Source organism: Geobacillus thermocatenulatus, assembly GCF_002217655.1.
In the GTDB taxonomy this organism is placed as follows: domain Bacteria; phylum Bacillota; class Bacilli; order Bacillales; family Anoxybacillaceae; genus Geobacillus; species Geobacillus thermocatenulatus.
The window spans coordinates 1,102,622-1,160,292 of sequence record NZ_NEWK01000001.1; the positions used below are offsets into that span (position 1 = coordinate 1,102,622).

A 57,671-nucleotide genomic window follows, 5' to 3' on the forward strand; every position below is an offset into this window, starting at 1 on the left:
GGCGGAACGCTGGGTTGCCAAATTTGGCCCCGGCGTCATTTTCAGCGCCCGATTTATTCCCGTCGTCCGCCATGCGATTTCGATCCCGGCCGGCATTGCTCGGATGAAGTGGCTGCCGTTTACGATTTACACGGTGTTGGCCATCATCCCATGGTCCGTTTTGTTTATTTGGTTGGGAGAACAGCTTGGCCAACGATGGAGGCAAATTGACGAGATGGCGGCGCCATATGTCCGACCGGCTATCGCAGCGGCGGTGGTGGCGGCGGCGATTTACATTGTTTGGCAACGACGACGCCGCGCTGCAGATGAAAACGAGCGCATGAAATAGTTGCCCTGTCCGCATGCGGTCGGCTATATTTATACATGAACCATCTTTTGGCTAAATTTTGAGGAAAAATGAGGGACGAACGTGAAACGTTGGATGATCATTGCGTTGCTATTCGCTGTGGGGCTATGGCTTGTGCCATACAGTGTGCCGCTTCTCTTCGCACTTGCGACCGCGCTTTTGCTCGAGCCGTCCATCCGCCGATTGCAAGAAAACTATAAGCTGAAGCGCGTGCACGCCGTCACGGCGATTTTTTCATTGTTCATCATCATTCTGGGGCTTTCCCTTTACTTTCTGGTCGTGATTTTTGTGCAACAAGTGATGGCGCTCTCGCAAAAACTGCCTTACGTGTTAAACGAAGCGACGAAAGTGCTCGACCGTCTCATTCAAACGTGGCAGTCGTATTCCAGCTCCATTCCTCAGGAAATCATCGATTCGCTTGAACGCGGCGTCAATACCGTCGAGCAAATGCTGTTATCGTTTGCGACCAACTTGACGCAGTCGCTTGTCCATTATATTGCCGCCATTCCGGCGTTTTTGATTCATTTTTTAGTGTATTTGATCGCGCTGTTTCTCCTTTGCCTCGACTTGCCGCAGCTGAAGCAAGGCATGCGTCGCTATTTGTCCGAACGGACCGAACAGCGGCTTGGGATGGTCGTCGCCCAGCTGAGCAAAGCGGGGATCGGCTTTTTAAAAGCGCAGTTTTTGCTTAGTTTAATTACGTTTTTCCTTGCGTGGGCGGGCCTCCTCTTATTAAGGGTCGACTATGCGGCGTTGATGGCGCTGGTCATCGTCGTCGTTGATATTTTGCCGATTTTAGGAACGGGTTCCGTGCTTGTTCCGTGGGGGCTCATCAGCATGGCGAACGGCAACAATACGCTTGGCATCGGGCTCATCGTGCTGTTTGTCGTCATCACCGTCGTGCGCCGGATCATCGAGCCGAAAGTGTTTTCCACCAATTTGGGCATTTCCCCCCTCGCCGCGCTCGTCAGTGTCTATCTGGGGTTTCAGCTGCTTGGCTTTATCGGGTTGTTCGTCGGGCCGGTCGTTGTCATTTTGGTTGAGGCGCTTGCCAAAGCCGGGGTCATTAAATGGACGATCAAACTTTAATTTTTTTCAAATAACGGCCTTTGTGGACGAAGGGGAAAAACCGGCGAACCGCCGGTTTTTCTGTCTGGACATGGGGAAGAGAAAGAGAGTTTTGACAAAGCGACGGCGAAAGAAAACCGCCCGCTGAAGGCGCGGCGGTCACGGCGTGGACGTGGACGAATCATTGACGTCGGTGCGCGGCAAAATTAAAATTTCGACACGCCGGTTTTTCATCCGCCCGGCAGCGGTGGCGTTGGAGGCGATCGGCTTGTATTCGCCATACCCTTTCGCGCTGAAATAGCGCGGGTCGAGTTGCTTGTTTTCAAGCAGCACTTTCATGAAATTGACGGCGCGCATGACGCTCAGCTCCCAGTTGGAAGCAAATTTCTCGTTATGGATCGGCACGTTGTCCGTATGGCCGCTGATGATGATATTGCGCGGCGGGTTCATGACGAGCAAAGCGGAGATTTCCGCCGCAAGACGCCGGTCTTTCATGCGCACTTCGGCGCTGCCGGAGTCGAATAAAATGTCATCCAAAATGGTAATCGCGAGCCCTTCGTCCGTCAACGATGTCTGCAATTTCCCTGTCAAGTGTTTTTGATGAATATAGCTGTCAATTTTCGCTTGGATTTGTTTCAGCTCTTCTTTTTCTCCTTCGTTTATAGGCGAAGAAGGATTCTGAGACTGCTGCTGTTGATGTTGCTGCCGTCCTTTTTCGTCTTCTGCAGGCGGCGTGATGGGTTCAATGGGGCTTTGAAAATCAAAAACACCCGTTCCGCCGGCAAAGGCGGTGCTGAAGGCGCGCGCAATTTCTTGAAACTTCTTTTGATCGATTTGGCTGCTCGCAAACAAGACGATGAACAGCGCGAGCAGCAACGTCAACAAATCCGCGTATGGAATCAGCCATGATTCGCTCATATGCTCCTCATGGCCGTTCTTTTTTTTCTTAGCCATTGACCGTTTCCCCTTGTGTCAGCGCCTGTTGCCGTTCGCTTTCCGGCAAGTATGAGGCGAGTTTTTGTTCGATCATGCGCGGGGCTTGTCCTTCCAAAATGGACAGCACCCCTTCAACCATGATGTAGCGCACGCGCGCCTCTTCCTTCGATTTCCGCCGCAGTTTGTTGGCAAACGGATGCCAAAGCACATAGCCGGTGAAAATGCCGAGCATCGTGGCGACAAAAGCTGCACTGATGGCATGTCCCAATTCACTGATGTTGTCCATGTTGCCGAGCGCTGCAATCAACCCGACGACGGCCCCAAGCACCCCGAGCGTCGGCGCGTACGTGCCTGCTTGGGTGAAAATGGCGGCATTTGCTTCGTGGCGTTCTTCCATGGCCACAATTTCCTCGGTCATAACATCGCGGATAAACTCTTGCGTTTGTCCATCGATGGCCATGCTGAGCCCGTTGCGCAAAAACGGATCATCAATGTCGTTCAATTTTCCCTCGAGCGCCAGCAGCCCTTCGCGGCGGGCGATGTTGGCCCAGTCAACGAACAGCGGAATGAGTTCGTTGATCGATGGTGTGGGCGGTTCAGTGAAAATGATTTTGAACAGCTTTGGCACTTTTTTTATTTCCTTCATTGGAAACGCGATGATGACCGCTGCCGCCGTCCCGACGAGAATGATGAGGATAGCGGCTGGATTGATCAATACAGCAGGCGAAACGCCTTTAAAGTACATGCCCAATCCGACGGCGATGATGCCAAGGATGATGCCAATGATCGATGTTTTGTCCAAATGAATCCCCCCGCTTTTTCCATGCGAACGATGTACGCCAAGAGGCGTTTTGATAAAGAAACCATATTTATCATATACTGAATAAAGGAGGTTGAAAAGGGAAAAAGGTGTGACATGCAACGCAAAAAGCCGCCCGCTCCATTAGGCTGACGGAAAGGGCAGCTCCGGTGATCATCATATTTTTTTCAGTTTAAACGTGCCGACCATTAAAAACGATAAAATGAGCGCCAAAAACATAAACGATTGTGGCGGGAAGTACGGGATGGCTAAATAACCGAGCGTCATCAGCACCCCAGCGGCAGTGATCGGCAGCCCCGCGAAGTAGCCGTTGTTTTCTGTGATGTTGAAGCGAGCGAGGCGGAAGGCGCCGCAGGCAATGTACAAGATGGTAAACACTGCCCCTGGCGCGCCGAATTCATAGAACAGACCTTGGTACATCAGCAAGGCGGGAGCGACGCCAAAGGAGACGATGTCGCTCATCGAATCGAGCTGCTTGCCAAGTTCGGATTCAATGTTCATCTTGCGCGCCACAGCGCCGTCAAAGCGATCAACAAACGCTGCTAAAAAAATGAGCAGCACGCTCATATGAAGCTGCCCTTTCAGCGTAGCCAGGACGGAAAAGCCGCCAAGCGACAAGTTGGTCATCGTCAAAATGTTTGCCGCATTTGCTTTCAGCTTTTTTAACGTATAGTCTAAATAGTCCGATAAGAACAAGTTTCTCCACTCCTTTTCCAGCAGAAAACGCCAAAAGAAAATTCTACTACCATTATACTCATTTTGGCGGTAATATGGAAGGTAGTAACGAATGACGATGTTGCGCTACTGGAGGGAACGTGCTTGCGAAAATGGCTTTATCGTTTGTTCATCGAACTGACCAATCACTCGCTTTCTTCGAAGCTGCTCGCTTCGTTTGCCAAATCGCGCCTCAGCGGGCTATTGATATCATCGTATGCCAAAATTTATCATATTAACCAAGATGAAATGGAAAAAAGCCTAAAAAATTATAAGACGCTGCAGCAACTGTTCGTCCGCCGGCTGAAGGCCGGGGTGAGGCCGGTCGATGCGGACGAGCATACGGTCGTCAGCCCGGTCGATGCTGTCATTGAAGACATGGGTGTGATACAAGAAAGCTGTGAAATGATCGTCAAGGGAAAGCCGTATTCCATTGCGGAAATGCTCGGCAGCGTGGAAGCGGCGAAGCCGTATGTGAACGGGTTCTTTTTTATTCTGTATTTAAGCCCGAGCCATTATCACCGCATCCACAGCCCAATATCTGGAGTGATCGAAAAGCAGTGGGCGCTCGGCCGCAAGTCATATCCGGTCAACCGTCTTGGCTTAAAATATGGGCGTCGGCCGCTCGAGAAAAATTACCGCCTCATCACCGAGGTCACAGCCGGCGGCAAGCGCTTGGCGATTGTGAAAATCGGCGCCATGTTCGTCAACAGCATTGAATTGACCCATGAGGGTGAGCTGCTTGTCAAAGGAGAGGAAATGGCATATTTTTCGTTCGGTTCAACGGTCGTCTTGCTGTTTGAACGCGGAAGTTTCGCCCCTGACCCACGCATTGCTGCGCCCATGCCGATCAAAGTCGGCGAGCGGCTCGGCTATTGGCGCGAGGCGCACGAGCCATAAGGCTTTCGGCAACAAAAAAAAGCCCGAAGGCCTTCGCTTATGAGGAGAGCTTAATTTTGTGGGTCAATGACCGGCGCTGGATTTCTTTTTCAATCAACTCGATGAATTCGGGGCTTAAGTTAAGCTCTTTCGCCTTGAAGTACGACTCGATCAACAGCTCGTCGGACAAATGTTTCATCAGGGGCGTCCTCCTTTTTTGGATGGAATAGGGCAAGTCTGTCATACATATAATGGTAGGTTACTTACAATGTACCATGACTTGTGAAAGAGAACAACCGTTCTGTTATCCACAGAGGGTGGTGGATAACATGTGGAAAACATGTTTATAAATCGTGGGAAATGTGATGTTTAGCTTGTGTATAATGTGGGCAACAGTTATCCACAAGGTGGAGGGGCGCAAAATTTGTCGAAAGTTTTTTCTATTTATCAGTCGGTAAACTTTGTTTTGAAACAAACGATAAAATTCGCTATGATGGGAAAAGCAAAGGGAAAGGCGGGTGTCCGGCATGCTTCACTACTTTTTGCCAAGCCAGTTTGCCAAGCGTGTGATCGACATTACTCCGGATGAGCTGAAACAAAAAGGGGTCAAAGGGATCATCACCGACCTCGACAACACGCTCGTTGAATGGGATCGGCCGAGCGCCACCCCGGAGCTGGCCGCCTGGTTTGATGCGATGAAGCAGGCGGGCATTAAGGTCGTCATCGTATCGAATAATAATAAACAACGCGTACAGTCGTTTGCTGAGCCGCTTGGCATCCCGTTCATCTTTGAAGCGCGCAAACCGCTGACACGCGCGTTTTTGCAGGCATTAAAGATGATGGAGCTTAAGAAAGAGGAAGTCGTCGTCATCGGCGATCAGCTGCTGACTGATGTGCTTGGGGGCAACCGGCTCGGACTGAACACGATTTTAGTCGTCCCGGTCGCCCAGACGGACGGATTATGGACGCGTTTCAATCGAAAAATGGAGCGGAGAATTTTAAAGGTGATGCGCAAAAAAGGGATGATTTACTGGGAGGAATGATCGTGGAGCCACAACTGCGTTGCATCGGCTGCGGAGCGGCCATTCAGTTTGACGATCCGAAAAAGGCGGGCTATGCGCCGAAAAGCGTGCTCGAAAAAGACGAGGAAGAAATCATTTGCCAGCGCTGCTTCCGCTTGAAACATTACAACGAAGTGCAAGACGTGCCGCTTGATGACAGCGATTTTTTAAACATGCTGCACCGCATCGGGGAATCGAAGGCGCTTGTCGTCAACATCGTCGACATTTTCGATTTCAACGGCAGCTGGATTCCTGGCTTGCCGCGGTTTGCGGCCGAAAATCCGATTTTGCTTGTTGGCAACAAGGCGGATTTATTGCCGCGGTCGGTCAAATACCCGAAGCTGCTGCGCTGGATGCGCCGCATGGCGGAAGAGCTCGGGCTCTGTCCGGTTGACGTCTGCCTTGTCAGCGCAGCGAAAGGAATTGGCATGGCGAAGGTGATGGAAGCGATCAACCGCTACCGTGAGGGCGGCGATGTCTATGTCGTCGGCTGCACGAATGTCGGCAAGTCGACGTTCATCAATCGGATCATTGAAGAGGCGACCGGCAAAGGGAATGTGATTACCACGTCATATTTCCCGGGGACGACACTCGATATGATCGAAATTCCGCTTGAGGGTGGAGCGACGTTGTATGATACGCCAGGGATTATCAACCATCACCAAATGGCGCACTTTGTCGATGCGCGCGATTTGAAAATCATTACGCCGAAGCGGGAAATCCATCCGCGCGTTTATCAGCTCAACGAAGGGCAGACGCTCTTTTTCGGCGGTTTGGCCCGCCTCGATTACATCAAAGGCGGGCGCCGCTCGTTCGTCTGCTACATGGCCAATGAGTTGACGGTTCATCGGACAAAGTTGGAAAAAGCCGACTCCCTTTATGCCCATCAGCTCGGCGAGTTGCTGTCGCCGCCAAGCAAGCGCTATGCCGCTGAATTTCCGCCGCTTGTGCCGCGCTCGCTGTCGGTGAAAGAGCGGAAGACGGACATCGTCTTTTCCGGACTCGGCTGGGTGACGTGCAACGACCCGGGTGCTCAGCTTGTCGTCCATGCTCCAAAAGGGGTCGACGTATTTATCCGTCAATCGTTGATTTAATGGAAAGCGGGAGGGGGAGAAACGTGGAAAAGGTATACGGGTTGATTGGGTTTCCCGTCGAGCACTCGCTGTCGCCGCTCATGCATAATGATGCATTCGCCTGTTTGGGCATTCCGGCGCGCTATCATTTGTTTTCCGTCGAGCCGGGGCAAGTCGGGGCGGCGCTTGCTGGTGTTCGTGCGCTCGGCATCGCTGGGGTGAACGTGACGATTCCACATAAAATGGCGGTTATTCCGTTTTTGGACGAAGTGGACGAACATGCGCGCCGCATCGGGGCGGTCAATACGATCATCAACAACGACGGCCAGCTCATTGGCTTCAATACAGACGGGCCTGGTTATGTCCAAGCGTTGGAAGAGGAAATGAACATCACCTTGGACGGCAAGCGGATTTTGGTGATCGGCGCTGGCGGCGGGGCGCGCGGCATTTACTTTTCGTTGCTGTCGACGGCAGCCGAGCGCATCGATATGGCCAACCGGACGGTGGAAAAAGCGGAGCGGCTCGTCCGCGAAGGGGAGGATGGCCGCTCGGCGTATTTTTCACTCGCCGAGGCCGAAACGCGGCTTGACGAATACGATATTATGATCAATACCACTTCTGTCGGCATGCATCCGCGTGTCGAGGCGCAGCCGCTTTCCCTTGAACGGCTGCAGCCGGGGACGATCGTATCGGATATCATTTACAACCCGCTTGAAACGAAGTGGCTGAAGGAAGCGAAAGCCCGTGGCGCCCGTGTGCAAAACGGCGTCGGCATGCTCGTATACCAAGGGGCGCTGGCGTTTGAAAAGTGGACCGGCCAATGGCCGGATGTCAACCGGATGAAACAGCTTGTCATCGAAGCGTTAAGGAGGTAACATATGCTAACGGGAAAACAAAAACGGTTTTTGCGCGCTCAAGCCCATCATTTGAAACCGATTTTTCAAGTCGGCAAAGGCGGTGTGACGGAAGCGATGATCGAACAAATTGCGGCGGCGCTCGAAGCGCGCGAGCTGTTGAAAGTGAGCGTGTTGCAAAACTGCGAAGAAGACTGCCACGCCGTTGCCGAGCAGCTCGCGGCTGGAACGGGGGCGGAAGTCGTGCAAGTGATCGGCAAGACGATCGTCTTATACAAAGAATCAAAGGAGCATAAACAAATCGTTCTGCCTGATTGACAATGGGAGCAGCCACGGCAGGCGGCGGGAGGAAAGAAGATGGCGAAAATTGGGATTTTCGGCGGCACGTTTGATCCGCCTCATTACGGTCATTTGCTCATGGCGAATGAAGTGCTTGATGCCCTTCAGTTGTCAGAAATTTGGTTTCTGCCCAACCGCCTTCCTCCCCATAAGCAGCACGAACAAGTGACCAAAAGCGAAGACCGGCTGCGCATGCTTGAGTTGGCAGTGGCTGGCCATCCACGCTTTCATATTGAGACGATCGAACTTGAGCGGGAAGGGCCTTCGTATACGTACGACACGATCCGGCAGCTTGTCGCGATGCATCCTGATGACGAATTTTATTTCATCATCGGCGCCGATATGGTCGAATATTTGCCGAATTGGCACCGCATCGATGAGCTCATCGAGCTGGTGACGTTTGTTGGCGTCAAGCGGCCGGGTTTTTCCATGGAAACGCCGTATCCGGTCATCGAAGTTGAGGCGCCGCAGTTTGCTGTTTCTTCCTCGCTCATCCGCGAGCGGGTGCAAAACGGACAGACGATTCGCTATCTTGTGCCAGAAGGCGTTAGACTTTATATTGAGGAGAAGGGGCTATATGGAGCGAGAACAGGCGTTACTCATCGTGAAACAACAGCTGACCGAGCAGCGCTACGATCACACGCTTGGCGTTGTCGAAACCGCTGTTAAGCTTGCCAAACAGTATGGCGCCGACGTCAAAAAAGCGGAGTTGGCCGCCATTTTCCATGACTATGCGAAATTCCGCCCGGTTGAAGAAATGAAACAAATCATTTTGGCGCACAATATGCCCAACGATTTGCTTGCTTACAACAGTGAGCTATGGCATGCGCCCGTCGGCGCCTATTTAGTGCAGACAGAAGTCGGCATTGATGATCCGGAAGTGCTGGATGCCATTCGCTACCATACGTCGGGAAGGGCGGGAATGACCCTATTGGAAAAAATTGTTTATTTAGCCGACTATATGGAACCAGGGCGCCGCTTCCCCGGCGTTGACGACGTACGGCGCTTGGCGGAAGAAGATCTCAACCGCGCGCTGTTGCAGGCGGTGAAAAATACGATTGCGTTTTTGCTTGAGAAGCGCCAGCTCATTTATCCAGATACGATTCATGCGTACAACTCACTCGTGTGTGAAGTGAAGGGGGAAACAAAACAGTGACGGAACAAGAGGCGTTGCAGCTTGTCGTTCGCGCGGCGGATGATAAAAAGGCGGAAAACATTGTCGTCTTGAACATGAAAGGCATTTCGCTTGTCGCCGATTATTTTGTCATTTGCCATGGCAATTCGGACAAACAAGTGCAGGCCATCGCCCGCGAAATTCAAGACCAAGCCGAAGAGCACGGCTTAGCGGTGAAGCGGGTTGAAGGATTCCAAGAGGCGAAATGGGTGCTTGTCGATTTGGGCGACATCGTTGTGCATGTTTTTGCCAAAGAGGAGCGCGAGTATTACAACCTCGAACGGCTCTGGGGGGACGCCCCGACGGAAGACGTCGCGGCTGTGCTGCAGCCATGACCTATGCTTGTTTCGCCGATTGGTACGATGCGCTCATGGCTGAGGCGCCGTATGATGCATGGCAATCGTTTGTCGAGCGGGCTTTCGCCCGATACGCCAAACGGCCGGGACGGCGGGTTGTCGACATCGGCTGCGGGACGGGAGAGCTTGCCATCCGCCTTGCCAAGGCTGGATGGCAAGTATCCGGCGTTGATCTCTCTGAACATATGCTCGCTGTCGCCCAGGCGAAAGCCGAAGCGGCGGGAGTGGATGTGCCGTTTTTCGAACAAAACATGGTGGAGCTCGACGGGTTTTCGGATCTCGATGGCGCCTTCCTGTTTTGCGATGCGCTCAACTATTTAACAGATGAAGAAGATGTGAAGCGGACGTTCGCCGCCGTCTCCCGCGCCCTTGGCGGCGGCGGGCTGCTTTTGTTTGATGTCCATTCGGTCTACAAAATGGACGTCCTGTTCCGCGACGCCGTGTTTGCGGATCAGGATGAAGACCTCAGCTACATTTGGACATGCCATCCGCTTGACAGGCCGCACAGCGTCGGACATGAACTGACGTTTTTCGTCCGCCGCGGCGAGTGGTACGAGCGCTATGACGAATGGCATGAACAGCGCACGTTTGAGCGCGCTGCTTATGAACAATGGCTTGATGACGCCGGTTTCGACGTTCTCGAAGTGACGGCCGACTTCACTGATGAACCCCCGGCCGAGACGTCCGAACGGTGGTTTTTTGTGGCGCGGAGGCGGTGAGGGCGAGATCGACAAAAACGAAGGCGCTGTTGCCAGTGAAGGATTGGAGACATGCTTGAACACTGCTCGAAATAGGGTGAAAAGAAGGAAAGAGCCGGATGGCTCTTTTTTTATGCGCATGTGGAAGATGGAAGTGCGAATGTATAGCCAGCGCTGTGATCGACGCAATTCGACTACTGTGCAATTGAAAAAGATGTGTAATTTAGAAGGATTATGAAGATATTGGTCGAATATAAAAATATAGAGCAAATGTCCTGATAGAAAATGTCTGATGGAGTCGAATGAAACATGAATGATGTGTATGCTCATACACCACGGGAAAATGGACAGGAATGGCATCGGTTGGACGAACATTTGGTAAGCGTAGCGGAAATGGCTCAATCATTCGCCGCTCCTTTTCAAGGGGGAAGAGTGGCTTATTTATGCGGCCTTTTGCATGACTTGGGGAAATTCCATCCTCTTTTTCAACAATATTTGAAAAAGCAAGCAGATGGAGAAATGGGCCAAAGCGTCCCTCATGCGATTTGGGGAGCGGCGTTGATGTACCAGTTGTATTGGAAAAAAATGAATGATCCGCATGCCTGGCAGTGGTTTGCGTTGCCGATCGCCGGCCATCATGCGGGTTTGCATTCGTCTCACTATTTATCAACTACCCTTGGACAGAGCTTAAAAGAACAACATTTGCACTTTCGAGAAGTCTTAAAGCAAGCCGAATCGTTCCTAAAGAAATTCGTATTTCCATGCATGCAAAGTATGGAAAACGTTCGTTCGCTTTCTGAAACGGAAAGAGAGATGTGGATCCGCCTGATCTTTTCTGCGCTTGTTGACGCTGATTATTTAGATACAGAGCGCCACTTCCAGCCGGAGCTTTCTCCGCTCCGAACGCCTGTAGCTTCGATAACGGATTTATGGAATCGATTTACCGCCGATCAGGAACAATTAACAAGCCGCACGGATGATACAGCGGTGAATCGAATGAGAAGGGAAGTGTACGAGGAATGCGTCTGTGCCGCCTCCAGACCGCAGGGAGTATATCGGTTGACTGTGCCGACCGGAGGGGGGAAGACGAGAAGCAGTTTAGCTTTTGCGTTGAAACATGCGGTGGAACATGGACTTGACCGCGTTATTGTCGCCATTCCGTATACAAGCATTATTGAGCAGACGGCGGATGTATACCGCGGCATTTTCGGGAACGATGCGGTGTTGGAGCACCACAGCCAAATTGAGGTGGATGATGAGAAGGAAGAAGCGGATGAACGGCTCATCCAACAACGCCTCGCTGCGGAAAATTGGGACGCTCCCCTCATTGTCACGACAACCGTGCAGCTGTTTGACAGCCTGTTCAGCAATCGTCCAAGCAAGGTGCGCAAACTGCATAACTTGTCGCGCAGCGTCGTAATTCTCGATGAGGTTCAAACGCTCCCGGCAGAACTGCTAAAGCCGACATTAGATGCATTGGCCATGTTGGTGCGCCATTGTCAAACAACGGTTGTCTTATCGAGCGCCACCCAGCCGTTTTTTGAGGAAAGCCGATTTTTGGATGTATTTTCCGAAATAGAGGTCAAAGAAATGTTGCCGCTGCCGACCGTGAATCGTCATTTTCAACAAATGAAGCGAGTGGACTATGAGATATGGAAATCACCCGTTTCGTTGCTGCAGCTTGTCCGTTTCATTCGCGAACATAAGCAATTATTGGTTGTCTTTAATACGAGAAAAGAGGCGAAAGAGTGCGTTGAACTTCTTCAAGAGGACGAGGGGGTATTCCATCTTTCCACCCTTCTTTGCGGTGCACATCGCCGCCGAATTTTAGAGGAAGTTCGTGAACGTCTAAAGAAAAATCAACCTGTCCGCCTCATCAGCACTCAAGTGGTGGAAGCAGGAGTTGATTTGGATTTTCCGATTGTCATGCGCCAAATGGGGCCGCTTGACCGGATTGTACAGGCAGCAGGACGCTGCAATCGGGAAGGAAAAATGGATAAAGGAAACGTGATTATTTTTGAAACAGAAGACATGCCAAGCCCAAGAGGATCGTATCGAACAGCGATGGAAACAGCACGGTTCTTATTGGCGCAACGCCCTCCTAATGATTTGCACGATCCCAATATATTTCGGGAATATTTTCGTCGTTTATTCGCCTCGGTGGATGTGGACTCGAAAAACATCCAAAAAGATCGGGAAACACTTGATTATCCATTAGTTGCTGAAAAATATCGCCTTATTGATCAGGATACGGTTTCCGTCATCGTTCCATATGCAGAGGCGTCGGAATACTTGCGAATGTGGGAATCCTCTCCGTCCCGCTATTCGTTTCGCCGTTTGCAACCGTATATGATCCAGTTGTATCGTTTTGAGGCGGAAAAGAAAGAAAAGGACGGATGGCTGCGGGAGGTGGCGGACAATGTCTATGAGTGGCTTGGTGACTATGATGAACGGATCGGAATTAAAGAGGAAGTTTACGATCCACTTAGTCTGATTGGATAGAAATGGCGATGGAAAGGAGATATGAAATGCAGCGTCGAGCGAAAGTGCAGGTGAAGGTGTGGGGGGAATATGCTTGTTTTACAAGACCAGAATTTAAAGTCGAGCGCATCAGTTATCCTGTGATGACGCCGAGCGCAGCGCGGGGGGTATTGGAAGCGATCTTTTGGAAGCCCGAATTTCGCTACGAGGTTCGACAAATCGGGATTTTAAGTTTAGGGGGGCAACAAGCGATTTTGCGCAACGAACTCACAAGCAAGCAAAATAAAAACCCGATCGTGATTGAAAGCGCCAGGGCTCAACGAACGAGCTTGATTTTAAAGAACGTGGCGTATTGGATAGTTGCCGATATCATTTTAACAAATCGAGCGGTTGATCCAGCGGCCAAATACCGGGATCAGTTTAACCGACGAGTTGAACGAGGTCAGTGTCATCATACGCCATATTTAGGAACAAGGGAGTTTGCCGCCTACTTTTCATCTATAGATGAAGATGATGTTGTGAAGCCGGTCGATATGGACATTGGCACAATGCTGTTGGATTTTGCTTTTATTGAAGACGGTTCGAGAAAAGAAATGGAGTTTCTCCGTTATGAAGAAACGGGGACGCGAACGGCGGTTGGATTCGCGAAGCCACTCTTTTTTGAGGCAAAGGTAGAAAACGGTTGGCTGCATGTTCCAAAAGAAACATATCAGCAGCTGTATGCATTGGAGGGACAAAATGCTTTACGAGTTGATTGAGTTGGCGGCTAAGTTGCAGAGGGAAAAAAAACTACCACCGATCTCCTATAAACCTAAATCAATCAATTGGATTATTGATTTAGGTGGGGATCAACCATATTTGAAAGGGCCGTTTAGAAGGGGAGAATACCGTTTGGTGGAAGCGCCGTTTCGGTTGAGGCAAGGGAAAGTTACGGAAGAAAACGTAAAGCCTTATTTGTTGGCTGATGATGGCCGCTATGTACTTGGCATCCCTGAAAGTCCAGAAAAGGCGGATGAAGCGGAGTTAATGCATAAAGGGTATGTTCGATTAATTGAGGAAGCTTATGAGAAAACAAAGTTGAAAGAATTAAAAAAAGTGCTGGATTTTTTGTACAGTCCGATGAAGAATGCGTTCCGTGAGCAAATTGGTGCCAAGGATATCGTGACGTTTCAAGATGATGAGGAGTCATTGATTTTTGAAAAGAGTGAAATTCAAACATTTTGGGCTGAATACTTGGCGAGTGATTTGCTGTCCGACGATGAATGTGACTGTTCTGTTTGCGGGAAGCGATCGGCTTATGTACGGTATTTGCCCAACCCTGTCCAGTTATTTGGACAATCGTGCCAACTGACGTCGTTTAATAACCCGTCGTTTGAATCAATGGGCAAAACTCAAACGAATAATGTACCTGTCTGCTTCGGGTGTGCTACTTTGGTTGTCGATACATTGAATTATCTCATTAGGGAAGATCAACATCATACTCCCCTGTATATAAGCGACCGAAATATTTTGCAATCCCAAATGGCCATATATTGGGTTGATGACCAAATTGAGGGGAGGGGATGTATCCAACTTGATGAAAAATTGTTTGCATCGCCAATCGAACAATGGCTTTTTGATGAAGATACAAATCAACGGACTCCTCCCCCTGAGTTGAAGCAGCTCGAGGAACTGCTGGCTCTTCCGAAAACAGGGCGCGAGCAGGCATTGCACTTAGACAAGACGTTTTTTCATATGGCTGTCCTTTCGGCCAATAAAGCGAGATTAGTCGTTCGTGAATGGATTCATACGTCGATTTCTCAATTGCTGATGCATTTGGAGAGGTATGCGGCCGCTGTGCGCATCGTTCAGCCGACTGGGGAAAAAGGCTATTTATTGCCGCTGGCAGCTTTGATTCGCGCTGTTGATATGTCGCCGGGGCTGGTGCGCCAATGTTTGCGCACGATTTATCAAGGGGCTTTGCCGCCTACTGAATTGCTGCCGTTAGCGCTTCAACGTTTCCGCTCTTTGAAAGTATTGAGTGATCCGAAGGAAACGTGGAGATATCATTCATCAGCCAGCTTGTTAAAACTCGTTCTCACATATGGAAAGGAGGAAGCAAATACAATGCAATCGTTAAACAACCATTGCTTGCAGCCGGCTTATATTTGTGGACGATTATTGGCCGTATTGGAAGAAATTCAACGGCGCGCTTTGGGATACCGAATTGGAAGCACAATCGTGGATCGATTTTATGGCGCGGCTTCTACAGCTCCAGCATCGACATTTGGTTCATTGCTGAGGCTTTCAACAACAGCTCATCTGCCAAAAGTGTCTGGTGAGCTTGGCCGTTTGCTTGAGGAAGTGATGAAACAGCTGGATGAAGCTGGAGGTTTCCCGACGATTTTCAATTTAAGAGAACAGGCAGAGTTCGCACTTGGTTTTTATCATCAACGCGCTGAGTTCCGCAGTCGCCATCAAAGCAATCAAACAAATGGAACGGGGGAAAGCCAATGATGGAGCGCTATATCGATCCGACAAAACGTCATGAATTTGTGTTGCTTTTTGATGTCAAAGATGGGAATCCAAATGGGGATCCAGATGCGGGCAACATGCCGCGTGTCGATCCGGAAACGATGCACGGCATTGTGACCGACGTTGCGATCAAGCGGAAAATTCGCGATTACGCCGCGATGGTATTAGGCAAACCGATTTTTATTCAAAGCCAAACGGCTTTAAACACCATCATTTTTCAAGCATATCAAGACGTCGGAGTGAAACTGGCGACGATTGAGCTGAATGAAGAAGAAAAAGAAAATGGGGAATTGATGAATTGGCTTTCACAGCTTGAGGAACAAGGATTGGTGCTCGAAGACAATCGGGTGATCTATACTGGTGAGGACATCAAGGAGAAGGATATTCGTGAAAAATTAACGGAAGGATTAGAAGAAGCTGGTCTTAAAAAACAACTGGAAAAGTCATTGCGAAATATGGCGAAACGTCTGGCACAGGCGGCAAATAATATGAAAATTGATGAACAAACACGCCAAAATGCGCAAAAGGCTTTATGCCAAAAGTACTATGATGTCCGCATGTTCGGGGCTGTGATGTCAACAGGATTGAATGCTGGTCAAGTGCGTGGGCCGATGCAGCTGACATTTTCTCGCTCAATTGACCCGGTATTTCCATGGGATTTGACCATCACACGCTCCGCGATCACCAAAGAATCGGATCGCCGCAGAAAACAAACGGAAATGGGAAGAAAACCGTTAATTCCATACGGATTGTATCGATTGCATGGATTCTACAATCCATTTTTAGGAGAAAAAACAGGGGTTACGGCAGAAGATTTAGCTGATTTTTGGGATGCGCTCGTTCATTTATTTGCATTTGACCATTCTGCGGCTCGAGGAGAAATGAATGTCAGAGCACTCTATATTTTTAGCCATGAAAATGCGAAAGGATCAGCGCCAGCTCACAAGCTGTTTGACTTGGTGAAAATCGAGCGCCGCCAACAGGAAGCTCCAAGGTCATTCCATGACTATGTTTTGCTTGGACCGGCAGATGAGGGGCAGAAAGACGTTTTTCTTGAAGGGTTTTCTGGGGTCACCGTGACGCGCCTCGTATAAAACGTTGGCGAAAGGGTTGGTTTTATGCAGTGGAGTGAAGATGAGTGGATTATGCTGTCAGCTTTGCAACATTATGTGTACTGTCCGCGTCAATGTGCATTGATTCATCTCGAACAGACTTTTGAGGAGAATGTTTTTACACTGAGAGGGAATCGGGTGCATGAACGGGTAGACACACCGGAAGGAGAACAGTTGGGAGACAGAAGAGTAGAGCGTGCCTTGCCAATCTGGTCGGAACGTTTGGGGATTATAGGAAAAGCAGATTGTGTAGAATTTCTTCCTGACGGAACGCCATATCCAGTGGAATACAAAGCCGGAAAACGAAAAACGAAAGAGGCGGATATGGTGCAGTTGGCGGCTCAAGCTCTCTGCCTAGAAGAAATGTTCGATCGACCGGTGGCAAAGGGGGCCTTATACTATTATCAGTCAAGAAGACGGTTGGAAGTGGACGTGACCAAACCTTTGCGGCGACTTGTGGAAGAAACAATACAAAATGTAAGAGAAATGTTGGGAAACGACCGATTGCCGCCGCCCGTCAATGATGCGCGATGCCGTGATTGCTCGTTGCAGGACGTTTGCATGCCACAGGTTCCTGCGAACGTAGCCGCTTGGATAAGCGAGGAGAACGATCATGATTAAAGTATTGTTGAATACGTTATACGTTCAAACGCCACAGTCATATATACGGCTTGATCATGAAACGATTGTCGTTGAGGTGGAAGGGGCAAAGACATTGCAAGTCCCTATCCACCATATTGGAGCTATTGTCATGTTTGGACATGTTTCGATCAGCCCGTATTTGCTTGGCAAATGTGTCAACCAAGGCATTTCTGTCATTTGGTATGATGCATATGGCCGTTTTTTGGCCCGAGCCACTGGAAGAACAAATGGAAATGTATTGCTTCGGAGAGCACAACATCAACTATTGGAAGATGAGAAAAGAATGTTCCATATTGCTTCACGTTTTGTATCCGGTAAAATTCGCAACAGCAAAAGCGTGCTGCAACGGGCGATGCGTGATTATCCAGAGCAGCGAGCGAGGTTGGAGCAATCTGTAAAGCAACTAGACCAAAGTTTACGCAATATTGGAAAGCAATCGACATTGGATGAACTGCGGGGAGTCGAGGGGTACGCCTCATCCGTCTACTTTGAAGCATTCGCATCGCTCATACGGTCAGATGAGGATGGATTTTTTTCCTTTACCGTACGGTCTCGGAGGCCTCCCCGCGATCCGGTCAATGCTTGTTTATCATTTGCTTACAGCATTTTAACACAAGACTGCATCTCGGCATTGGAGGGGGTGGGGCTTGATCCACAAATTGGTTATTTGCATGCATTGCGGCCTGGGAAGCCATCATTAGGTTTGGATCTTGTTGAAGAATTCCGGCCTTACTTGGCTGATCGGTTTGTTCTAACATTAATCAACCGGAGGCAACTGGATAAAAGCGATTTTGACATGCGCCCAGGCGGAGCTGTATTTTTGAATGAAAAGGGGAGAAAGACCTTTTTGGCTGCTTACCAAAAACGGAAACAAGAAGAAATTCAGCATCCCATTATCAATCAAAAAGTTCCGCTAGGGTTGTTGCCTCACGTACATGCCCGATTATTAGCTCGGCATTTACGGGGAGATATTGCCGAGTACACTCCATTTATCATGAGGTGATCATGATTGGATATTTTAGTGACATACGATGTAGAAACATTAGAACCAAGCGGTCAAAAACGGTTGCGAAAAGTGGCGACCATTTGCCAAAATTTTGGCCAGCGGGTGCAAAAATCAGTGTTCGAATGCAGCGTCAGTCAAGCGCAACTAGAAGAAATGGAGCATCAATTGTTGCGCGTCATTGACTTGGAAAAAGATAGTTTGCGGATATATACATTGTACGGCAGCCGGTCAAAGGCGGTTCGTGTCTATGGAAAAGATTATTACGTTGATTATAATGATCCCATCATTTTGTAATGACAAAGATGACAAAATGCCGATGATATGTGCGGCAAGAAGAGAATGATGCGCGAACATAAAGCGATGCTGAAAAATAGGGGGGATCGCGATGGGCGGAAAAGCTGGTTATAAAGCCGAAGATGGGAAATGGATCAGTGATCATTGCAACTTTGATCCAAACGGAATGTGTAAGTTCGCGTTTTTATATCTTGAAATGCGCTCAACACAAGATATCTAAACGCGGGCGGTTGCACCCGGCTATTAAGCCGGGTGAGGATTGAAACTATATCACACAGCTTCTTAGTATCATCGACAACACGTGTTGCACCCGGCTATTAAGCCGGGTGAGGATTGAAACCAAAAGACCAAAACGGGACACCGGATACAGGTGAGTTGCACCCGGCTATTAAGCCGGGTGAGGATTGAAACAAAAAGAGATCGAGCGCACAAAAAAGGGCCGCAAGTTGCACCCGGCTATTAAGCCGGGTGAGGATTGAAACTTTGAGCGTTTTGCCTTTATGCTTCCCGAACGTCAAGTTGCACCCGGCTATTAAGCCGGGTGAGGATTGAAACTAGTAACACCCCGGCACTACATACAGAGGACAAGTTGCACCCGGCTATTAAGCCGGGTGAGGATTGAAACATAGGAACCTCGCGAAAAATCAGCAACCGTTCGCGTTGCACCCGGCTATTAAGCCGGGTGAGGATTGAAACTTCTTTCAATGCGTGTTGCGAAATGGTGGGCGACGGTTGCACCCGGCTATTAAGCCGGGTGAGGATTGAAACTCATGGTGGGGGAGCTCCCCCACACCCCCCGTCGCGTTGCACCCGGCTATTAAGCCGGGTGAGGATTGAAACTCGACAACTCTCCATGCACGCTCTAACGTCTTAAGTTGCACCCGGCTATTAAGCCGGGTGAGGATTGAAACTAAACTTCCTGCTGACTTTATGTCTGCCGCTGTAACGTTGCACCCGGCTATTAAGCCGGGTGAGGATTGAAACAGTTTCCGCAGTGGAATTTGGATCAACCCAATCGCGTTGCACCCGGCTATTAAGCCGGGTGAGGATTGAAACACAATTGCGCCGATGGATTTGCCTAAAAACCTGTCAACGTTGCACCCGGCTATTAAGCCGGGTGAGGATTGAAACAGATGCTACTAGGCGTGACAAGTGAGTACGAGGTCAGTTGCACCCGGCTATTAAGCCGGGTGAGGATTGAAACAGAGCGAATGAAATCTTGCATGTCCTCGATGTCCTGTTGCACCCGGCTATTAAGCCGGGTGAGGATTGAAACATATCATCGTAAGCGACAGGTGAAACGCCTTGAATGTTGCACCCGGCTATTAAGCCGGGTGAGGATTGAAACCGTGAGCACGGCCGGCATCTTCGTCTCGCGCAGTACAGCAGTTGCACCCGGCTATTAAGCCGGGTGAGGATTGAAACTCTTAAGTTTAATGTTTGCCCTGATGGACATGAGGTTGCACCCGGCTATTAAGCCGGGTGAGGATTGAAACCTTTCAACACCTCAACTGCCTGTGTCAGCCGATCGTTGCACCCGGCTATTAAGCCGGGTGAGGATTGAAACACGACGAGCATTGAAGCAGTCAATCGTAAATTACGTTGCACCCGGCTATTAAGCCGGGTGAGGATTGAAACACGACGAGCATTGAAGCAGTCAATCGTAAATTACGGTTGCACCCGGCTATTAAGCCGGGTGAGGATTGAAACACGACGAGCATTGAAGCAGTCAATCGTAAATTACGGTTGCACCCGGCTATTAAGCCGGGTGAGGATTGAAACATGGATAGAACGGAAATACCGTCGGACTACGTAGGTTGCACCCGGCTATTAAGCCGGGTGAGGATTGAAACACGACGATTAAGGTCGGAGCAACAAACATCGACGCGTTGCACCCGGCTATTAAGCCGGGTGAGGATTGAAACATCTTTTACCTTTTCCAACTGAATGTGCGTTCCTGTTGCACCCGGCTATTAAGCCGGGTGAGGATTGAAACAAAAGAAAATCCATCACTCATCAACCACCCTTCGCGTTGCACCCGGCTATTAAGCCGGGTGAGGATTGAAACTTCCAGGCTTTGCTTCATCTTGACCGCCAGTAATGCGTTGCACCCGGCTATTAAGCCGGGTGAGGATTGAAACCGAATTACGTCGCTGGGGGCTTCCGTGGCGCCAGTTGCACCCGGCTATTAAGCCGGGTGAGGATTGAAACATGAAATCAACTCCTTCAACTGCAAGCGCGAATTTCGTTGCACCCGGCTATTAAGCCGGGTGAGGATTGAAACTCATAAAAAACAACATTTAAGCGAGATTCCGGCGAAGTTGCACCCGGCTATTAAGCCGGGTGAGGATTGAAACAGTCAAAAAATTTTTTAGCGCCTTTGGCGCGGCGGTTGCACCCGGCTATTAAGCCGGGTGAGGATTGAAACTAGCATCCACCGTGTTTATATGCTCCACAATCCGCGTTGCACCCGGCTATTAAGCCGGGTGAGGATTGAAACGTGAATCGGGAAGCGTGGAGCAAGACGCGGATCTCGTTGCACCCGGCTATTAAGCCGGGTGAGGATTGAAACTTGTTGTTGCTCCCGTAAATCAGCGATAGTAGGAGGAAGTTGCACCCGGCTATTAAGCCGGGTGAGGATTGAAACAGATTAACGGAATGCAAGAACTGTTACGTCAGCTTGGTTGCACCCGGCTATTAAGCCGGGTGAGGATTGAAACTGATTTAGGTGTAGCGTAAATTTCATGCCCCAGCTGTTGCACCCGGCTATTAAGCCGGGTGAGGATTGAAACTCCAGAATGGCAACGAATGAGGGAGTACATCTAGTTGCACCCGGCTATTAAGCCGGGTGAGGATTGAAACAATCTGAGTAGATATGAGCATCAGTTAGTCGCTGGTTGCACCCGGCTATTAAGCCGGGTGAGGATTGAAACTACAAATTGGCGTTTATTTTGAGGATAGAGGTTTGTTGCACCCGGCTATTAAGCCGGGTGAGGATTGAAACAACCATTTTCGGTACAGAAGCCGCAAGCGGCATGCGTTGCACCCGGCTATTAAGCCGGGTGAGGATTGAAACACGGCTCATTTCGCTTGTATTTGCAAAAACAACAGCGTTGCACCCGGCTATTAAGCCGGGTGAGGATTGAAACATTCTTTGAAAGACTTTCGAGTAACAAAATCGCGTTGCACCCGGCTATTAAGCCGGGTGAGGATTGAAACAAAAATGCCAGCTGGCAAGCGAAAACCACGCATGTTGCACCCGGCTATTAAGCCGGGTGAGGATTGAAACTGTTCCTCTTGCGTCGGCTGGGATGCGTCTGCAGTTGCACCCGGCTATTAAGCCGGGTGAGGATTGAAACAAAAATGCCAGCTGGCAAGCGAAAACCACGCATGTTGCACCCGGCTATTAAGCCGGGTGAGGATTGAAACCGGGTCTGGGTTCACAATAAAGTGCAGCACCTCGTCGTTGCACCCGGCTATTAAGCCGGGTGAGGATTGAAACATTTCCCTCCTTGTTTTTCTTCGAGGCTTCAAGGTTGCACCCGGCTATTAAGCCGGGTGAGGATTGAAACGCGAACTCAATAGCGTTGATTTAACGGATTTCCAACGTTGCACCCGGCTATTAAGCCGGGTGAGGATTGAAACCGCAAAACACCATTTTCGACCCGATTGCCAAGCGAGTGGGTTGCACCCGGCTATTAAGCCGGGTGAGGATTGAAACGATTAAGAACTTTTTAAACTCGGGGCGAACCAGTAGTTGCACCCGGCTATTAAGCCGGGTGAGGATTGAAACGTACAATCGCCGAGCAAAACGAATTATACGCGCGTTGCACCCGGCTATTAAGCCGGGTGAGGATTGAAACCTGTCGCGGCCCCTAGTTCCTCAAGGGAGATGCGGTTGCACCCGGCTATTAAGCCGGGTGAGGATTGAAACATTTTTTGGAGGCCGTTTATTGTATTTTTGCGAAAGTTGCACCCGGCTATTAAGCCGGGTGAGGATTGAAACACACCTTCTTTCAGACTGTAATATAGGCGCATAACGTTGCACCCGGCTATTAAGCCGGGTGAGGATTGAAACAAAACATCCCAAACCGTTTTATCATATAAGTTGATGTTGCACCCGGCTATTAAGCCGGGTGAGGATTGAAACCTCCTAATCGCCCCACGCACTCGCTTGTACGTGGTTGCACCCGGCTATTAAGCCGGGTGAGGATTGAAACTTTGCATGCACCCACATATACTCATCGCCGCGCCGTTGCACCCGGCTATTAAGCCGGGTGAGGATTGAAACGAGCGCGTGTGCTGGCGATCCCGAGCAAAATATCGTTGCACCCGGCTATTAAGCCGGGTGAGGATTGAAACGACCTCAACGGAAATGTATGGGAATGGGTGGACGTTGCACCCGGCTATTAAGCCGGGTGAGGATTGAAACAGGTTCAGAGCAAACACACCAGCACTCGCGCCATGTTGCACCCGGCTATTAAGCCGGGTGAGGATTGAAACAGACGGCTTCCGGTGGCTGTAACACGTGCGGATCGCGTTGCACCCGGCTATTAAGCCGGGTGAGGATTGAAACTTGACAACCTATAAGTCACCATTCGGCAGACCAGTTGCACCCGGCTATTAAGCCGGGTGAGGATTGAAACACAAAAAAGAGCGCATGTTCATGAATTTCAGCTTGTGTTGCACCCGGCTATTAAGCCGGGTGAGGATTGAAACCAGATGACATTATCACTCAATATCAAAACACCGATGTTGCACCCGGCTATTAAGCCGGGTGAGGATTGAAACAACTTTTTGCTATCTTAACAACAGACGGGCAAACAAGTTGCACCCGGCTATTAAGCCGGGTGAGGATTGAAACGTTTCGCCCGGCTCGATCACGACGTCCTCGACCGTTGCACCCGGCTATTAAGCCGGGTGAGGATTGAAACCTATGCAGGATCCTAACTTTAATTTAAAAACTGTAGATGAGCATTTTTAATTACAATAATTTCCATGTTCTAAGAGACAAACAGGATACCCCTTAGGCCACATGGAGCTGTTTTTTGATCACATCAATGGGAATATCTTGCTTCGCGGCGTCATAACAGTGATGGACATCGGTCAACGTTCCCGAAAATCCCTTGGTGGTCAAGGCATCGACAATGTGAACGAGATGCTTCAAGACCGGTTTGGAAAGTTGCAGCGTCAACCCCAAAGTGAAGAAAAACTTGTAGATTCCTTGGTGATGTGCTAATCTATTCATGGGACATGAACCTCCTTGTGGGTAGTTGGTAGCACATCTATTCTAACCAAGGAGTCCGGTTCATGTCTCCTTTTTTGTTTGATTGTCAATTTATGTTAGCGAATTTGCTCATCTACAGTTAAAAATTTATTGTTGCACCCGGCTATTAAGCCGGGTGAGGATTGAAACAAGATGTGGAGGACGATCAAGTTGATCTGGTGCAGTTGCACCCGGCTATTAAGCCGGGTGAGGATTGAAACTCCGGCGTATTCGCAACTAACTCCGCAATTTTGCGTTGCACCCGGCTATTAAGCCGGGTGAGGATTGAAACTCATTCGCCTTCGACGTTTCAACCCGCATTTCCCGTTGCACCCGGCTATTAAGCCGGGTGAGGATTGAAACTGATATAAAAAACCTGATCGCAAAACGGGAAAAACGTTGCACCCGGCTATTAAGCCGGGTGAGGATTGAAACAAGTATGCGGCGCCGATCGCAAAAACTCTTGGTAGTTGCACCCGGCTATTAAGCCGGGTGAGGATTGAAACATAAGTATTGGAGAAATAGAGAAAATAGAATTAAAGAGTTGCACCCGGCTATTAAGCCGGGTGAGGATTGAAACTTAACTTGGATGTGAATTTTACACGTTTGGATTTGGTTGCACCCGGCTATTAAGCCGGGTGAGGATTGAAACAAATTTGGTCAGGCCAAGCAGGAATTTGCTCCTTGCTGTCGAATTTATGTTCATGAAAATTGTTGCTTCACCTTTTCTACATCTTCTTGAAACTTCTCATGTGTTTTCGCCAGCACTTCTTCAAAGACGCCGTTGAGCCGCTGCTCGAGGACGGCGATTCCTTCTCCGGTGATTCCGCCTTTGACGCACACTTTTTCCTGCAGTGTTGGCAATGTGTACACATTCCGCTTGAGCAGTTCCCCAAGACCGATGATCATATCGGTCGCCAGCATCGTCGCCTGTTCCTTCGTGATGGCGGTTTTGGCCGCTGCGGCGTCGATGAAGCGCTGCAGCAAATAGCTGAAAAACGCTGGACCGCAGCTTGAGATGTCGGAAGCGACGCGGGTGATGGCCTCATCGATATACACCGGCGAGGCGATGCGCCGGAGAAGATCATCGATCGTTTGCCGGCAGTCGGCCGAACTGCGTGCCCCGAAGGTGACGAGGATGCTGCCGGAGAGCGCCCGGTTTGCAATGCTCGGAATGGCGCGCACGACTTGGCAAGGGACGGCTGCTTCAAGCTGTTTTACGCTGATCGGGCTTGTGATCGACACAAGGCAATGCTCCCTTGTCCAGTGCGGGGCCAGCTGTTGCAATAATGGGTGGATGTCGAGCGGTTTGACGCATAAAAAAACGAGGCTGGATTGTTTGACGACTTCAGCCGCATCGGCAACCACTGCAATGTCGGGATGCGCGCGTTGTATCGCGAACGCTTTCGCAAGCGTACGGTTCGTGATGACGAGCTGATCCGCTTTCACGGCGCCGGAGTCGAGGAACGCTTCGATTAAGATGGTGCCCATATTCCCCGTGCCGATGACGCCGATGTTCATGTGTTGTCCCCCCTCCCGGTTTTATTCGCCGGAACTCTCTTTTTCGATATGTATGAGAAAAAGGCTCGGTTTATGACTTGAAATGGAAAGGATGGGATCGTATGTGGGAGCATGTGCAGGAGCTTGGCAAACGGTATGGAAAAGTAGGGATGTTCTTGTTGTTTGCCGCGGTGGTGGGGTTGTGGGTGTTTCGTCATCCAACGGATGAAAAGGAGCAAGTCGTCTTGCCGGCGGCGGCTGAAACGGATGCCGCCCGGACGGAAGAAAAAAAGGACGAGGCGTCCAAAACCGCTGTGGTGGATGTGAAAGGGGCGGTCGCGAAACCAGGGGTGTACGAGGTGGCGGCTTACGCCCGCATCCGCGATGTCATCGTCCTAGCTGGTGGATTGACGGATGAGGCCGATGAAACGAAAGTCAATTTGGCGGCAAAAGTGCACGATGAAATGATGATTTACGTGCCGGCAAAAGGCGAGGCCGCTCCTGCGTCGGAAACAACCGGTGCTGCGCCGAAAGATGAAGCGGGAAGCGGGCCGCAAGTGGCCATCAATACGGCGGCGGAAGAGGAGTTGATGCAGCTGCCCGGCATCGGACCGGCGAAGGCAAAAGCGATCATCGCCTATCGCGAAGAACACGGGCCGTTTCGGCGGGTAGAGGATTTGTTGAATGTAACCGGAATTGGCGAAAAAACGCTGGAGAAATTGAAGCCGTATTTGCTTGTGCCGTAAGCGAGGCGGGGGAGCACAATGATTCTCGTTTATGGGCGGATCAAGGCTGCTGCGGACGTTTTTCGGCGTTGACGGGGACGAGAAGCGGCGGGTAGACTAAAAGCATGGAAACGAGCGGAGGGATGGAAAATGGAACGAATCACGTGGGACCAATATTTTATGGCGCAAAGCCATTTGCTCGCGCTTCGCAGCACGTGCACAAGGCTCGCTGTCGGGGCGACGATTGTGCGCGATAAGCGCATCATCGCCGGCGGGTACAACGGCTCGATCGCCGGCGGCGCTCATTGCATGGATGAGGGATGCTACGTCATTGACGGTCATTGCGTTCGAACGATTCACGCCGAAATGAACGCGATTTTGCAGTGCGCCAAGTTCGGCGTTCCGACCGAGGGAGCGGAAATGTACGTCACTCATTTTCCGTGCTTGCATTGTTGCAAGGCGATCATTCAAAGCGGCATCCGCGCTGTCTATTACGCCCAAGACTACAAAAACCACCCGTACGCCTTGGAGCTGTTTGCCCAAGCTGGCGTCCGGCTCGTGCAAGTGCCGCTGAAAACGGATGTGTTCGCCTTGCTTTCCGGCGGCGGAGGGGAATCATGAAAGGACAAGTCGTCTATCCCGCCGCGGCGGCGCTTTTGGCCGTCGCAGCGGCCTCGCCGTCCCAAACCGCCTGTCTTCTCCTCGCTGTGTATCTCCTTCTTCTTTTCATCCGCCGACCGCACTGTTTCCTTCCTGCTCTCGTTGCCGCTCTCTTCTTTTTTGCCTATTTTCTCATCGTTGACCATCATAACAAAACTTCCCTTTCCGACGGCCGTCATGCGCTTTCCGTTCGTTTTTCCGCCGCGCCTGCAATTGACGGCGATCGATTGCAGGCGGCGGTGCAAGCTGGCAACGAGCGGGTGCAGCTTCGTTACATCATTCGGACGGCTGCGGAAAAAGAAGCGTTGCGTGCGCATCTTATGCCTGGGATCGTGTGCCGGCTAAAGGGAACGCTCGAGCGTCCCATGCCGGCTGGCAATCCGTATGCGTTTGATTACCGCCTTTATTTGCGCCGCCACCGTATTCATTGGCTCTTTCGCCCTGAGGCGATCGATCTTTCTGCTTGCGTGCGCGTCCGCCCCACCATCATCGAACGGCTTGAAGCCATTCGCGAGGCTGGCGTCCGCCATATTGAACTCTATTTTCCGCCCGCGTCCGCGGGCATTGCCGCCGCTCTTATTTACGGCGAGCGCCGCCAGTTGGATGATGAGGTGCTCGCCGGCTACCAAGAGCTTGGGCTCATCCATTTGTTGGCCATCTCCGGCGGCCATGTCACCTTGCTCGTCGGTGCAGTGTTTGCTGCAGCGATCCGTTTCGTGACGCGCGAGGCGGCTGTGATCGTTTTAATGGCCGCCCTGCCGGTTTACGCGGTGCTCGCCGGCGCCTCGCCATCGGTTTTGCGCGCTTGTGCGACGGGCATGATCGTGCTCGCGGTTCAGTGGAAAAAAGGAGCGATCCACCCGCTTGACGCGTTAAGTTGGACCGCTCTTGCGCTTTTGGCCTTCGATCCGTATATGGTGTGGGATGTCGGGTTTCAGCTGTCGTTTGTGGTGACGTTTGCTCTTCTCGCCCATGCATCGGTGCTCGCCTCTGCCCGTTCGATGCTCCAAAACTTGCTTCAGACCGCGCTCGCCGCTCAGCTTGCCGCCTTGCCGGTTTTGCTTTACCATTTTTATGAAGTTTCTATTTGGAGCATAGGGTTGAATGTCTTCTTCGTCCCTTGGTATTCATTTGTCATTTTGCCACTCGCGTTTCTATCTGCAGTTTTTCCCTTTTCCCCGCTCATTTGGCTGTTTAGCCGTCTCATTGAGCTGACAGACGCGGTTGTCTATTTTTTCTCGGCCGATCACCCGTTTATGCTTGTGCTCGGCCGTCCGGGGCCATGGTGCTTAGCTGGCTATCTGACGGCCATCACGGCGGCGTTTTTGGATTGGGAACGCGGCCGCCTGATCCGCGGGTTGACAGCGGTGGCGGCGGCGACGGCGCTTCAGCTGTCCGCCCCATACGTGGATCGGAAAGGGGAAGTGACGGTATTGGATGTTGGACAAGGGGACTGCATTTATATTGAGCTTCCGCATCGCAAAGCCGTCTATCTCATTGACACGGGCGGGACGCCGGAATGGGCGAAGGAGCCGTGGGGCAAGCGATCGCGCCCGTTTTCTGTCGGCCGCGATGTCGTCATGCCGTTTTTAAAAGCGCAAGGGGTGCGAACGATCGATAAGCTCATATTGACGCACGATGATGCCGACCATATCGGGTCCGCGCCTGAGGTGCTCGAAGAGGTCAAGGTGAAGGAAATTGTCACAAGCCCCGGGGCGCTGCCGCGCGTCCAAAAGATGGCGCGCCCGTTTTCCGTGCCGGTGAAAATCGCTGTGCGGGGAGAAGAATGGACGGAGGGAGGAGTGCGGTTTTTTGTGCTCCATCCAGAAAAAGACAACCATGAGGACAACAACGGCTCGCTTGTGCTGTTTGCTCGGCTTGGCGGCTTGGCATGGTTGTTTACCGGGGATATGGAGAAGGAAGCGGAACAGGCGCTCATCCACGCTTATCCGACGCTGCGTGTCGATGTATTGAAAGTCGCCCACCACGGCAGCAAAACGTCGACAACAGAGCCGTTTTTGCGGACGGTCAAGCCGCGAGCGGCCATCATTTCCGTCGGCCGCTACAATCGCTACGGACATCCGTCCCCCGAGGTGCTTATGCGGCTTGGGCAACAACGGGCGATCATTTGGCGGACGGATGAAAACGGGGCCATTCGCTATGTGTATGACGAAAACGGTGGAACCTTTCAGGTGATGAAACCATAAGATGTAGTGCACAAAAAAACGGAACGTTTCAGCCAAAACAAAAAATAAGGATTGCTTATGTAAGCAATCCTTATCGACCGAAAAATTCGATCAATGTGGCGATGATGAACATGGTAGCGAAAAAGCCGAACGACACGATGAATCCGACGGCGGAATCGACGGCGTCATTTCGTTGGCTTTGCACTTCCTTTTCAAATACGTTCATCGTTTTCCCCCTCCTCGTTCAATCATTTTTAGTATAGACGAAAACGCGCGAAAAATCTACCGCCGCTCGCTTCTTTTCCTTCCTTGACAACAGTTGACACAAATACTTTCAAACAGCTGGGAAAACATAAAAATAACCCGCTGGCCCATAAGGTCCTAGGACTTACAGGCTGGCGTTTATATAAAGGGGAACCGGTTTTTTCGGCAGCCGGTTCCCTTGTAAAATGACGAAAAACGGTGTATCTTTTCTAGCAGAGACTTTCGCTTGGAAATGGAGACGGGAACATGTTGGAACGCGTATGGGGAAACATTGAAAAACGGCGTTTTTCTCCTCTTTATTTATTATACGGCAATGAGCCGTTTTTATTAATGGAAACGTATGAGCGATTGGTGAACGCAGCGCTTGGCCCGGAGGAGCGGGAGTGGAACTTGGCTGTGTACGACTGCGAGGAAACGCCGGTCGAGGCGGCGCTTGCGGAAGCGGAGACGGCGCCGTTTTTTGGTGAGCGGCGCGTTATTTTGGTGAAGAATCCGTATTTTTTTACAGCGGAAAAAGACAAAGAGGTCGAACATGATTTAGCGAAGCTGGAGAACTATTTGCGGGCGCCGGCGCCGTTTTCGATCGTCGTCTTTTTCGCGCCGTACGAGAAGCTTGATGAGCGAAAAAAAATGACGAAGCTCGCCAAAGAGCAAAGCGAAGTCGTCATCGCCGCCCCGCTCGCCGAAGCGGAGCTGCGGGCTTGGGTGCGGCGCCGCATCGAGAGCCAAGGGGCGCAAGCAAGCGACGAGGCGATTGATGTCCTGTTGCGGCGGGCCGGGACGCAGCTTTCCGCCTTGGCGAATGAAATCGATAAATTGGCCCTGTTTGCCGGATCGGGCGGAACCATCGAGGCGGCGGCGGTTGAACGGCTTGTCGCCCGCACGCCGGAAGAAAACGTATTTGTGCTTGTCGAGCAAGTGGCGAAGCGTGATATCCCCGGAGCATTGCAGACGTTTTACGATTTGCTTGAACATAATGAGGAACCGATCAAAATTTTGGCGTTGCTTGCGGGTCATTTCCGCTTGCTTGCGCAAGTGAAATGGCTCGCCCAAACAGGTTATGGGCAGACGCAAATCGCTTCGGCCCTCAAAGTGCATCCGTTCCGCGTCAAGCTCGCCCTCGCCCAAGCCGCCCGCTTTTCCGATGCGGAGCTGACGGAAGCGATCGCCGAGCTGGCCGCCGCTGATTATGACGTAAAAAGCGGAGCCATGGACCGCCGGTTGGCCGTCGAGCTGCTGTTGATGCGCTGGGGCGCCCGCCCGGCGCAAGCGGGGCGCCACGGCCGGCGGTGAAGCGATCGCCCGGCCGTTTGCCGTGAACAAAAGAAAAACAAAAAAACGACCTGGCGCCAGGTCGTTTTTGATTAGGAAGCTTGGATGCTGTTCAGTTTTTTCGCTAAGCGCGATTTTTGCCGGCTGGCGGCGTTTTTATGGATAAGGCCTTTGCTTGCAGCTTTGTCTAATTTTTTCGACGCGATAATGAATGCTTCGCGCGCTTTTTCCACGTCTTTCAATTCAACAAGCGCTTCAAATTTCTTGATTGCCGTACGCATGGCCGATTTCATCGAGGCGTTGTGAGCCCGGCGCTTTTCGCTCGTTTTCGCGCGTTTGATCGCTGATTTGATGTTAGCCACGTTCGTTCACCTCCGTTACCATTCCTATTTCTGTTGTGAACAACAGGAAGAACAAGTGTTATTCTATCAAACGTGTTTTGATTATGCAAGAGTGTTCAAGCGAAAATCCTTTACGAAACATGAATGACCGGGCCTGATTGCGGCGACAATAAAAGAAAACGGCAGAAATGGGGAGGAACGATATGGAACAGCCGCTCGATTTACGCCAGTACTCGGTGCGCACGGATTTAGCGATCGAAGCGCATGAGATCGCACTCGAGGAGCGCTTGCAGCAAAAACAAGAAAGCGCCGCGCCGATTGAGGGGGTCATCATTCATGACGAGGAGATCAACGGTGTCAAGCTGTCGCATGTGCATGTCACGGAACAAGGAGCGGCCTCGATCGGCAAGAAGCCGGGCCACTACGTGACGATTGAAGCGCAAGGCATCCGCGAACAAAACACCGAGTTACAGCAAAACGTGCAGCGCATCTTCTCCGACCAGCTCAGCGCCTTTTTCAAGCGGCTCCGCATCCCCGATCAAGCGAGCTGCTTGATTGTCGGGCTCGGCAACCAAAACGTCACTCCGGACGCGCTCGGGCCGCTGACGGTGGAAAACGTGCTTGTCACCCGTCATTTGTTCCAGCTGCAGCCGGAAAGCGTCGAGGAAGGCTTCCGGCCGGTGAGCGCTCTTGCTCCGGGGGTGATGGGGACGACCGGGATTGAAACGAGCGACATTATCGACGGCGTCGTCCGGAAAACAAATCCGGATTTTGTCATTGTGATTGACGCCTTGGCAGCTCGCTCGATCGAACGGGTCAACGCGACGATTCAAATTTCGGACACCGGCATCCATCCTGGCTCCGGGGTCGGCAACAAGCGGAAAGAGTTAAGCCATGAAACGCTTGGCATTCCGGTCATTTCGATCGGCGTTCCGACGGTTGTCGATGCGGTCTCCATCACGAGCGACACGATCGATTTCATTTTGAAGCATTTCGGCCGCGAAATGCGCGAAGGGAAACGGCCGTCAAGCGCGCTCGCTCCGGCGGGCTGGACGTTTGGGCGCAAACGAAAATTGACGGAACAAGACATGCCGTCGCCGCAAGAACGGTCGACGTTTCTTGGCATGGTCGGCACGCTTGGCGATGAAGAAAAGCGGCGCCTCATCTATGAAGTGCTCGCCCCGCTCGGGCATAATTTGATGGTGACCCCAAAAGAGATCGATTCGTTTATCGGCGATATGGCCAACTTATTAGCCGGCGGCTTGAATGCGGCACTGCATCGGCAAGTCGACCAAGGCAATGTCGGCTCCTACACTCATTAGACAAAAAACAGTTCTATCTTTTCCCGCTTGGCCATACGTTAAACTAAGGAGACAAGCCGGGAAAGGGTGGGAATATGAAACGATGGCGCTCCTCAAACGTCATGATCGCGATTCCAGGAGCCAGCATAAAGAAACTGTTGATGCTCATCATCCTTGGCTGCATGATGATGTTTATGCTTGTCGGAGCGCTCACATCGCTGCGGCCGGAATACCGTCCGTCGTCATCATCGCTGAACGATATGGCGGCCCATTTTCCGGAAGAGACGTTCATTCGTCTGTTCGCCTTGGAAAATCGATATTTTGCGCAGCTGCTTCCGAAAGATCGGCGGCAAACGAATTACTCATCGCTATTGTTCCGCCTGGCGACGAGCATCAATCCCGATGACCCGCGCAGCCTGCTTGGCAGCGAGCTGCCGGGCTTTGCCCTTTATGACAGCAAAATTCTCATCGCTGGTGAAGGAACGGATTATACGAACATGCCATACGAATCAGCGCCGCCGCTTGAGGCGATGCTTGCGGAACGGCAAGCCTCGGTCGATGAGCTCGAACAAGCAAACAAGAACGAAGATGAAAAACCGGTTCCCCCGCCATCGCAGACGACCGGAGGGAAAAAAGTAGTCTACATTTACAATACCCATACGCATGAATCGTTTTTGCCGGCGCTCAAAGGGGTCACCGACCCGGATTTGGCGTTTCACCCGACGGTCAACATCACAAAAGTGGGGGAAAAGTTAGCGGAAGAACTGGAAAAGCGCGGCATCGGGGCTCAAGTGAGCAAAATCGACATTGTCAGCGAATTGTTAAAGAAAGGAATGAAATACTCCCAATCGTATGATATGTCTCGCCAAATAGTGGTCGCAGCGATGAAGCAAAATCGTGACTTGCACTACTTCATCGATATCCATCGCGATTCGCGGCGGCGGAACTATACGACGGCTACGATCCACGGCGTTGATTATGCGCGTGTCGCCTTCATTATTGGCGGAGAAAACGCGACATACGAGAAAAACTTGCAGCTGGCTACCGCGTTGCATCAGTTGTTGCAAAAGAAATATCCAGGGTTGAGCCGCGGAGTGATCGAGAAAAAAGGAGCCGGGACGAACGGCAAGTTTAATCAAGATTTATCGGAAAACGCGATTTTAATTGAAGTCGGCGGTGTTGACAATACGTTTACGGAGTTGTTTCGTTCCGTGTCGGCGCTCGCTGACGTATTCAGCGACTATTATTGGCAGGCGGAAAAAGTCGAAGCGCCGGCTCCGGCGGAGAAAAAGTAAAGGAGCGTCACTATGGCACGATGGTTCATCCGCTTTACTCTAGCGATCTTTCTTCTTTTTTTCGGCGTGTTGTTTGGCATGCAAGAGGCGCATCGCGGCATGGAACGGATGCGCGGTTATGCTGATCCATCGTTTCCATCCGTCATCGATATGAAAAAAAGGGAAAATGGTGAGGTGGAAGCGGCGGTGTTTGGCCGGCCGGTCGTTGCTGGAGATTTAGGAGAAAAGCAAGAAACGATTCGCGAGCTGAAAACGTTCAACTTGTTCTCTAGGCTCGGCCAGCTTTTTGCCGATGCCGTCACCGCGCTCATGGAAATGCTGTTTTCGCTCGTCGGCCGGGTGTTGGACTAGCCCGTTCATGTGCGGACGAAACAGGAACGTGCCGTCACCATGGCGGCTTTTTCTTTTTTACGCCGTCTGTCGGCTGGAGCACAAAGTGCTGCGCTTTCCATATTATCGATTGTTTTCTTGGCGCGGCTCTGGCCGTTTCGCGTCTTTCCGGAAAGCATAAACGGCGGCTTGGCTTTTCGTTCATCATTGAATCTTCTTCGCGCTGTTGCTATAATCAAAGCTAGTGTAGTTTTGCGAAGAAGCAGGAGTGAGAGACAATGAACCGGGAAGAACGGTTGAAACGACAGGAGCGGATCCGCAATTTTTCGATTATTGCCCACATTGACCACGGAAAATCGACGCTGGCGGACCGCATTTTGGAAAAAACGGGGGCGCTGTCGGAGCGTGAATTGCGCGAGCAGACGCTCGATACGATGGAACTGGAGCGCGAGCGTGGCATCACGATTAAATTGAATGCGGTCCAGTTGACATATAGAGCGAAAAATGGCGAAGAGTACATTTTCCATTTGATCGACACGCCGGGCCATGTCGACTTTACGTACGAAGTGTCGCGCAGTTTGGCTGCCTGCGAAGGGGCGATTTTGGTCGTCGATGCGGCGCAAGGCATTGAAGCGCAGACGCTCGCCAACGTGTATTTGGCGATCGATAATAATTTAGAAATTTTGCCGGTCATTAACAAAATTGATTTGCCAAGCGCTGAACCGGAGCGGGTGCGTCAAGAAATTGAGGATGTCATCGGTTTGGACGCCTCTGACGCGGTGCTTGCTTCGGCCAAAGTCGGCATCGGCATCGAAGAAATTTTGGAAAAAATCGTCGAAAAGATTCCGGCTCCCTCGGGCGATCCGGATGCGCCGCTGAAGGCGCTCGTTTTTGATTCCCTTTATGACCCGTACCGCGGCGTTGTCGCCTATGTTCGCGTCGTCGACGGAACGGTGAAGCCAGGACAGCGCATTAAAATGATGTCGACCGGCAAAGAGTTTGAAGTGACGGAAGTCGGCGTGTTCACGCCGAAGCAAAAAGTCGTCGACGAATTGACGGTCGGTGATGTCGGCTATTTGACCGCCTCGATTAAAAACGTGAAAGATACGCGCGTCGGCGATACGATCACCGATGCCGAACGGCCGGCAGCTGAACCGCTCCCGGGCTATCGGAAGCTCAATCCGATGGTGTTTTGCGGGATGTATCCGATCGATACGGCGCGTTACAACGATTTGCGCGAGGCGCTCGAGAAGCTGCAATTGAACGATGCGGCGCTCCACTTTGAGCCGGAAACGTCGCAGGCGCTTGGGTTCGGCTTCCGCTGTGGGTTTCTTGGCTTGCTTCATATGGAAATCATCCAAGAGCGGCTCGAGCGCGAATTTCATATCGATTTGATCACGACCGCGCCGAGCGTCGTTTACAAGGTGCATTTGACTGACGGAACGGAAGTTGACGTCGACAACCCGACGAACATGCCCGACCCGCAAAAAATCGACCGCATTGAAGAGCCGTATGTGAAAGCGACGATCATGGTGCCAAACGACTATGTCGGGCCGGTGATGGAGCTGTGTCAAGGAAAGCGCGGCACGTTTGTCGATATGCAATATTTGGATGAAAAGCGCGTCATGCTCATTTACGATATGCCGCTCTCTGAGATCGTCTACGACTTTTTCGACGCTTTAAAGTCGAACACAAAAGGGTACGCGTCATTCGACTACGAATGGATCGGCTACCGGCCGTCCAATCTCGTCAAAATGGATATTTTGCTAAACGGCGAAAAAATCGATGCCTTATCGTTTATCGTTCATCGCGACTCTGCGTACGAGCGCGGCAAAGCGATCGTGGAAAAGCTGAAAGATTTGATTCCACGCCAGCAATTTGAAGTGCCGGTGCAGGCGGCGATCGGCAACAAGGTCATCGCCCGTTCGACAATCAAAGCATTGCGCAAAAACGTGCTCGCCAAATGTTACGGCGGCGACGTGTCGCGGAAGCGGAAGCTGCTTGAGAAGCAAAAAGAAGGAAAGAAGCGGATGAAACAAATCGGGTCGGTCGAAGTGCCGCAAGAAGCGTTTATGGCCGTCTTGAAAATCGACGACCAGAAAAAATAACGAGCAAGGCTGTCTCCGTTGGGGATAGCCTTGTTTGTTTCCTGCGGCGCTGCCGGCTGAAAGGAGGAGGACCGATGGCCGTTTCAGCGTATTTTCATATTCCCTTTTGCGCCCATATTTGCCATTATTGCGATTTTAACAAAGTATTTGCCGCCGGCCAGCCGATTGACGACTATTTGCGGGCGATGGACAAAGAAATGGCGTGGACGGCGGCGGAATTTGGCAGCCAACTCAAGACGCTGTTTATCGGCGGCGGCACGCCGACGGTGCTTGAGCCGGCGCAGCTCGGCTGTTTGCTTGCGAGCATCCACCGCCATTTTCAGTTTGACCCACAAACGGCCGAATTTACCGTCGAAGCCAACCCGGACGGCTTGACGAAAGAAAAGCTCGCGATTTTGCGCGATGCCGGAGTGAATCGGCTGAGCCTGGGGGTGCAGACATTTGACGATCAGCTTCTGCAAACGATCGGCCGCACGCACCGGCGAGGCGACGTCATACGGGCTGTAGCGTTGGCCAGAGAAGTCGGGTTTCAGAACATCAGCATTGATGTCATGTACGGTTTGCCGGGGCAGACGCTTGAGCAGTTTACGGCCGATTTAGAAGCGGCGTTTTCGCTTCATGTGCCCCATCTTTCTGCTTATTCCCTCATTTTGGAGCCAAGGACGATTTTTTATAACGAATGGCGGAAAGGCCGGCTCCGTCTACCGGGTGAAGAGATGGAAGCCGAGATGTACGAAGCGGCGATGGAGCAGATGGCCGCCGCTGGCTATCGGCAATACGAAATCAGCAACTATGCTGTGCCGGGATTCGAAAGCCGGCACAACTTGACGTACTGGAACAATGAGGAGTACTACGGCATCGGCGCTGGGGCGCACAGCTATATCGACGGTGTGCGGCGGGCGAATATCGGTCCCATCCGGCATTACATCAGTGCGATCGAACGCGGCCAATGGCCGCACCGCGGCGTGCGCCGCTTGACCACTCGCGAGCAGATGGAAGAGGAAATGTTTTTAGGGCTGCGCAAAACGGAAGGGGTATCCAAAGTCTGCTTTCGGCAAAAGTTCGGCCGCGACCTCCACGACATATTTGGCGCGGCGATCCGCCGGGAAATCGAGAACGGACGCCTCGAGGAAACGGAGACTCACATCCGCTTGACAAAACGGGGCAAGCTGCTCGGCAATGAAGTGTTTGCCGCGTTCCTCGGCGAAATGTAAACATTGACATTTGCCGGGCGATTTGCTACCCTAGTAGTAGATTTAGCACTCGAATTGTTCGAGTGCTAACAGAGGTGAGACACGTGCTAACGGACCGCCAACTGCTGATTTTGCAGGTGATTATCGACGATTTCATTCGTTCTGGGCAGCCGGTTGGTTCGCGGACGTTATCAAAAAAGCACCAAATCGCGTTCAGCTCGGCGACGATCCGCAATGAGATGGCGGATTTGGAGGAGCTTGGCTACATTGAAAAAACGCACATTTCTTCCGGCCGTGTGCCGTCGGAAAAAGGGTACCGCTACTACGTCGACCATTTGCTGCCGCCGCAGCGGCTGACAAGGGCGGACATTCAAAAAATCCGCTCCGTGTTTGCCGAGCGCATCTATGAGCTGGAAAAACTGATGCAAAAGTCGGCGCAAATTTTATCCGAGCTGACGAACTATACATCCATCGCGCTCGGGCCGACGTTTAAAGAAAGCAAACTGAAGCGGATGCAAATCGTTCCGCTCAACGAACAGACAGCCGTCGCCATCGTCGTGACGGACACCGGCCATGTTGAAAACCGGGTCGTGACGATTCCGTCATCGATGGACGCAGGCGACCTCGAAAAAATGGTTAACATTTTTAACGAGCGGCTCGCCGGCGTTCCGCTCATGGATTTGAAAGAAAAAATGGAGACGGAAGTGGCCGACGTATTGCGCCGGCACATCCGCAACTACGACAGCGTGCTCAATACGCTCATGGAGACGCTCGATGCCCCTGAAGAAGAAAAAGTGTTTTTCGCCGGCAAGGCGAATATGCTCAACCAGCCGGAGTTCAGCGACATCCAAAAAGTGCGCCCGCTTCTGGACATCATTGAGCAGGAAAAAGACATTTATCGCCTGCTCCGCAAGCAAACCCAAAAAGGAGTGCGGGTTTCGATCGGGCATGAAAACGAATTGCGCGGCATGGAAAACTGCAGCTTGATTACAGCGACGTATTCGGTCGGCGATGAGCCGCTCGGGGCGATCGCGATTCTTGGTCCAACGCGAATGGAATACTCGCGCGTCATCACGGTCTTAAACCGCGTCGCTTCCGATTTGTCGGCCGCGCTGGCGAAATGGTATCAAAGTCAATAAGAATGGCCATATTGGATAACGGATGGATCGCGCATCCATCCTTTCCTTGTGGCCATTGATACATAAAAGGAAAGAGCCCCGGCAGGGAGGTGAAAGCGATGGAACAAGGAGAAAAACAAGTGATGGAACAAGCTACATACGATGAGCCGGAGCGGGAGCAACCCATCGAGGAAGAAGCCGCCCCGCAGCCCGAGGGGGAATCAGGCAGCGTTCCGCTTGAAGAGGCCGGTGGGGAGGAAGCGGCGGAGCCGGCGGAAAAAGCGCCAACGGCCGAGGAGTTGGCGGCGGCCAAGGCGCAGATCAACGAATTGGAAGCGAAGCTTTCAGAGATGGAACACCGGTATCTCCGCCTGTACGCCGATTTTGAAAACTTCCGCCGCCGGACGCGCCAGGAGATGGAAGCGGCTGAAAAATACCGCGCCCAAAGCTTGGCGAGCGATTTGCTTCCGGTGCTTGACAACTTTGAACGCGCGTTGAAAATAGAGGCGGACAACGAACAGGCGAAATCGATTTTGCAAGGGATGGAAATGGTGTACCGCTCGCTTTTAGACGCCTTGAAGAAAGAAGGCGTCGAGGCGATCGAGGCGGTCGGAAAGCCGTTTGACCCTTATTTGCACCAAGCCGTGATGCAGGCGGAAGCGGAAGGCTATGAGCCGAACACGGTTGTTGAGGAGTTGCAAAAAGGTTATAAGCTGAAAGACCGCGTGCTGCGGCCCGCCATGGTCAAAGTAAGCCAATAAACGGAAACGGAGGGTGATGAGTGATGAGCAAAATTATCGGCATCGACTTAGGAACGACGAACTCTTGCGTCGCCGTGCTAGAAGGCGGCGAGACGAAAGTCATTCCGAATCCGGAAGGAAACCGCACGACCCCGTCGGTCGTCGCGTTTAAAAACGGCGAACGCCTAGTCGGCGAAGTCGCCAAACGGCAAGCGATCACGAACCCAAACACGATCATTTCGATCAAGCGCCATATGGGGACGGATTACAAAGTCGAAATCGAAGGGAAGCAATATACGCCGCAAGAAATTTCGGCGATCATTTTGCAATACTTGAAGTCGTACGCCGAAGACTATTTGGGCGAGCCGGTGACGCGTGCGGTCATCACGGTGCCGGCGTATTTCAACGACGCCCAGCGTCAAGCGACGAAAGACGCCGGCCGCATCGCCGGCCTCGAAGTCGAGCGCATCATCAACGAGCCGACGGCCGCGGCTCTTGCTTACGGCCTTGATAAAGAAGAAGATCAAACGATTCTCGTCTATGACTTAGGCGGCGGGACGTTTGACGTCTCGATTTTGGAGCTTGGCGACGGCGTGTTTGAAGTGAAGGCGACGGCTGGCGACAACCATTTGGGCGGCGACGACTTCGACCAAGTGATCATCGATTATTTGGTCAATCAGTTCAAGCAAGAGCACGGCATCGATTTGTCGAAAGACAAAATGGCGCTCCAACGCTTGAAAGATGCGGCGGAAAAAGCGAAAAAAGAGCTGTCCGGCGTCACGCAGACGCAAATTTCGCTGCCGTTTATCAGCGCCAATGAAAACGGTCCGCTCCATTTGGAAATGACGTTGACAAGAGCAAAATTTGAAGAGTTGTCCGCCCACCTCGTCGAACGGACGATGGGGCCGGTCCGCCAGGCGCTGCAAGACGCCGGCTTGACGCCAGCCGATATTGACAAAGTCATTTTGGTCGGCGGTTCGACCCGCATTCCGGCTGTCCAAGAAGCGATCAAGCGCGAGCTTGGCAAAGAGCCTCACAAAGGCGTCAACCCGGACGAAGTCGTTGCCATCGGTGCGGCGATCCAAGGAGGGGTCATTGCCGGCGAAGTGAAAGATGTCGTCCTGCTTGACGTGACCCCGCTTTCGCTTGGCATTGAAACGATGGGCGGCGTGTTTACGAAACTGATCGAGCGGAACACAACGATTCCGACAAGCAAATCGCAAGTGTTCACAACGGCGGCTGACAATCAAACGACGGTCGACATTCACGTCTTGCAAGGAGAGCGCCCGATGGCGGCGGACAACAAGTCGCTCGGCCGCTTTCAGCTGACCGGCATTCCGCCGGCGCCGCGCGGCGTGCCGCAAATTGAAGTGACGTTTGATATTGACGCTAACGGCATCGTTCACGTGCGCGCCAAAGATTTAGGAACGAACAAAGAGCAGTCGATTACCATCAAATCGTCGTCCGGCCTGTCGGAAGAAGAAATTCAGCGCATGATTAAAGAAGCGGAAGAAAACGCCGAAGCCGACCGGAAGCGGAAAGAAGCCGCCGAGTTGCGCAACGAAGCCGACCAGCTCATGTTCATGACCGACAAAACGATCAAAGAAGTCGAAGGAAAAGTGAGCGCCGATGAGATCAAGAAGGCGCAGGATGCGAAAGAGGCGTTGAAAGCGGCGCTCGAGAAAAACGACATCGACGACATCCGCAAGAAAAAAGACGCGCTGCAAGAAGCGGTGCAGCAGCTGTCGATCAAGCTGTATGAACAAGCGGCGAAACAGGCGCAAAGTGCAGGATCGCAAGGCGGCGCTGCCAATCATAAAGACAACGTGGTGGACGCCGAGTTTGAAGAAGTGAACGACGATAAATAATGCAACCGAAAGTCAAAGTCAGGCCTGCCTTGGCTTTGACTTTTTTTCTAGCATTGACATATTGCCTTGCCGCAGAGGGAAATGATAAAATTAAATTTATGTGAGTGAATCGGGAGTGGATGATCAACGATGGCGAAGCGCGATTATTACGAGATTCTCGGCGTCAGCAAAAACGCGACGAAAGACGAGATCAAAAAAGCGTATCGAAAGCTTTCGAAGCAGTATCATCCAGATGTGAACAAAGCCCCGGACGCCGCGGAAAAGTTTAAGGAAATTAAAGAGGCGTACGAAGTGTTAAGCGATGATGAAAAGCGGGCCCGTTACGACCGCTTCGGCCATGCCGACCCGAACGAAACGTTTAGCGGCGGATTCCAAGACGGAGGGTTTGATTTCGGCGGCTTTAGCGGCTTTGGCGGTTTTGAAGATATTTTTGAAACGTTTTTCGGCGCCGGTCCGCGCAGGCGGGCGAGCGGTCCGCGCAAAGGCGCGGATGTCGAGTATATGATGACGCTTACGTTTGAAGAAGCGGCGTTCGGAAAAGAAACGGAAATTGAAATTCCACGGGAAGAGACGTGCGACACGTGCCAGGGCAGCGGAGCGAAACCGGGCACAAGCCCGACGTCTTGTCCGCATTGCCACGGCAGCGGGCAAGTGACAAGCGAACAAGCGACGCCATTTGGCCGCATCGTCAACCGCCGGACATGTCCCGTCTGCGGCGGCACGGGCCGGTACATTCCGGAGAAATGCCCAACGTGCGGCGGCACGGGACGCGTCAAACGGCGAAAAAAAATTCACGTCAAAATTCCAGCCGGCGTCGACGACGGCCAGCAGCTGCGCGTCGCCGGCCAAGGGGAGCCAGGGGCCAATGGCGGGCCGCCGGGCGATTTGTACATCATCTTCCGAGTCGAACCACATGAGTTTTTCAAACGCGACGGCGACGATATTTATTGCGAAGTGCCGTTGTCGTTCGCCCAGGCGGCGCTCGGCGATGAGATCGAAGTGCCGACGCTCCATGGCCATGTGAAGCTGAAAATCCCGGCCGGCACGCAAACGGGCACGCGCTTCCGCTTGAAGGGAAAAGGGGTGCCGAACGTGCGCGGCTACGGCCAAGGCGATCAGCACGTCATCGTCCGCGTTGTGACGCCGACGAAGCTAACTGAGAAGCAAAAGCAGCTGTTGCGCGAGTTTGATCGGCTCGGCGGAGACACGATGCACGACGAGCCGCACGGCCGTTTTTTTGAGAAAGTCAAAAAGGCGTTTAAAGGAGAAGCGTAAGCGCGATGAAATGGTCAGAAATCAGTATTCATACGACGCATGAGGCGGTCGAGGCGATTTCGAACATTTTGCATGAAGCGGGCGCCGGCGGCGTCGTCATCGAAGACCCATACGATTTGGTCAAGGAACGGGACGACTGGTACGGCGAGATCGTCGAGCTCAACCCGGACGACTATCCGGAAGAAGGGGTCATCATTAAGGCCTATTTGCCGGTCAACAGTTTTCTTGGCGAAACGGTCGAACAAATTAAGCAGGCGATTAACAATTTATGGATGTATGATATCGACCTTGGCAAAAATAAAATTACATTGAGCGAAGTAAACGAAGAGGAATGGGCAACGGCGTGGAAAAAGCATTATCACCCGGTGAAAGTGTCCGAAAAATTTACGATCGTGCCGACGTGGGAAACGTACGAGCCGGCGTCTAGTGATGAGCTGATCATTGAAATGGATCCGGGCATGGCGTTTGGGACCGGCACGCACCCGACAACGGTCATGTGTCTGCAGGCGCTCGAAAAGTACGTGCGCCCCGGCGATCATGTCATTGACGTCGGCACCGGCTCCGGCATTTTAAGCATCGCCGCGGCGATGCTTGGCGCTCGGTCGGTGCGGGCGCTCGATTTGGACCCGGTGGCGGTCGACAGCGCGCGGCTGAACGTGAAGCTCAATAAGGTGCAACATATCGTAACGGTCTCACAAAACAATTTGCTCGACCATATTGAGGAACCGGCTGATGTGATCGTCGCCAATATTTTAGCGGAAATCATTTTGCGCTTTACCGGTGACGCTTACCGGTTGTTAAAGCCAGGCGGCCGCTTCATCACGTCTGGCATCATTCAGGCGAAAAAGCAGGACGTCAAAGACGGGTTGCTTGCCGCCGGCTTTGCCATTGAGGAAATCAACGTGTTAGAAGACTGGGTGGCGGTTGTCGCCATGAAACCGTAAGCAAAGAAGGGATGGCTGTGCAGCGCTATTTCGTTTCCAGCCAAGCGCAACAAGGCGGGATCGTCGCGATCAGCGGCGATGATGCCCATCATATCGCCCGCGTCATGCGCATGAAGCCGGGGGAAGGGATCATTTGCGTCTTTCCAGACGGGCGCACGGCGATGTGTGAAATTGAACAAATTGCCAATGAGCATGTGCAAGCCCGTATTATACAATGGAAAGAGGAGCGAAGCGAGCTGCCGGTGCGCATCTACATCGCCCAAGGGCTGCCGAAAGGCGAAAAGTGGGAGCTCGTCATCCAAAAAGGAACAGAGCTCGGCGCCGCCGGCTTTCTTCCGTTCGAAGCCGCCCGGTCGGTCGTGAAATGGGACGCGAAAAAGGCGGAGAAAAAAGTCGAGCGATGGAAAAAAATCGCGAAAGAAGCGGCTGAACAGGCTGAACGAACGGTGGTGCCGGACGTGCGGGCGCCGCTTTCGTTTGTCGAGCTCCTCGCCTTTGGCCAAACGGTCGATGTTCGGTTGTTTGCCTACGAAAAAGAGGCGCGAAACGCCCGGCATGCCGCGCTTCCGGCGCTTCTTTCCTGCCTCCGTCCGGGCGGCGCGCTGCTGGCTGTCTTCGGGCCGGAAGGCGGGTTCAGCCCGGAAGAAGCAGAACAGCTTCGGCAGCACGGCTTTTCGCCGTGCAGCCTTGGGCCGCGCATTTTGCGGACCGAAACAGCTCCGCTCTATTTGCTTTCCGCCGCCTCTTATGAATGGGAGCTGCGCGCAGGCGGAGAAGCGGCGCGTGGGCGATAATGGGCCGTTTCGCGCCCTGACAGTTGTCCCCTGCATATTCGCTTGCGCCAGACGTTGGCATGCGGGCGGCGGTTCAGCCGAAACGAGGGCGAGAAAGGAAAATGGACAAATTCATCCCTGCTGGTCATCAAGCGGGGGGTAGAGCGAGGTGAACAAGATGCCGACAGTGGCTTTTCATACACTAGGCTGCAAAGTCAATCATTACGAAACCGAAGCGATTTGGCAGCTGTTTAAAAAAGCCGGATACGAGCGAAAAGAGTTTGAAAGCCGTGCGGATGTGTATGTGATCAACACGTGCACGGTGACGAACACCGGCGATAAAAAGAGCCGTCAAGTCATCCGTCGTGCGGTGCGCCGCAATCCGGACGCCGTCGTCTGCGTGACCGGCTGCTATGCGCAAACATCGCCGGCTGAGGTCATGGCCATTCCGGGCGTTGATATTGTCATCGGCACGCAAGACCGGCATAAAATTTTGGATTACATCGAGCAGTTCCAGCGCGAACGCCAGCCGATCAACGCTGTTCACAACATTATGAAAACGCGCGTTTTTGAGGAGATGGATGTGCCGGAATTCACGGATCGGACGCGGGCTTCGCTTAAAATCCAAGAAGGGTGCAACAACTTCTGCACGTTTTGCATCATCCCGTGGGCGCGCGGTTTAATGCGTTCGCGCGATCCGCAGGAAATCATCCGCCAGGCGCGCCAGTTGGTTGCCGCCGGCTATAAAGAAATCGTTCTGACCGGCATTCATACAGGCGGCTATGGCACCGATCTGAAAGACTATAACTTTGCGTCCTTGTTGCGCGATTTAGACGAGCAAGTGCCGGGGCTCCGGCGGCTCCGCATTTCGTCGATTGAGGCGAGTCAAATCACCGATGAAGTGATTGATGTGCTGAAGCGGTCGGAGAAAATCGTCCGCCATTTGCACATTCCGCTCCAGTCTGGGTCGAATACGGTGCTCAAGCGGATGCGCCGCAAATATACGGTGGAATTTTACGCGGAGCGGCTCGCCCGGTTGCGCGAAGTGTTTCCAGAGCTGGCGGTGACTTCTGACGTCATCGTCGGCTTCCCAGGCGAGACGGAAGACGAATTTATGGAGACGTACAACTTTATTCGTGAACAACGGTTTTCCGAGCTGCATGTCTTTCCGTATTCGAAACGAACCGGCACACCGGCGGCGCGCATGCCGAATCAAGTTGATGAGGAGACGAAACATGACCGCGTCCGCCGCTTGATCGCTTTGTCCGATCAATTGGCGAAAGAGTACGCCTCCCGTTTTGAAGGGCAAGTGCTCGAGGTCATCCCGGAAGAGCGCGACAAAGAGCGGCCGGATTTGTACGTCGGCTATACAGACAACTATTTGAAAGTCCGTTTCCCGGCAACCGAGGAAATGGTCGGTGAACTTGTCAAAGTGAAGATTACGAAAGCCGGCTATCCGTACAATGAAGGAGAGTTCGTCCGCGTTGTGCCGGATCAGGCGATTCATTCGGTCAAATTAAGCTCATAACTTCGCATGGCTAAAGGTGTAAAACTGGCTTCATGTCGCGCCCCAGCTGATGCTGGGGTGTTTTCTTTTTTTGAGGACACTACAGATGGCCGCTGGTTTTTGTCGAGGGAGCATGGTATGATGGTAGACGTCAGACCTTCCATCTTGACGGAAATGGCAGAAAGGGGTTTCTCCGAATGACGATGAATATTGCGAAAATGATCGATCATACGCTGCTCAAACCGGAAGCGACAGAACAACAAATCGTGCAACTGTGCACGGAAGCAAAGCAATACGGCTTTGCTGCCGTGTGCGTCAACCCAACGTGGGTAAAAACGGCGGCGCGCGAGCTTTCCGGCACGGATGTCCGCGTTTGCACGGTCATCGGCTTTCCACTTGGGGCAACGACGCCGGAAACAAAGGCGTTTGAAACAACGGACGCCATCGAAAACGGCGCTCGCGAAGTCGACATGGTGATCAACATCGGCGCGTTAAAAAGCGGGCAAGACGAGCTTGTCGAGCGCGACATTCGTGCGGTTGTCGAAGCGGCGGCTGGCAGGGCGCTTGTCAAAGTGATCGTTGAAACGGCGCTTTTGACCGATGAGGAAAAAGTGCGCGCCTGCCAGCTCGCAGTGAAAGCCGGAGCTGATTATGTGAAAACGTCGACCGGGTTCTCAGGCGGAGGTGCGACGGTGGAGGATGTGGCGCTGATGCGGAAAACGGTCGGCGACAGAGCAGGCGTCAAAGCATCAGGCGGCGTCCGTGACTGGAAAACCGCTGAGGCGATGATCAACGCCGGCGCGACGCGCATCGGCACAAGCTCTGGGGTGGCGATCGTCACCGGCGGGACGGGCCGCGCTGACTACTAAGTCCGGTTTCGGTCATGCAAAAACAGAATGACCTTTTCGATGGCGCCGACAAATGGAAGAGCAGCCACTGAGCAAATGACGTTGAACAAGACGCTCACATGAGCGAGCTGCACGTCAGGCGCTGGGCTGAGCCTGGCGGCAAAACTGGCGAGCGGCTCGGTCCAAAAGGCGAACAAAGCGGCGCCGACGACGTTCAGCCATAGATGGGTGTAGGCGGTCAGCTGAGCCTCTTTGCTGGAGCCGATCGAAGCCAAAAGCCCGGTGATGCACGTACCGATGTTGGCGCCAAGCAACAGAGCAATCGCCGCGGACAGCGTCAACAGCTGTTCGTTTAAAAATCCCATGGCGATGCCGATCGTTGCCGCGCTCGAATGAACGAGAGCGGTGAGGACGATGCCGACAAGAAGGCCGACGGCGACGGATCGATTCGTTTCTTTCAGCCATGCATCAACGAACGGATAGGCGGCAAGCGGTTTCGCGAGGCTGCCAAAGCCGTCCATGGCAAACAGCACAGCGGCGAGGCCGACAGCGGTCATGCCGATGCCGAGAACAAGGCGATGGCGGCCGAAAAAAACAAGCAGCGCGCCGCTGATAAGAAGTGGGATGGCGCCATCGCCGATATCAAGCGTCATCAGCTCGGTCGTGACCGTCGAGCCGATGTTGCTGCCTAAAATGATGCCGATCGATTGGCGGAACGACAAGTAGCCGGCGGCGACAAGGCCGACCGTCATCACCATCACCGCTGAGCTGCTTTGCAGGAGAGCGGTCGTCGCCAAACCGGCGGCAAATCCTTGCAGCGGCGTGGCGGTGAAGCGCATGAGCCACCGTTTTAACCGATGGCCGGACAACGTGTAAAGCCCAGCTTTCATCATCAACATGCCAAGAAGAAACAAAGCGGTGTAAATGGCAAACAGCATCCAAAACGATCCCATGGGCGATCTCCCCTTTCACCCTATATGTATGGGCCTTGTCCGCGGGTGATGACCGTTTTTTCAGCGCGGGGAAGAGGCGGCCAGCAGGCCTCCGCTGCTTTTTTTATTGACCTTTTCTGTCAGCATGTATTATAATTGACAAGTACAATATGCAATGGTTGTTGTTCGGAGGGAGGGAAGCAGGATGTCCAAAACGATCGTTCGCAAAAATGAGTCGATCGACGACGCTCTTCGTCGCTTTAAGCGTGCCGTTTCGAAAACGGGCACTTTGCAAGAAGTGAGAAAGCGCGAATTTTATGAAAAGCCAAGCGTCAGACGGAAGAAAAAATCTGAGGCGGCTAGAAAGCGCAAGCACTAAGAGCATGCATTAAAGAGGGTGTATAATCGGTGAGTCTTCTCGATCGTTTGAATGACGATATGAAGCAGGCGATGAAAAACAAAGAGAAAGAAAAATTGTCTGTTCTCCGGATGCTGAAAGCGGCGCTGCAAAACGAAGCGATCAAGCTCGGCAAAAGCCCGCTTTCGGAAGACGAAGAGCTGACGGTTCTTTCTCGCGAACTGAAACAGCGTAAAGACTCCCTCCAAGAATTTGAAAACGCTGGCCGTTCAGATCTTGTCGAAAAAGTGAAAACCGAAATTGACATTGTTCAATCGTATATGCCAACGCCGCTGACAGAGGACGAGCTGCGCGTTTTGATCGAGCAGACGATCAAGGAAGTCGGCGCCTCTTCGAAAGCGGATATGGGAAAAGTGATGGGCGCGATCATGCCGAAAGTGAAAGGAAGAGCGGATGGTTCGCTCGTCAACAAACTTGTCCAACAACAGCTGTCATAAATGCAATGGGCCTTGCCGGCAGGCAGGCCCGTTGTTTTTGAAAAGCGGTGCTAGAACCCCCTTTTGTCTCATACATATGAGATGAAAGGGGGTTCTTTTTGATGGTGAAAAAATGGCGCCAGCAGATGAAGCGGTGGATGGCGGAAAAGCTTGAACTTCCCGCCGACATTATGATGGATCTGCCCCGCATTACGATGGTTGGGCACATACATATTTACATTGAAAACCACCGCGGGCTGCTCGCGTTCAGCGATAAAGAGCTCCGCCTTTTGCTGCGGAACGGACAGCTCGTTGTCCGCGGCGAACAGTTTGTGATTAAAACGATTTTGCCGGAAGAAATTTTGTTGGAAGGAAAAATCAGCCAAGTCGTTTATATAGATGAATAGCGAGGAGGAACGGAGATGAAAAACGAATGGGTCGACACACTCGCCGGCAGCGTGCGGGTCAAAGCGAGAGGGAAAGGGATCGAACGGTTGATCAACGCCTGCGTCCGCCAAGGGATTGCCGTCTGGAACGTGAAAAAGCATAGCGCGGATACCGCGACGTTTTTCATTAAGCTCAGCGACGTGAAACGGCTACGCCATGTCGCCCGGCAAAGCGAATGCAAACTTTCGTTTGTCGGGAGAACCGGGCTGCCGTTTTTTTGGCGGCAGGCCTGGCGGAACAGCGGGTTTTGGCTCGGCTTGCTCCTTTTTATAGCGATTGTGTTTTTGCTTTCGAACATCGTTTGGAAGATCGAAATCAAAGGGGCGGCTCCAGAGACGGAGCATCAAATCGCCCGCGAGTTAAAGCGAATGGGAGTCGAGCGCGGCGTATTTCAGTTTCTGCTTGATGACCCGGAGACGCTGCAAAAAAAGCTGACGGAACGCGTTCCGGACATCACGTGGGTCGGCGTTGAGTGGAAAGGGACGTCGCTTCACTTCCGCGTCGTTGAAAAAGAGATTCCGGAGCCGAAAAAACCGATTCCGCCGCGTCATCTCGTGGCAAAAAAAGAGGCGGTCATCGCTGATTTGTTCGTTGAAGAGGGACAACCGCTCGTTTCCGTCAACGACTATGTGCAAAAAGGCCAGCTGCTTGTTTCTGGCATTATCGGCGCTGAAGGGAGGACGAAGTTTGTGCCGGCGTCAGGGAAAGTGTTTGGCGAAACATGGTACAAGTCTACGGTCGTCCTGCCGCTTGAGACGACGTTTCATGTGTTGACCGGCAAGTTCACCGAACGGCATTATGTCGGAATCGGGCGCCTTTTGATTCCTGTTTGGGGATGGAAGAAGCCGGTGTTTGCCCATACCATCGTTGAGACAGAAAAACGGCCGTTTCGTTTTTGGAAATGGGACTTGCCGCTCTATTACGAGCGCATCACGATCCGCGAGGCGGAAGAAGTGAAGCGGCGCTACACGTGGGAAGAAGCGTTCGCGGAAGCGAAAGAGATCGCCCGCCGCGAGCTGCGGGCGAAATTGCCGGAGGAGGCGGCCATTCGCAGCGAAAAAGTTTTGCATCAGGCGAAAGAGAATGGTAAAGTAAGGGTAGAATTGCATTACGAAGTCATCGAAAATATTGCTGTACCACAACCCATCGTCCAAGGAGATTGAGAATGTCAGAGCAGTTCGTTACGATCAGCCAACATGTGCGAAACCCGCAGGAAGCGGCGGCGCTCTTTGGCGTCCATGACATCCATTTAAAGCGGATCGAGGAAGAGCTCGGCGTGTCGATTGTGACGCGCGGGGAAACGGTCAACGTCTCCGGCACGCCGCAGCAAGTTCAGCTCGTTGATGAATTGCTTCGCCATTTATTGATCGTCATTCGCAAAGGGGCGGCGGTCAGCGAGCGCGACGTTCTTTACGCCATTCAGCTTGCAAAAAAAGGAGCGCTTGACGGCCTTGTTCAACTGTACGACGAGGAGATTACAAAAAACGCCAAAGGGAAGCCGATCCGCGTCAAAACGTTGGGCCAGCGCTATTATGTTGCAGCAATTGAACAGTATGACTTGACGTTCGGCATCGGCCCAGCCGGCACCGGAAAAACGTATTTGGCGGTCGTCATGGCGGTCAAGGCGTTAAAAAACGGCAGCGTCAAGCGCATCATTTTGACTCGTCCGGCCGTTGAGGCTGGAGAAAGCCTCGGCTTTTTGCCAGGCGACTTAAAAGAGAAGGTTGACCCGTATTTGCGCCCGCTGTATGATGCCTTAAACGATGTGTTGGGAGCGGAGTATACGCAGCGGTTGATTGAGCGCGGCACGATTGAAATCGCCCCACTCGCCTATATGCGCGGCCGGACGCTGGAGGATGCGTTCGTCATTCTTGACGAGGCGCAAAATACGACGCCAGCGCAAATGAAAATGTTTTTGACCCGGCTCGGCTTCGGCTCGAAGATGGTCATTACCGGCGATATTTCCCAAGTCGACTTGCCGAAGGGCGTCGAATCGGGGCTTTCGGTCGCCAAGCGCATTTTGGCCTCCATTGGCGGCATCGCCTTTGTGTTTTTGGAACAGTCGGATGTCGTTCGCCATCCGCTCGTCGCGAAAATTATTGACGCCTATGATGAGGCGGGCTTATAGAACGAGAGCGACGGGATCGGTCTTTTCTTGCAAAGCGAGGGGAAAACCGGTGGGAAGGTTTCGTTTTTTTCTTGAGCGGACAAAAACAGTCCGCTTTGTCCGCTTTTGGCTGTTTTTGCTTTTGGCTGTTCTGTTGTTTGCCGTTTTGTATTGGCAAGTGAAGCCGCGCCAGTATGAGCTGCGCCTGTTTGACGTCGCGAAGGAAACGATCCGTTCGCCGGTGACGGTCGAGGACAAAGAGGCGACCGCCAAGCTGAAAGAAGAGGCGGCGGCGAAAGTAGCGGATGTCTATACGTTAAAAAAAGAATATGCCGAAAACCGGGTCGACCTTCTTTCCTCGCTGTTTGCCGCGATTGAAAGCGTGCAGCGCGAGGCGGAGCCGGACCGCCCGCTCGGCGATATGATCGCCAAACTTGAGGAACGGCTGCCGCCGGAATGGCTTGCCTATCTGTCTGCCGCTGAATGGCAACGGCTGCTTGCCGCCTCGCCGGAGGAGCTCAAGACGGCGAAGGAAGCCGCCTTGACCGCGGTGCATGCCGTCATGAGCGAGCGCATTTCCCAAGCGGAACTTGACACGGCGCGGGCGGAAGCGGCCAAAGAGCTTGAATACGCTGCGCTGTCGCCGCCGCTTCGCGAGGCGGTCGCGAAGCTTTGCCGACAGGCGGTCATTCCGAACGTCGTCTACGATCGGGCGGCGACGGAAGAAAAACGGCGGCAGGCGATGGATGAAGTGAAGCCGGTGAAAATTTTGCAAGGGCAAGTGATCGTCGAGGAAGGACAGTTTATCACGAATGATGTTTACCGCCGGCTCGAGCTGGTCGGCTTGCTTGAGAGCGGGCGTCCGTCTTGGACCGCCGCTGGGCTTTTGGTGTTCGTTTTGTTGCTGCTTGCTCCGCTCATTTATTATTTTCGGACGGAAACGACGAATGAAAAGCTGTCGCTTTATACAGCCATTTTTGCGTTGATGATGACGACAATGGCGCTCATTCGCCTTCTGCCATCTAGCGGCGCTGTTTCCATCGGTTACCTTGTGCCGGCGGCGTTCGGGCCGATGCTCGTCCGCATTTTGCTCGGAGAGCGGCTCGCGATGATGACGACCATCATCGGAGCAGTGTGCGGCAGTTTGCTGTTCAATGAGGAAATTGGAACGGCCGGCGCGGTGTCGGTGTCGTTGATTGTTTACTTTCTTGCCGGCGGCTTGGCCGGGACGTTTTGTCTGCCAAAGGAGCTGGCGAAAGCGAACATTTGGCGGGCCGGCGTGTTTGTCGCCGCGGTCAATATCGTTTCGCTTTTTTCGCTGTTGCTGTTAAAAAACGGCCGCTATTCGCCGACGGAAATCGGCTTGTTGGTGCTGATGGCGGCGGCCTCAGGGGTTTTTTCTGCCATTTTGACGATCGGTCTCTTGCCGGTGTTGGAGGCGGCGTTTGGCATTTTGTCGCCGCTTCGGCTCATTGAACTGTCCAATCCGAACCATCCGCTCTTGCGCAAGTTGCTCACTGAAGCGCCGGGGACGTACCATCATAGCATTATGGTCGCCAATTTGGCCGAAGCGGCGTGCGAGGCGATCGGCGCCGACGGCTTGCTGGCGCGCGTCGCCTGCTACTACCATGACATCGGCAAGACGAAGCGGCCGCGCTATTTCATCGAAAATCAAATAGGCGGCAATCCGCATGACCATTTGTCGCCGCAGTTGAGCAAAAATATTATTATTGCCCATGTCGCCGACGGCGTCGCTTTGCTGCGCAAGCACCGGCTGCCGAAGGAGATCATCGACATCGCCGAACAGCACCACGGCACGACGCTGCTGAAGTATTTTTATCATAAGGCGCGCGAGCAAACCGAGTTTGTCTCGGAAGCGGAGTTTCGTTATCCCGGGCCGAAGCCGCAGACGAAAGAAGCGGCGGTCATCAACATCGCCGACAGCGTCGAAGCGGCTGTTCGCTCGCTATCCAACCCGTCGCAGGAAAAAATCGAGAAGATCGTCCGGTCGATCATCGCTGATCGCTTGCAGGACAACCAGCTGAACGAGTGCGACATTACGCTGAAGGAGTTGGAACTCGTCGCCCGTTCGCTTTGCGAGACTTTAAACGGCGTCTTCCATTCGCGCATCGAATACCCAGAAGTACGAAAGGAAAAGGTGAAGCATGCATGACCATTCACATTGATTTTCTAGATGAAACGAACGAGGTGACCGCTGAGCAAATCGAGACGATCGAGCGGCTGCTCGCCGAGGCGGCGGCCCTTGAAAACGTGCCGGACGGGGCGGAAGTGAGCGTCACATTTGTGGACAACGAACGCATCCGCGCGATGAATCGCGACTATCGCGGCAAAGATGCGCCGACCGATGTGCTTTCGTTTGCTCTTGAGGAGGAAGGGGAAGAAGAGGTTCACATCGTCGGCGCTGATATGCCGCCGGTGCTCGGCGATATCCTCATTTCGATTCCGAAGGCGAAAGAGCAGGCGGCGGCCTATGGACATTCGTTCATGCGCGAGCTCGGGTTTTTGGCTGTGCACGGTTTCTTGCACCTGCTTGGTTACGATCATGGGACAGAAGAGGAAGAGCGCGTCATGTTCGCCAAGCAGGAAGACATCTTGGCGAGGTTCGGGTTGACAAGATAATGCGCGGCAAACGAGAGCGCGACCGGTTTGTTTGGGCGTGGGCGGGAATGAAAGCGGCGGTGAAAGAGGAAGCTCATTTGCGCTTCCACTTGGCGGCCGCTGTTGTCGCCTTTGCGGTCGGCGGCATCGTTGGGCTGTCGCGCTGGGAGTGGATCGTGTTGCTCATGGCAGTCGGCGCGGTCATTACGCTCGAGCTTGTCAATACAGCCATTGAGCGCGCCGTTGACTTAGTGACGGATCAGTTTCATCCGTTGGCGAAAGCGGCGAAAGACATCGCTGCCGCGGCGGTGCTGGCGGCGGCCGGATTGGCGGTTGTGATCGGCATTTTGCTGTTTTGGCCGCATCTTCGTTAAACGAATGAGGGAGAAAATTCTAATTTTTCTGTTACATTTTGATTTCAAATGATGAAATGGATGGCGTTTTTTTGTAAAATAAAAGAAAGCAGCGTTTGCTTGCAGGAAAGGAAGAGTCACTGGTGGAGATGGAGCAGCTCATTGCTGAAGCGAAAAAAGCGCGCGAACTCGCCTACGTGCCGTACTCGAAGTTTCCAGTCGGCGCCGCGCTGTTGACGAAAGGCGGCAATGTGTACCGCGGCTGCAACATTGAAAACGCCGCCTACAGCGTGTGCAATTGTGCGGAGCGGACCGCGTTGTTTAAGGCATATTCGGAAGGGGAGAAGGAGTTCACGGCTCTTGCAGTCATCGCCGACACTCCCCGCCCGGTGCCGCCGTGCGGCGCATGCCGCCAAGTGATCGCCGAACTTTGCCACGGCGATATGAAAGTCATTTTAGCCAACCTCAAAGGCGATGTGAAAGTCATGACCGTCAGCGAATTGCTGCCAGAAGCTTTTTCAGCGGAGGATTTGCATGCGTAAAGAAGGATACAAATCAGGATTTGTTGCCATTATCGGGAGACCAAACGTAGGAAAATCGACGTTTTTAAACCGCGTCATCGGGCAAAAAATCGCGATTATGAGCGATAAACCGCAAACGACGCGCAATAAGATTCAAGGCGTGTACACGGACGATGACGCGCAAATCATCTTTATCGACACACCTGGGGTGCATAAACCGAAGCATAAGCTCGGCGACTTTATGATGAAAGTGGCGCTCAATGCGCTTCGCGAAGTCGATTTGATTTTGTTTATGGTCAATGCCGAAGAAGGATTTGGGCGCGGCGAGGCGTTCATCATCGAACGGTTGAAAGAAGTGGACACCCCGGTGTTTTTAGTGATCAATAAAATCGATCGCGTCCATCCGGATGAATTGCTGCCGCTCATTGACCGATACAAGGATTTGCACCCGTTTGCGGAAATCGTGCCGATTTCGGCGCTTGAAGGGAACAATGTCGACCGCCTGCTTGAGCAAATTAAAGAGCGGCTGCCGGAAGGGCCGCAATATTATCCGCCGGACCAGATCACGGACCATCCCGAGCAATTTATCATCGCCGAGCTCATTCGCGAGAAAGCGCTTCACTTAACGCGCGAGGAAGTTCCGCACTCGATTGCTGTCGTCGTCGAACGCATCGAGCGGCGGGAAGGATCAGGAGCGGTGTACATTAGCGCGGTGATCGTGGTGGAGCGCGATTCGCAAAAAGGAATCATCATCGGCAAGCAAGGCCGGATGCTGAAGGAAATCGGACAGCGGGCGCGCGCTGACATCGAAGCGCTGCTTGGATCCAAAGTGTTTTTGGAGCTGTGGGTCAAAGTGCAAAAAGACTGGCGCAACCGTATGGCGCAACTGCGTGATTTCGGGTTCCGTGAAGATGAGTATTGACGGTTAGAAAATTTTACGCGACATAAACCGTTTTTGCCTAAGCCAACCTATAGGTAGACCACCAATACGCAATGCCTGCAGGCGGAAAGAGGTGTCATTCCATGCTTGAGTTTACGTGGAAGCTGTTTAGCCAAACAGGCAATATCGACACGTACCTTCTATTTAAAGAGTTGGAACGCGAGCAACAGTTTGGCAGTGAAGAGCAAAACGCTGAACAGAACGAAATCGACCAGCCGATCTCGTAGCGTCGTTGTTGGTAGAAGCGGTGGTGATGGGATGTTCGAAACGTGTGAAGCGATCGTCATGCGGACGGTCGATTATGGCGAGACGAATAAAATTGTCACATTGTTTACCCGAGAATGGGGAAAGGTGGCTGCGATGGCAAGGGGAGCGAAAAAGCCAAGCAGCCGCCTTTCTGCTGTTACGCAGCCGCTCTCATACGGCCATTATGTCATTCGCCGCAGCCGCGGCGTTGGCGTTCTTCACCAGGGAGAGCTCATTGACTCGATGCGGACGTTGCGCGAAGATTTGTTTGCCGCCGCCTATGCCGCATATATTGTCGAGCTAACTGACAAAAGCACGGAAGAGCAAAAGCGCAATCCGTACTTGTTCGAGCTTCTTTTGCAGACACTACAATATATGAGCGAAGGCCGCGATTTAGAGATTTTGACGTTCATTTACGAAATGAAAATGCTTGCAGTGCTTGGCATTCCGCCGGTGCTGGACCGTTGCGTCCGCTGCGGGGCGACGGAGGGGCGCTTTTCGTTTTCCGTCAAGGAGGCGGGCTTCCTTTGCCATCGCTGCGAGGCGTCCGATCCCCATCGGTTCCCGCTCTCTTCGGCTTCCGTCCGGCTGTTGCGCCTCTTTTTTCATATCGATCTTGCCCGGCTTGGTTCCATATCGGTGAAAGAAAGCACAAAGATGGAGCTTTGTGCTGTATTGTCCGCCTATTATGATGAATATGCCGGCCTGTCGCTGAAGACGAAGCGTTTTTTGCAGCAAATCGGTGAACTGAAAGATAAGCTCAGCTCTGACGGAGGGCAAGGAACATCATTTTCATTGTGAATGGGGCGTGTAGTATAATATAAATGAGAGTGATAGCGTGTGGGACCTTTTTTGGCAAGGTGGTGAACGACGATCGAACTAAATAAACGCCAAGAGCAGATTTTGCAAATTGTGAAAGACTACGGGCCGATCACCGGAGAAAGCATCGCGGAGAAACTGAACTTGACGAGGGCGACGCTGCGGCCGGACTTGGCCATCTTGACGATGGCTGGCTACTTGGAAGCGCGGCCGCGCGTCGGCTATTTCTATACGGGAAAAACCGGCAAGCAGCTGTTCGCCGATAAAATGAAAAAGATGAAAGTCGAGGATTACCAATCGATTCCAGTTGTCATCAATGAGAATGTGAGCGTCTATGATGCGATCGTCACAATGTTTCTAGAGGACGTCGGCACGCTGTTTGTCGTCGATGACGAGTCGTTGCTTGCGGGCGTTTTGTCGCGCAAAGATTTGTTGCGCGCAAGCCTCGGCAAGCAGGAACTGACGGCGATCCCGGTCAATATTATTATGACGCGGATGCCGAACATCGCCGTTTGCTACAAGGACGACCCGCTCATTGACGTGGCGGAACAGCTGATTGAAAAACAGATCGATGCTATGCCGGTCGTGCGCAAAACGGAGAAAGGATATGAAGTGATCGGCCGTATTACGAAAACGAATATAACGAAAGCATTCGTGTCGCTAGCCAAAGAGGACTAATCCAAACAAAGGAGGAGAAGAATGAACCAGCGCCTTGTTTACGTCGTATCCGATTCCGGCGGGGAAACGGCCGAGCTTGTCGTCAAAGCCGCAGCCAGCCAGTTTCACGCCTCGCCGATTCAAGTGAAACGCGTCCCGTATGTGGAAGATAAAACGACATTGGCTGAAGTCGTCGCTTTAGCGAAAATGAACCGCGCCATCATCGCGTTTACGCTCGTCGTTCCGGAGATGCGGGAATTCTTGCTCGCCGAAGCGGCGCGCGAAGGGGTCGTCGCATACGATATCATCGGTCCGCTCATTGAAAAGATGAGCCATTTGTTCCAGCTGACGCCAAGATATGAGCCGGGTCAAGTGCGCGTACTTGACGAAGATTACTTCAAAAAGATTGAAGCGATCGAATTTGCTGTCAAATACGATGACGGGCGCGACCCGCGCGGCATTTTGCGCGCCGATATCGTGCTCATCGGCGTATCGCGCACATCGAAAACACCGCTGTCGCAATATTTGGCGCATAAGCGGCTGAAAGTGGCGAATGTGCCGATCGTTCCAGAGGTCGAGCCGCCGGAGCAGCTGTTTCGAGTCGGTCCGGGGAAATGCTTCGGCTTGAAAATCAGTCCGGATAAACTGCTTTCGATCCGCCGCGAGCGGCTGAAATCGCTCGGCCTGAACGACCAGGCGATTTACGCCAATATGGATCGAATCAAAGAGGAGCTCGCTTATTTTGATGAAGTCGTGAAAAAAATCGGCTGTGACGTCATCGATGTGACGAACAAGGCGGTCGAAGAGACGGCGAGCATCATTATGAAAAAGTTGAAGCGCTAGCTTCGCCTCATCCGCACGATTTCTTGATTGGAGTCGTGCGTTTTCTTATGGCATATTGCCGCCACTTATATTATAATAAAAAATTGCGAGAAAAATGACCTATATAGGTTTAGAGCGGCCATGAGACGAGTAAACTATTTATAGCCGCTTGTCAAGAAGAACGAAAAAAAGATTTTCGACAAAGTTGTCAATCATTCGGCAAAAAAGCAGGATTTTTTTGCGATGGTGTAGAATAATAGGGGGTGTAAAGCAACCCTTGCTTTGAGGGCACGGTCATCTGTTGCATAAGATCGTCAAGAAAAAAAGTGAAATTTTCTTTTTCTTGCTGAAATATAATATACCGAAGCGCATCTTCGAGATGCACCGCTCTGGTGAATCTTTGTCCAGACGGCGGGCTGAGGGGCGGGAAGCGGATGATCAAGCCAGCCGACTTTACGGGCAGGGGGGCGAAACGAACGTTTTGAAAAAATTT

General features: G+C 52.3%; 58 protein-coding genes, 1 pseudogene and 2 CRISPR repeat arrays (1 of these 61 cut by a window edge). Of the genes and pseudogenes, 50 read left to right on the plus strand and 9 right to left on the minus strand.

The window, feature by feature from the left end; translation table 11 throughout:
* Both uptA and ytvI read left to right on the plus strand, forming a co-directional pair.
* Positions 1-328: the 3' portion of an undecaprenyl phosphate transporter UptA gene (uptA, locus tag B9L19_RS05560; protein WP_089113868.1), read on the plus strand. It extends 284 nt beyond the left edge of the window; the window shows 328 of its 612 coding nt (coding positions 285-612); its start codon lies beyond the left edge, outside the window; it ends in the stop codon at positions 326-328.
* An 81-nt stretch (positions 329-409) separates the two neighbouring features.
* Entirely contained in the window at positions 410-1,435 is a 1,026-nt protein-coding gene (gene ytvI / locus B9L19_RS05565; protein ID WP_047752760.1) for a sporulation integral membrane protein YtvI, read from the plus strand.
* Between the two features lie 138 nt (positions 1,436-1,573).
* Here the strand turns inward: ytvI and motB are convergent, their stop codons facing one another.
* The 3 genes from motB to pssA form a co-directional block, all read right to left on the minus strand.
* Positions 1,574-2,368 (minus strand): flagellar motor protein MotB, encoded by a 795-nt coding sequence (gene motB, locus B9L19_RS05570; protein ID WP_025949274.1) that lies wholly within the window; start codon positions 2,366-2,368, stop codon positions 1,574-1,576.
* Entirely contained in the window at positions 2,361-3,152 is a 792-nt protein-coding gene (gene motA / locus B9L19_RS05575) for a flagellar motor stator protein MotA (protein WP_025949273.1), read from the minus strand. The genes motB and motA overlap by 8 nt, the downstream gene beginning before the upstream one ends.
* Positions 3,153-3,326: 174 nt before the next feature.
* Positions 3,327-3,866, minus strand: a complete 540-nt coding sequence (gene pssA, locus B9L19_RS05580) for a CDP-diacylglycerol--serine O-phosphatidyltransferase (protein WP_025949272.1) — start codon at positions 3,864-3,866, stop codon at positions 3,327-3,329.
* A 123-nt stretch (positions 3,867-3,989) separates the two neighbouring features.
* On the opposite strand from pssA, the gene B9L19_RS05585 reads away from it, so the two are divergent.
* Positions 3,990-4,784, plus strand: coding sequence for a phosphatidylserine decarboxylase (locus tag B9L19_RS05585; RefSeq protein ID WP_025949271.1), 795 nt, complete (start codon positions 3,990-3,992; stop codon positions 4,782-4,784).
* Between the two features lie 37 nt (positions 4,785-4,821).
* Here B9L19_RS05585 and sda read toward each other — a convergent pair whose 3' ends face one another.
* Positions 4,822-4,962, minus strand: a complete 141-nt coding sequence (gene sda / locus B9L19_RS05590; protein WP_008879941.1) for a sporulation histidine kinase inhibitor Sda — start codon at positions 4,960-4,962, stop codon at positions 4,822-4,824.
* A 328-nt stretch (positions 4,963-5,290) separates the two neighbouring features.
* On the opposite strand from sda, the gene B9L19_RS05595 reads away from it, so the two are divergent.
* The 16 genes from B9L19_RS05595 to B9L19_RS19515 all read left to right on the plus strand — a co-directional run bounded on the left by B9L19_RS05595 (position 5,291) and on the right by B9L19_RS19515 (position 18,587).
* Positions 5,291-5,806 carry a YqeG family HAD IIIA-type phosphatase gene (locus B9L19_RS05595; protein WP_011232005.1) on the plus strand — a complete coding sequence of 172 codons (516 nt, stop codon included), beginning with the start codon at positions 5,291-5,293 and terminating at the stop codon, positions 5,804-5,806.
* Positions 5,807-5,808: 2 nt separating this feature from the next.
* Positions 5,809-6,918 carry a ribosome biogenesis GTPase YqeH gene (gene yqeH / locus B9L19_RS05600; protein ID WP_025949269.1) on the plus strand — a complete coding sequence of 370 codons (1,110 nt, stop codon included), beginning with the start codon at positions 5,809-5,811 and terminating at the stop codon, positions 6,916-6,918.
* A 23-nt stretch (positions 6,919-6,941) separates the two neighbouring features.
* On the plus strand, positions 6,942-7,772 hold the full coding sequence (gene aroE / locus B9L19_RS05605) for a shikimate dehydrogenase (RefSeq protein WP_025949268.1): 831 nt from the start codon (positions 6,942-6,944) through the stop codon (positions 7,770-7,772).
* Between the two features lie 3 nt (positions 7,773-7,775).
* Positions 7,776-8,069, plus strand: coding sequence for a ribosome assembly RNA-binding protein YhbY (gene yhbY / locus B9L19_RS05610; RefSeq protein WP_025949267.1), 294 nt, complete (start codon positions 7,776-7,778; stop codon positions 8,067-8,069).
* Between the two features lie 39 nt (positions 8,070-8,108).
* On the plus strand, positions 8,109-8,759 hold the full coding sequence (locus B9L19_RS05615; protein ID WP_025949266.1) for a nicotinate-nucleotide adenylyltransferase: 651 nt from the start codon (positions 8,109-8,111) through the stop codon (positions 8,757-8,759).
* Positions 8,668-9,246 carry a bis(5'-nucleosyl)-tetraphosphatase (symmetrical) YqeK gene (gene yqeK / locus B9L19_RS05620; RefSeq protein ID WP_025949265.1) on the plus strand — a complete coding sequence of 193 codons (579 nt, stop codon included), beginning with the start codon at positions 8,668-8,670 and terminating at the stop codon, positions 9,244-9,246. Before B9L19_RS05615 ends, yqeK begins: the two co-directional genes overlap by 92 nt.
* Positions 9,243-9,599 carry a ribosome silencing factor gene (rsfS, locus tag B9L19_RS05625; RefSeq protein WP_013144688.1) on the plus strand — a complete coding sequence of 119 codons (357 nt, stop codon included), beginning with the start codon at positions 9,243-9,245 and terminating at the stop codon, positions 9,597-9,599. Before yqeK ends, rsfS begins: the two co-directional genes overlap by 4 nt.
* Positions 9,596-10,339, plus strand: coding sequence for a class I SAM-dependent DNA methyltransferase (locus B9L19_RS05630; protein WP_025949264.1), 744 nt, complete (start codon positions 9,596-9,598; stop codon positions 10,337-10,339). Before rsfS ends, B9L19_RS05630 begins: the two co-directional genes overlap by 4 nt.
* Positions 10,340-10,627: 288 nt before the next feature.
* Entirely contained in the window at positions 10,628-12,820 is a 2,193-nt protein-coding gene (locus B9L19_RS05635; protein WP_025949263.1) for a CRISPR-associated helicase/endonuclease Cas3, read from the plus strand.
* A 26-nt stretch (positions 12,821-12,846) separates the two neighbouring features.
* Entirely contained in the window at positions 12,847-13,557 is a 711-nt protein-coding gene (gene cas5c / locus B9L19_RS05640; RefSeq protein ID WP_047752765.1) for a type I-C CRISPR-associated protein Cas5c, read from the plus strand.
* Entirely contained in the window at positions 13,538-15,295 is a 1,758-nt protein-coding gene (gene cas8c / locus B9L19_RS05645; protein WP_025949261.1) for a type I-C CRISPR-associated protein Cas8c/Csd1, read from the plus strand. The genes cas5c and cas8c overlap by 20 nt, the downstream gene beginning before the upstream one ends.
* Entirely contained in the window at positions 15,292-16,407 is a 1,116-nt protein-coding gene (gene cas7c, locus B9L19_RS05650; protein WP_025949260.1) for a type I-C CRISPR-associated protein Cas7/Csd2, read from the plus strand. Before cas8c ends, cas7c begins: the two co-directional genes overlap by 4 nt.
* Positions 16,408-16,431: 24 nt before the next feature.
* Complete coding sequence (gene cas4 / locus B9L19_RS05655; protein WP_025949259.1) at positions 16,432-17,046, plus strand: CRISPR-associated protein Cas4; 615 nt, start codon at positions 16,432-16,434, stop codon at positions 17,044-17,046.
* Complete coding sequence (gene cas1c, locus B9L19_RS05660) at positions 17,039-18,070, plus strand: type I-C CRISPR-associated endonuclease Cas1c (protein ID WP_025949258.1); 1,032 nt, start codon at positions 17,039-17,041, stop codon at positions 18,068-18,070. Before cas4 ends, cas1c begins: the two co-directional genes overlap by 8 nt.
* 6 nt (positions 18,071-18,076) lie before the next feature.
* Positions 18,077-18,367, plus strand: coding sequence for a CRISPR-associated endonuclease Cas2 (gene cas2 / locus B9L19_RS05665; RefSeq protein ID WP_025949257.1), 291 nt, complete (start codon positions 18,077-18,079; stop codon positions 18,365-18,367).
* A gap of 91 nt (positions 18,368-18,458) precedes the next feature.
* The gene (locus B9L19_RS19515) at positions 18,459-18,587 is read left to right on the plus strand and encodes a hypothetical protein (RefSeq protein WP_256363767.1); all 129 of its coding nucleotides are present in this window, start codon (positions 18,459-18,461) and stop codon (positions 18,585-18,587) included.
* 9 nt (positions 18,588-18,596) lie between these two features.
* Positions 18,597-23,302: direct repeats of the CRISPR family, unit length 37 nt; unit sequence GTTGCACCCGGCTATTAAGCCGGGTGAGGATTGAAAC.
* 157 nt (positions 23,303-23,459) lie between these two features.
* Here the strand turns inward: B9L19_RS19515 and B9L19_RS18585 are convergent.
* Together B9L19_RS18585 and comER are read right to left on the minus strand one after the other, a co-directional pair.
* Positions 23,460-23,615 (minus strand): annotated as a pseudogene (locus B9L19_RS18585) (IS701 family transposase); the annotation flags it as partial.
* Between the two features lie 131 nt (positions 23,616-23,746).
* Positions 23,747-24,285: direct repeats of the CRISPR family, unit length 37 nt; unit sequence GTTGCACCCGGCTATTAAGCCGGGTGAGGATTGAAAC.
* 50 nt (positions 24,286-24,335) lie between these two features.
* Positions 24,336-25,154, minus strand: coding sequence for a late competence protein ComER (comER, locus tag B9L19_RS05675; protein ID WP_025948886.1), 819 nt, complete (start codon positions 25,152-25,154; stop codon positions 24,336-24,338).
* A 101-nt stretch (positions 25,155-25,255) separates the two neighbouring features.
* Here comER and B9L19_RS05680 point away from each other — a divergent pair, with 101 nt between their 5' ends.
* The 3 genes from B9L19_RS05680 (at position 25,256) to B9L19_RS05690 (ending at position 28,725) form a co-directional block, all read left to right on the plus strand.
* On the plus strand, positions 25,256-25,879 hold the full coding sequence (locus tag B9L19_RS05680; RefSeq protein WP_047752766.1) for a helix-hairpin-helix domain-containing protein: 624 nt from the start codon (positions 25,256-25,258) through the stop codon (positions 25,877-25,879).
* A 129-nt stretch (positions 25,880-26,008) separates the two neighbouring features.
* The gene (locus B9L19_RS05685; protein ID WP_025948888.1) at positions 26,009-26,479 is read left to right on the plus strand and encodes a ComE operon protein 2; all 471 of its coding nucleotides are present in this window, start codon (positions 26,009-26,011) and stop codon (positions 26,477-26,479) included.
* Positions 26,476-28,725 carry a DNA internalization-related competence protein ComEC/Rec2 gene (locus tag B9L19_RS05690; RefSeq protein WP_025948889.1) on the plus strand — a complete coding sequence of 750 codons (2,250 nt, stop codon included), beginning with the start codon at positions 26,476-26,478 and terminating at the stop codon, positions 28,723-28,725. Before B9L19_RS05685 ends, B9L19_RS05690 begins: the two co-directional genes overlap by 4 nt.
* Positions 28,726-28,795: 70 nt before the next feature.
* On the opposite strand, the gene B9L19_RS05695 is transcribed toward B9L19_RS05690, so the two are convergent.
* On the minus strand, positions 28,796-28,930 hold the full coding sequence (locus tag B9L19_RS05695; protein WP_011231993.1) for a YqzM family protein: 135 nt from the start codon (positions 28,928-28,930) through the stop codon (positions 28,796-28,798).
* Between the two features lie 284 nt (positions 28,931-29,214).
* Between B9L19_RS05695 and holA the strand changes: the two genes are divergently transcribed.
* Positions 29,215-30,261, plus strand: a complete 1,047-nt coding sequence (gene holA / locus B9L19_RS05700; RefSeq protein ID WP_025948890.1) for a DNA polymerase III subunit delta — start codon at positions 29,215-29,217, stop codon at positions 30,259-30,261.
* A 71-nt stretch (positions 30,262-30,332) separates the two neighbouring features.
* On the opposite strand, the gene rpsT is transcribed toward holA, so the two are convergent.
* A complete protein-coding gene (rpsT, locus tag B9L19_RS05705) occupies positions 30,333-30,602 on the minus strand; it encodes a 30S ribosomal protein S20 (RefSeq protein WP_011231991.1) in 270 nt (89 codons plus the stop codon).
* Between the two features lie 182 nt (positions 30,603-30,784).
* On the opposite strand from rpsT, the gene gpr reads away from it, so the two are divergent.
* The 13 genes from gpr (at position 30,785) to deoC (ending at position 45,902) form a co-directional block, all read left to right on the plus strand.
* Positions 30,785-31,903, plus strand: coding sequence for a GPR endopeptidase (gene gpr, locus B9L19_RS05710; RefSeq protein ID WP_025948891.1), 1,119 nt, complete (start codon positions 30,785-30,787; stop codon positions 31,901-31,903).
* Positions 31,904-31,977: 74 nt separating this feature from the next.
* A complete protein-coding gene (spoIIP, locus tag B9L19_RS05715; RefSeq protein WP_025948892.1) occupies positions 31,978-33,177 on the plus strand; it encodes a stage II sporulation protein P in 1,200 nt (399 codons plus the stop codon).
* A gap of 12 nt (positions 33,178-33,189) precedes the next feature.
* Complete coding sequence (locus B9L19_RS05720) at positions 33,190-33,528, plus strand: YqxA family protein (protein WP_011231988.1); 339 nt, start codon at positions 33,190-33,192, stop codon at positions 33,526-33,528.
* A gap of 257 nt (positions 33,529-33,785) precedes the next feature.
* Positions 33,786-35,615 (plus strand): translation elongation factor 4, encoded by a 1,830-nt coding sequence (gene lepA, locus B9L19_RS05730; RefSeq protein ID WP_047752769.1) that lies wholly within the window; start codon positions 33,786-33,788, stop codon positions 35,613-35,615.
* A 74-nt stretch (positions 35,616-35,689) separates the two neighbouring features.
* The gene (gene hemW, locus B9L19_RS05735) at positions 35,690-36,829 is read left to right on the plus strand and encodes a radical SAM family heme chaperone HemW (protein WP_025948894.1); all 1,140 of its coding nucleotides are present in this window, start codon (positions 35,690-35,692) and stop codon (positions 36,827-36,829) included.
* Positions 36,830-36,912: 83 nt separating this feature from the next.
* Entirely contained in the window at positions 36,913-37,947 is a 1,035-nt protein-coding gene (hrcA, locus tag B9L19_RS05740; protein WP_015375441.1) for a heat-inducible transcriptional repressor HrcA, read from the plus strand.
* 98 nt (positions 37,948-38,045) lie between these two features.
* The gene (grpE, locus tag B9L19_RS05745; protein ID WP_047752770.1) at positions 38,046-38,687 is read left to right on the plus strand and encodes a nucleotide exchange factor GrpE; all 642 of its coding nucleotides are present in this window, start codon (positions 38,046-38,048) and stop codon (positions 38,685-38,687) included.
* Positions 38,688-38,710: 23 nt separating this feature from the next.
* Positions 38,711-40,534: a molecular chaperone DnaK gene (gene dnaK / locus B9L19_RS05750; protein WP_025948897.1), complete on the plus strand. Its 1,824-nt coding sequence runs from the start codon at positions 38,711-38,713 to the stop codon at positions 40,532-40,534.
* Positions 40,535-40,663: 129 nt separating this feature from the next.
* On the plus strand, positions 40,664-41,809 hold the full coding sequence (gene dnaJ / locus B9L19_RS05755) for a molecular chaperone DnaJ (RefSeq protein WP_047752771.1): 1,146 nt from the start codon (positions 40,664-40,666) through the stop codon (positions 41,807-41,809).
* 5 nt (positions 41,810-41,814) lie between these two features.
* Positions 41,815-42,753, plus strand: coding sequence for a 50S ribosomal protein L11 methyltransferase (prmA, locus tag B9L19_RS05760; RefSeq protein ID WP_025948899.1), 939 nt, complete (start codon positions 41,815-41,817; stop codon positions 42,751-42,753).
* A 17-nt stretch (positions 42,754-42,770) separates the two neighbouring features.
* Complete coding sequence (locus B9L19_RS05765) at positions 42,771-43,547, plus strand: 16S rRNA (uracil(1498)-N(3))-methyltransferase (RefSeq protein ID WP_025948900.1); 777 nt, start codon at positions 42,771-42,773, stop codon at positions 43,545-43,547.
* A gap of 157 nt (positions 43,548-43,704) precedes the next feature.
* A complete protein-coding gene (gene mtaB / locus B9L19_RS05770) occupies positions 43,705-45,054 on the plus strand; it encodes a tRNA (N(6)-L-threonylcarbamoyladenosine(37)-C(2))-methylthiotransferase MtaB (protein WP_047752772.1) in 1,350 nt (449 codons plus the stop codon).
* Positions 45,055-45,230: 176 nt separating this feature from the next.
* The gene (deoC, locus tag B9L19_RS05775) at positions 45,231-45,902 is read left to right on the plus strand and encodes a deoxyribose-phosphate aldolase (RefSeq protein ID WP_047752773.1); all 672 of its coding nucleotides are present in this window, start codon (positions 45,231-45,233) and stop codon (positions 45,900-45,902) included.
* On the opposite strand, the gene B9L19_RS05780 is transcribed toward deoC, so the two are convergent.
* Positions 45,899-46,834 carry a Na/Pi symporter gene (locus B9L19_RS05780; protein WP_025948903.1) on the minus strand — a complete coding sequence of 312 codons (936 nt, stop codon included), beginning with the start codon at positions 46,832-46,834 and terminating at the stop codon, positions 45,899-45,901. The genes deoC and B9L19_RS05780 overlap by 4 nt on opposite strands.
* Positions 46,835-47,018: 184 nt before the next feature.
* Between B9L19_RS05780 and rpsU the strand changes: the two genes are divergently transcribed.
* From rpsU to B9L19_RS05850, 14 genes are all read left to right on the plus strand, one after another.
* On the plus strand, positions 47,019-47,192 hold the full coding sequence (gene rpsU, locus B9L19_RS05785; protein WP_008879912.1) for a 30S ribosomal protein S21: 174 nt from the start codon (positions 47,019-47,021) through the stop codon (positions 47,190-47,192).
* 29 nt (positions 47,193-47,221) lie between these two features.
* Positions 47,222-47,668 (plus strand): GatB/YqeY domain-containing protein, encoded by a 447-nt coding sequence (locus tag B9L19_RS05790; protein WP_025948904.1) that lies wholly within the window; start codon positions 47,222-47,224, stop codon positions 47,666-47,668.
* A 101-nt stretch (positions 47,669-47,769) separates the two neighbouring features.
* A complete protein-coding gene (gene yqfC, locus B9L19_RS05795) occupies positions 47,770-48,054 on the plus strand; it encodes a sporulation protein YqfC (protein WP_013144709.1) in 285 nt (94 codons plus the stop codon).
* A gap of 15 nt (positions 48,055-48,069) precedes the next feature.
* Positions 48,070-49,257, plus strand: coding sequence for a sporulation protein YqfD (gene yqfD, locus B9L19_RS05800; RefSeq protein WP_011231974.1), 1,188 nt, complete (start codon positions 48,070-48,072; stop codon positions 49,255-49,257).
* A gap of 2 nt (positions 49,258-49,259) precedes the next feature.
* A complete protein-coding gene (locus tag B9L19_RS05805; protein ID WP_011231973.1) occupies positions 49,260-50,222 on the plus strand; it encodes a PhoH family protein in 963 nt (320 codons plus the stop codon).
* Between the two features lie 49 nt (positions 50,223-50,271).
* Complete coding sequence (locus B9L19_RS05810) at positions 50,272-52,374, plus strand: HD family phosphohydrolase (protein ID WP_011231972.1); 2,103 nt, start codon at positions 50,272-50,274, stop codon at positions 52,372-52,374.
* On the plus strand, positions 52,371-52,841 hold the full coding sequence (gene ybeY, locus B9L19_RS05815; protein WP_047752774.1) for an rRNA maturation RNase YbeY: 471 nt from the start codon (positions 52,371-52,373) through the stop codon (positions 52,839-52,841). The genes B9L19_RS05810 and ybeY overlap by 4 nt, the downstream gene beginning before the upstream one ends.
* Positions 52,841-53,194, plus strand: a complete 354-nt coding sequence (locus tag B9L19_RS05820; protein ID WP_025948909.1) for a diacylglycerol kinase family protein — start codon at positions 52,841-52,843, stop codon at positions 53,192-53,194. The genes ybeY and B9L19_RS05820 overlap by 1 nt, the downstream gene beginning before the upstream one ends.
* A gap of 122 nt (positions 53,195-53,316) precedes the next feature.
* Positions 53,317-53,715 carry a cytidine deaminase gene (locus B9L19_RS05825; RefSeq protein ID WP_025948910.1) on the plus strand — a complete coding sequence of 133 codons (399 nt, stop codon included), beginning with the start codon at positions 53,317-53,319 and terminating at the stop codon, positions 53,713-53,715.
* A complete protein-coding gene (era, locus tag B9L19_RS05830; protein WP_047752775.1) occupies positions 53,708-54,616 on the plus strand; it encodes a GTPase Era in 909 nt (302 codons plus the stop codon). Before B9L19_RS05825 ends, era begins: the two co-directional genes overlap by 8 nt.
* A 101-nt stretch (positions 54,617-54,717) precedes the next feature.
* Positions 54,718-54,861, plus strand: coding sequence for a YqzL family protein (locus B9L19_RS05835; protein ID WP_082131175.1), 144 nt, complete (start codon positions 54,718-54,720; stop codon positions 54,859-54,861).
* 31 nt (positions 54,862-54,892) lie between these two features.
* Positions 54,893-55,681: a DNA repair protein RecO gene (gene recO / locus B9L19_RS05840; RefSeq protein ID WP_025948912.1), complete on the plus strand. Its 789-nt coding sequence runs from the start codon at positions 54,893-54,895 to the stop codon at positions 55,679-55,681.
* Between the two features lie 72 nt (positions 55,682-55,753).
* Positions 55,754-56,377 carry a transcriptional regulator CcpN gene (gene ccpN, locus B9L19_RS05845; RefSeq protein WP_425268995.1) on the plus strand — a complete coding sequence of 208 codons (624 nt, stop codon included), beginning with the start codon at positions 55,754-55,756 and terminating at the stop codon, positions 56,375-56,377.
* Between the two features lie 21 nt (positions 56,378-56,398).
* Positions 56,399-57,199 (plus strand): pyruvate, water dikinase regulatory protein, encoded by an 801-nt coding sequence (locus B9L19_RS05850; protein ID WP_011231964.1) that lies wholly within the window; start codon positions 56,399-56,401, stop codon positions 57,197-57,199.
* The last annotated feature ends 472 nt before the right edge of the window (positions 57,200-57,671 follow it).

Bases quoted from the DNA above. Each gene is read 5' to 3' on its own strand.
- motB (WP_025949274.1), bottom strand. From the start codon at position 2,368: ATGGCTAAGAAAAAAAAGAACGGCCATGAGGAGCATATGAGCGAATCA.
- sda (WP_008879941.1), bottom strand. From the start codon at position 4,962: ATGAAACATTTGTCCGACGAGCTGTTGATCGAGTCGTACTTCAAGGCG.
- B9L19_RS05595 (WP_011232005.1), top strand. From the start codon at position 5,291: ATGCTTCACTACTTTTTGCCAAGCCAGTTTGCCAAGCGTGTGATCGAC.
- yhbY (WP_025949267.1), top strand. From the start codon at position 7,776: ATGCTAACGGGAAAACAAAAACGGTTTTTGCGCGCTCAAGCCCATCAT.
- B9L19_RS05615 (WP_025949266.1), top strand. From the start codon at position 8,109: ATGGCGAAAATTGGGATTTTCGGCGGCACGTTTGATCCGCCTCATTAC.
- yqeK (WP_025949265.1), top strand. From the start codon at position 8,668: ATGGAGCGAGAACAGGCGTTACTCATCGTGAAACAACAGCTGACCGAG.
- B9L19_RS05630 (WP_025949264.1), top strand. From the start codon at position 9,596: ATGACCTATGCTTGTTTCGCCGATTGGTACGATGCGCTCATGGCTGAG.
- B9L19_RS05635 (WP_025949263.1), top strand. From the start codon at position 10,628: ATGAATGATGTGTATGCTCATACACCACGGGAAAATGGACAGGAATGG.
- cas5c (WP_047752765.1), top strand. From the start codon at position 12,847: ATGCAGCGTCGAGCGAAAGTGCAGGTGAAGGTGTGGGGGGAATATGCT.
- cas8c (WP_025949261.1), top strand. From the start codon at position 13,538: ATGCTTTACGAGTTGATTGAGTTGGCGGCTAAGTTGCAGAGGGAAAAA.
- cas7c (WP_025949260.1), top strand. From the start codon at position 15,292: ATGATGGAGCGCTATATCGATCCGACAAAACGTCATGAATTTGTGTTG.
- cas4 (WP_025949259.1), top strand. From the start codon at position 16,432: ATGCAGTGGAGTGAAGATGAGTGGATTATGCTGTCAGCTTTGCAACAT.
- cas1c (WP_025949258.1), top strand. From the start codon at position 17,039: ATGATTAAAGTATTGTTGAATACGTTATACGTTCAAACGCCACAGTCA.
- B9L19_RS19515 (WP_256363767.1), top strand. From the start codon at position 18,459: ATGGGCGGAAAAGCTGGTTATAAAGCCGAAGATGGGAAATGGATCAGT.
- comER (WP_025948886.1), bottom strand. From the start codon at position 25,154: ATGAACATCGGCGTCATCGGCACGGGGAATATGGGCACCATCTTAATC.
- B9L19_RS05680 (WP_047752766.1), top strand. From the start codon at position 25,256: ATGTGGGAGCATGTGCAGGAGCTTGGCAAACGGTATGGAAAAGTAGGG.
- B9L19_RS05685 (WP_025948888.1), top strand. From the start codon at position 26,009: ATGGAACGAATCACGTGGGACCAATATTTTATGGCGCAAAGCCATTTG.
- B9L19_RS05690 (WP_025948889.1), top strand. From the start codon at position 26,476: ATGAAAGGACAAGTCGTCTATCCCGCCGCGGCGGCGCTTTTGGCCGTC.
- B9L19_RS05695 (WP_011231993.1), bottom strand. From the start codon at position 28,930: ATGAACGTATTTGAAAAGGAAGTGCAAAGCCAACGAAATGACGCCGTC.
- holA (WP_025948890.1), top strand. From the start codon at position 29,215: ATGTTGGAACGCGTATGGGGAAACATTGAAAAACGGCGTTTTTCTCCT.
- gpr (WP_025948891.1), top strand. From the start codon at position 30,785: ATGGAACAGCCGCTCGATTTACGCCAGTACTCGGTGCGCACGGATTTA.
- spoIIP (WP_025948892.1), top strand. From the start codon at position 31,978: ATGAAACGATGGCGCTCCTCAAACGTCATGATCGCGATTCCAGGAGCC.
- B9L19_RS05720 (WP_011231988.1), top strand. From the start codon at position 33,190: ATGGCACGATGGTTCATCCGCTTTACTCTAGCGATCTTTCTTCTTTTT.
- lepA (WP_047752769.1), top strand. From the start codon at position 33,786: ATGAACCGGGAAGAACGGTTGAAACGACAGGAGCGGATCCGCAATTTT.
- hemW (WP_025948894.1), top strand. From the start codon at position 35,690: ATGGCCGTTTCAGCGTATTTTCATATTCCCTTTTGCGCCCATATTTGC.
- grpE (WP_047752770.1), top strand. From the start codon at position 38,046: ATGGAACAAGGAGAAAAACAAGTGATGGAACAAGCTACATACGATGAG.
- dnaK (WP_025948897.1), top strand. From the start codon at position 38,711: ATGAGCAAAATTATCGGCATCGACTTAGGAACGACGAACTCTTGCGTC.
- dnaJ (WP_047752771.1), top strand. From the start codon at position 40,664: ATGGCGAAGCGCGATTATTACGAGATTCTCGGCGTCAGCAAAAACGCG.
- prmA (WP_025948899.1), top strand. From the start codon at position 41,815: ATGAAATGGTCAGAAATCAGTATTCATACGACGCATGAGGCGGTCGAG.
- mtaB (WP_047752772.1), top strand. From the start codon at position 43,705: ATGCCGACAGTGGCTTTTCATACACTAGGCTGCAAAGTCAATCATTAC.
- deoC (WP_047752773.1), top strand. From the start codon at position 45,231: ATGACGATGAATATTGCGAAAATGATCGATCATACGCTGCTCAAACCG.
- B9L19_RS05780 (WP_025948903.1), bottom strand. From the start codon at position 46,834: ATGGGATCGTTTTGGATGCTGTTTGCCATTTACACCGCTTTGTTTCTT.
- rpsU (WP_008879912.1), top strand. From the start codon at position 47,019: ATGTCCAAAACGATCGTTCGCAAAAATGAGTCGATCGACGACGCTCTT.
- yqfC (WP_013144709.1), top strand. From the start codon at position 47,770: ATGGTGAAAAAATGGCGCCAGCAGATGAAGCGGTGGATGGCGGAAAAG.
- yqfD (WP_011231974.1), top strand. From the start codon at position 48,070: ATGAAAAACGAATGGGTCGACACACTCGCCGGCAGCGTGCGGGTCAAA.
- B9L19_RS05805 (WP_011231973.1), top strand. From the start codon at position 49,260: ATGTCAGAGCAGTTCGTTACGATCAGCCAACATGTGCGAAACCCGCAG.
- ybeY (WP_047752774.1), top strand. From the start codon at position 52,371: ATGACCATTCACATTGATTTTCTAGATGAAACGAACGAGGTGACCGCT.
- B9L19_RS05820 (WP_025948909.1), top strand. From the start codon at position 52,841: ATGCGCGGCAAACGAGAGCGCGACCGGTTTGTTTGGGCGTGGGCGGGA.
- era (WP_047752775.1), top strand. From the start codon at position 53,708: ATGCGTAAAGAAGGATACAAATCAGGATTTGTTGCCATTATCGGGAGA.
- B9L19_RS05835 (WP_082131175.1), top strand. From the start codon at position 54,718: ATGCTTGAGTTTACGTGGAAGCTGTTTAGCCAAACAGGCAATATCGAC.
- recO (WP_025948912.1), top strand. From the start codon at position 54,893: ATGTTCGAAACGTGTGAAGCGATCGTCATGCGGACGGTCGATTATGGC.
- B9L19_RS05850 (WP_011231964.1), top strand. From the start codon at position 56,399: ATGAACCAGCGCCTTGTTTACGTCGTATCCGATTCCGGCGGGGAAACG.